43 protein-coding genes (1 of these 43 running past the window's edge) are annotated in these 57,671 nt (G+C 63.7%); 7 read left to right on the top strand and 36 right to left on the bottom strand.

Annotated elements, in window-relative coordinates; translation table 11 throughout:
* The 3 genes from HF885_RS09380 to HF885_RS09370 form a co-directional block, all read left to right on the top strand.
* Positions 1 to 1,164 carry the 3' portion of a DUF6541 family protein gene (locus HF885_RS09380; protein WP_170104669.1) on the top strand. Its footprint begins 918 nt before the window's first position, so the window shows 1,164 of its 2,082 coding nt (coding positions 919-2,082); the start codon falls outside the window, past its left edge; its stop codon occupies positions 1,162 to 1,164.
* 81 nt (positions 1,165 to 1,245) lie between these two features.
* Entirely contained in the window at positions 1,246 to 1,932 is a 687-nt protein-coding gene (locus tag HF885_RS09375; RefSeq protein WP_328804375.1) for a glycosyltransferase family 2 protein, read from the top strand.
* Positions 1,933 to 1,941: 9 nt separating this feature from the next.
* The gene (locus tag HF885_RS09370; RefSeq protein ID WP_170104667.1) at positions 1,942 to 2,325 is read left to right on the top strand and encodes a DUF2304 domain-containing protein; all 384 of its coding nucleotides are present in this window, start codon (positions 1,942 to 1,944) and stop codon (positions 2,323 to 2,325) included.
* A gap of 31 nt (positions 2,326 to 2,356) precedes the next feature.
* Here the strand turns inward: HF885_RS09370 and HF885_RS09365 are convergent, their stop codons facing one another.
* The 31 genes from HF885_RS09365 to HF885_RS09215 form a co-directional block, all read right to left on the bottom strand.
* Complete coding sequence (locus HF885_RS09365; RefSeq protein WP_170104666.1) at positions 2,357 to 3,265, bottom strand: glycosyltransferase family 2 protein; 909 nt, start codon at positions 3,263 to 3,265, stop codon at positions 2,357 to 2,359.
* A 93-nt stretch (positions 3,266 to 3,358) separates the two neighbouring features.
* Positions 3,359 to 5,815 (bottom strand): RICIN domain-containing protein, encoded by a 2,457-nt coding sequence (locus HF885_RS09360; protein WP_170104665.1) that lies wholly within the window; start codon positions 5,813 to 5,815, stop codon positions 3,359 to 3,361.
* A gap of 96 nt (positions 5,816 to 5,911) precedes the next feature.
* A complete protein-coding gene (locus HF885_RS09355; RefSeq protein ID WP_170104664.1) occupies positions 5,912 to 6,907 on the bottom strand; it encodes a glycosyltransferase family 2 protein in 996 nt (331 codons plus the stop codon).
* Positions 6,908 to 6,922: 15 nt separating this feature from the next.
* On the bottom strand, positions 6,923 to 8,032 hold the full coding sequence (locus HF885_RS09350; protein ID WP_170104663.1) for a DegT/DnrJ/EryC1/StrS family aminotransferase: 1,110 nt from the start codon (positions 8,030 to 8,032) through the stop codon (positions 6,923 to 6,925).
* On the bottom strand, positions 8,022 to 9,794 hold the full coding sequence (locus HF885_RS09345) for a hypothetical protein (RefSeq protein WP_206109889.1): 1,773 nt from the start codon (positions 9,792 to 9,794) through the stop codon (positions 8,022 to 8,024). The genes HF885_RS09350 and HF885_RS09345 overlap by 11 nt, the downstream gene beginning before the upstream one ends.
* Positions 9,791 to 11,257 (bottom strand): lipopolysaccharide biosynthesis protein, encoded by a 1,467-nt coding sequence (locus tag HF885_RS09340; RefSeq protein WP_170104661.1) that lies wholly within the window; start codon positions 11,255 to 11,257, stop codon positions 9,791 to 9,793. Before HF885_RS09340 ends, HF885_RS09345 begins: the two co-directional genes overlap by 4 nt.
* Before the next feature lie 24 nt (positions 11,258 to 11,281).
* Positions 11,282 to 11,632: an EamA family transporter gene (locus tag HF885_RS09335; RefSeq protein WP_170104660.1), complete on the bottom strand. Its 351-nt coding sequence runs from the start codon at positions 11,630 to 11,632 to the stop codon at positions 11,282 to 11,284.
* Complete coding sequence (locus HF885_RS09330) at positions 11,625 to 11,993, bottom strand: transporter (RefSeq protein ID WP_170104659.1); 369 nt, start codon at positions 11,991 to 11,993, stop codon at positions 11,625 to 11,627. Before HF885_RS09330 ends, HF885_RS09335 begins: the two co-directional genes overlap by 8 nt.
* Positions 11,994 to 12,947 carry a glycosyltransferase family 2 protein gene (locus HF885_RS09325; protein WP_170104658.1) on the bottom strand — a complete coding sequence of 318 codons (954 nt, stop codon included), beginning with the start codon at positions 12,945 to 12,947 and terminating at the stop codon, positions 11,994 to 11,996.
* Between the two features lie 6 nt (positions 12,948 to 12,953).
* On the bottom strand, positions 12,954 to 14,027 hold the full coding sequence (gene rfbB / locus HF885_RS09320) for a dTDP-glucose 4,6-dehydratase (RefSeq protein ID WP_170104657.1): 1,074 nt from the start codon (positions 14,025 to 14,027) through the stop codon (positions 12,954 to 12,956).
* A 19-nt stretch (positions 14,028 to 14,046) separates the two neighbouring features.
* Complete coding sequence (gene rfbC / locus HF885_RS09315) at positions 14,047 to 14,628, bottom strand: dTDP-4-dehydrorhamnose 3,5-epimerase (RefSeq protein ID WP_170104684.1); 582 nt, start codon at positions 14,626 to 14,628, stop codon at positions 14,047 to 14,049.
* Between the two features lie 24 nt (positions 14,629 to 14,652).
* A complete protein-coding gene (locus HF885_RS09310; RefSeq protein WP_170104656.1) occupies positions 14,653 to 15,072 on the bottom strand; it encodes a GtrA family protein in 420 nt (139 codons plus the stop codon).
* A gap of 19 nt (positions 15,073 to 15,091) precedes the next feature.
* Positions 15,092 to 16,249, bottom strand: a complete 1,158-nt coding sequence (locus tag HF885_RS09305; RefSeq protein WP_170104655.1) for a glycosyltransferase — start codon at positions 16,247 to 16,249, stop codon at positions 15,092 to 15,094.
* The gene (gene rfbD, locus HF885_RS09300) at positions 16,242 to 17,159 is read right to left on the bottom strand and encodes a dTDP-4-dehydrorhamnose reductase (RefSeq protein ID WP_170104654.1); all 918 of its coding nucleotides are present in this window, start codon (positions 17,157 to 17,159) and stop codon (positions 16,242 to 16,244) included. Before rfbD ends, HF885_RS09305 begins: the two co-directional genes overlap by 8 nt.
* Before the next feature lie 2 nt (positions 17,160 to 17,161).
* Positions 17,162 to 18,064: a glucose-1-phosphate thymidylyltransferase RfbA gene (gene rfbA, locus HF885_RS09295; protein ID WP_170104653.1), complete on the bottom strand. Its 903-nt coding sequence runs from the start codon at positions 18,062 to 18,064 to the stop codon at positions 17,162 to 17,164.
* Between the two features lie 81 nt (positions 18,065 to 18,145).
* Complete coding sequence (locus HF885_RS09290) at positions 18,146 to 19,546, bottom strand: hypothetical protein (protein ID WP_170104652.1); 1,401 nt, start codon at positions 19,544 to 19,546, stop codon at positions 18,146 to 18,148.
* Positions 19,547 to 19,548: 2 nt separating this feature from the next.
* Complete coding sequence (locus tag HF885_RS09285) at positions 19,549 to 20,592, bottom strand: J domain-containing protein (protein WP_235927393.1); 1,044 nt, start codon at positions 20,590 to 20,592, stop codon at positions 19,549 to 19,551.
* A gap of 103 nt (positions 20,593 to 20,695) precedes the next feature.
* Positions 20,696 to 21,493 carry a YebC/PmpR family DNA-binding transcriptional regulator gene (locus tag HF885_RS09280; RefSeq protein ID WP_090861396.1) on the bottom strand — a complete coding sequence of 266 codons (798 nt, stop codon included), beginning with the start codon at positions 21,491 to 21,493 and terminating at the stop codon, positions 20,696 to 20,698.
* Between the two features lie 132 nt (positions 21,494 to 21,625).
* Complete coding sequence (locus tag HF885_RS09275) at positions 21,626 to 24,082, bottom strand: RICIN domain-containing protein (RefSeq protein WP_170104651.1); 2,457 nt, start codon at positions 24,080 to 24,082, stop codon at positions 21,626 to 21,628.
* 327 nt (positions 24,083 to 24,409) lie between these two features.
* Positions 24,410 to 25,399, bottom strand: a complete 990-nt coding sequence (locus tag HF885_RS09270; protein WP_328804371.1) for an SGNH/GDSL hydrolase family protein — start codon at positions 25,397 to 25,399, stop codon at positions 24,410 to 24,412.
* 94 nt (positions 25,400 to 25,493) lie between these two features.
* Positions 25,494 to 26,168: an ECF transporter S component gene (locus tag HF885_RS09265; RefSeq protein WP_328804370.1), complete on the bottom strand. Its 675-nt coding sequence runs from the start codon at positions 26,166 to 26,168 to the stop codon at positions 25,494 to 25,496.
* 35 nt (positions 26,169 to 26,203) lie between these two features.
* Positions 26,204 to 27,781: an ATP-binding cassette domain-containing protein gene (locus HF885_RS09260; protein WP_170104648.1), complete on the bottom strand. Its 1,578-nt coding sequence runs from the start codon at positions 27,779 to 27,781 to the stop codon at positions 26,204 to 26,206.
* On the bottom strand, positions 27,778 to 28,749 hold the full coding sequence (locus HF885_RS09255) for an energy-coupling factor transporter transmembrane component T (protein WP_206109888.1): 972 nt from the start codon (positions 28,747 to 28,749) through the stop codon (positions 27,778 to 27,780). The genes HF885_RS09260 and HF885_RS09255 overlap by 4 nt, the downstream gene beginning before the upstream one ends.
* Position 28,750: 1 nt before the next feature.
* Entirely contained in the window at positions 28,751 to 29,992 is a 1,242-nt protein-coding gene (locus tag HF885_RS09250) for a DUF4430 domain-containing protein (RefSeq protein ID WP_170104646.1), read from the bottom strand.
* Positions 29,992 to 35,154, bottom strand: coding sequence for an immunoglobulin-like domain-containing protein (locus HF885_RS09245; protein ID WP_170104645.1), 5,163 nt, complete (start codon positions 35,152 to 35,154; stop codon positions 29,992 to 29,994). Before HF885_RS09245 ends, HF885_RS09250 begins: the two co-directional genes overlap by 1 nt.
* 1,024 nt (positions 35,155 to 36,178) lie before the next feature.
* Positions 36,179 to 37,027: a prolipoprotein diacylglyceryl transferase gene (gene lgt / locus HF885_RS09240; protein WP_170104644.1), complete on the bottom strand. Its 849-nt coding sequence runs from the start codon at positions 37,025 to 37,027 to the stop codon at positions 36,179 to 36,181.
* 78 nt (positions 37,028 to 37,105) lie between these two features.
* The gene (locus HF885_RS09235) at positions 37,106 to 37,405 is read right to left on the bottom strand and encodes a NifU family protein (protein WP_229769585.1); all 300 of its coding nucleotides are present in this window, start codon (positions 37,403 to 37,405) and stop codon (positions 37,106 to 37,108) included.
* A 186-nt stretch (positions 37,406 to 37,591) separates the two neighbouring features.
* Positions 37,592 to 40,165, bottom strand: a complete 2,574-nt coding sequence (locus tag HF885_RS09230; protein ID WP_170104643.1) for a DUF3656 domain-containing U32 family peptidase — start codon at positions 40,163 to 40,165, stop codon at positions 37,592 to 37,594.
* A gap of 5 nt (positions 40,166 to 40,170) precedes the next feature.
* Entirely contained in the window at positions 40,171 to 41,388 is a 1,218-nt protein-coding gene (gene tyrS, locus HF885_RS09225; protein ID WP_170104642.1) for a tyrosine--tRNA ligase, read from the bottom strand.
* A 122-nt stretch (positions 41,389 to 41,510) separates the two neighbouring features.
* Entirely contained in the window at positions 41,511 to 41,807 is a 297-nt protein-coding gene (locus HF885_RS09220; RefSeq protein ID WP_170104641.1) for a type II toxin-antitoxin system YafQ family toxin, read from the bottom strand.
* 2 nt (positions 41,808 to 41,809) lie between these two features.
* On the bottom strand, positions 41,810 to 42,079 hold the full coding sequence (locus HF885_RS09215; protein ID WP_090861380.1) for a type II toxin-antitoxin system RelB/DinJ family antitoxin: 270 nt from the start codon (positions 42,077 to 42,079) through the stop codon (positions 41,810 to 41,812).
* A 216-nt stretch (positions 42,080 to 42,295) separates the two neighbouring features.
* Here HF885_RS09215 and HF885_RS09210 point away from each other — a divergent pair, with 216 nt between their 5' ends.
* Positions 42,296 to 44,473: a transglycosylase domain-containing protein gene (locus tag HF885_RS09210; protein WP_170104640.1), complete on the top strand. Its 2,178-nt coding sequence runs from the start codon at positions 42,296 to 42,298 to the stop codon at positions 44,471 to 44,473.
* A gap of 214 nt (positions 44,474 to 44,687) precedes the next feature.
* On the opposite strand, the gene HF885_RS09205 is transcribed toward HF885_RS09210, so the two are convergent.
* Positions 44,688 to 45,125, bottom strand: coding sequence for an arginine repressor (locus HF885_RS09205; protein WP_090861378.1), 438 nt, complete (start codon positions 45,123 to 45,125; stop codon positions 44,688 to 44,690).
* Positions 45,126 to 45,462: 337 nt separating this feature from the next.
* Here HF885_RS09205 and HF885_RS09200 point away from each other — a divergent pair, with 337 nt between their 5' ends.
* Positions 45,463 to 46,632, top strand: a complete 1,170-nt coding sequence (locus HF885_RS09200) for a hypothetical protein (RefSeq protein WP_170104639.1) — start codon at positions 45,463 to 45,465, stop codon at positions 46,630 to 46,632.
* A gap of 88 nt (positions 46,633 to 46,720) precedes the next feature.
* Here the strand turns inward: HF885_RS09200 and HF885_RS09195 are convergent, their stop codons facing one another.
* A complete protein-coding gene (locus HF885_RS09195) occupies positions 46,721 to 48,445 on the bottom strand; it encodes a phospho-sugar mutase (RefSeq protein ID WP_170104638.1) in 1,725 nt (574 codons plus the stop codon).
* A gap of 285 nt (positions 48,446 to 48,730) precedes the next feature.
* Between HF885_RS09195 and rlmKL the strand changes: the two genes are divergently transcribed.
* The gene (gene rlmKL / locus HF885_RS09190) at positions 48,731 to 51,100 is read left to right on the top strand and encodes a bifunctional 23S rRNA (guanine(2069)-N(7))-methyltransferase RlmK/23S rRNA (guanine(2445)-N(2))-methyltransferase RlmL (RefSeq protein ID WP_170104637.1); all 2,370 of its coding nucleotides are present in this window, start codon (positions 48,731 to 48,733) and stop codon (positions 51,098 to 51,100) included.
* A 93-nt stretch (positions 51,101 to 51,193) separates the two neighbouring features.
* Here the strand turns inward: rlmKL and HF885_RS09185 are convergent, their stop codons facing one another.
* The gene (locus tag HF885_RS09185) at positions 51,194 to 52,723 is read right to left on the bottom strand and encodes a S10 family peptidase (protein WP_170104636.1); all 1,530 of its coding nucleotides are present in this window, start codon (positions 52,721 to 52,723) and stop codon (positions 51,194 to 51,196) included.
* 375 nt (positions 52,724 to 53,098) lie between these two features.
* Here HF885_RS09185 and HF885_RS09180 point away from each other — a divergent pair, with 375 nt between their 5' ends.
* A complete protein-coding gene (locus HF885_RS09180) occupies positions 53,099 to 55,372 on the top strand; it encodes a KUP/HAK/KT family potassium transporter (RefSeq protein ID WP_170104635.1) in 2,274 nt (757 codons plus the stop codon).
* A gap of 89 nt (positions 55,373 to 55,461) precedes the next feature.
* Here the strand turns inward: HF885_RS09180 and HF885_RS09175 are convergent, their stop codons facing one another.
* Positions 55,462 to 56,349 (bottom strand): HAD family hydrolase, encoded by an 888-nt coding sequence (locus HF885_RS09175; protein WP_170104634.1) that lies wholly within the window; start codon positions 56,347 to 56,349, stop codon positions 55,462 to 55,464.
* Positions 56,349 to 57,671 (bottom strand): citrate synthase (locus HF885_RS09170; protein WP_170104633.1); only part of this gene is annotated, 1,323 nt, incomplete at its 5' end. The genes HF885_RS09175 and HF885_RS09170, both read right to left, overlap by 1 nt.

The following is a 57,671-nucleotide window of genomic DNA, read 5'->3' as shown; positions in this document are numbered from 1 at the left end:
TGCGCAAGGCTCGTCCACGATGCCCTAGCGCGCGTTCTGGAAAATCGCCCGAAGCTTGTCGCGAAAGCGCTACCTTGGGTCGGATGGGCAGCCTTCCTCTTGCTGTGCTTTGCATTCTGGATCTTCTGCTACAGATTGCCCGCATTCCACGAAATCGTGTCCCACAACTGGAAGACGTATGCAACACAGCAGCAAATGCTCTACAACCTGTTTGCACTCACCTACACCAACGACTTTTGCTACAACCTCGCTCCGCAGTTCCTGCTTGGCGTGCTTGTGATCGTGGGCGCAGTGCGAGCGGCCCTTTCTGGCAAGACGCGCTGGATTACGCTCTCGTACCTTGTTGCTGGATTCATATTGTTCTGGGTGGCTACCTACACTGGCATCCCTGGACGCTCTCGGTTCCTTCTCGGCGGATTCTGGTACACGGACCCCATGAGGCTTGCCTCCATGTTCGTCCTTGCGTCCATACCGTGCGCCGCCTTGGGACTTTCTTACGTCGCCGAGCTGCTTGATCGACTCGGCAGCAAGAGGCTCGACGGCATCCACGTCGCAGGCCACAATGTCGCGACCATCGCAATCGTTATCGCAGTCTTCGCTTTGGTGAACTACTTCCCTGGCTTCTATAAGTCCCCACAAGAGGCCAAGCGTGACCCAGACATGCAGAATACAGACTTCCACACTGCTTTTGGCGACATGTGCTACATCGTGACGGATGTGTATGACAGCACTTCTCCGCTGTCACAGAAGGAAAAGGACTTCCTTGCCAAGGCCACCCCGATAGTTGGTGATGATCTTGTCATTAACGACCCCGCAGACGGAAGCCTCTTCGCCTATGGCGATTATGGCATAAGAACGTACTATCGCACCCTCACGGGAGTCGGCGCGCCTAATGAGACCTTGGAAAGTCAGCGCATCAGAACCTGGCTCAGCCACATGGGCCAGAGTCCCGACACCCGCGAGGCACTCAAAAAGACGGGCGCGCGCTACGTGCTGGTACTCGACGACAGCGATGCAGTTTTCTCGTTTATCAACCTCAGGGGAACCGGAGCTAAGTCGCGAGCAGATTTCCATGGCGTCGACAGCGTCGGTGCAGATACACCGGGTCTCAAGCTTGTACTTTCAAGTGGTGACAGGCTGCGTCTATACAAGATTGTTGGCTGACGCTTTGACTCTGTAGTTTCGAAGCGTACCAAACATTAAAGCTAGAATGGATATCGTACGTCTCCCAGCGCTAAGGATACTATGCATATGCACGTCCTCGCCATAATTCCCGCCTTCAACGAGGAGGAGTGCCTCTCCTCCACGGTCGCAGAGCTTACGTCGCAATGCCCAGACATTGATTACCTCGTAGTAAATGATGGCTCAAAAGATGATACTGAGTCGATCATACGTGGGGAAGGTCTACACGGCGTCAACCTTCCCGTCAACACGGGGCTTACCTCCGCTTTTCGAACCGGAATGAAGTATGCTTACCGTCACGGGTATGACGCCGCGATTCAATTTGATGCAGATGGCCAGCACATGCCGGCTTTCATCAGAACCATGGCAAGGGCGATGGACGAGAATGGCGCGGACATCGTAATTGCGTCCCGTTTCCTCAATGGCGAGCGTTTCACGGGCGTGCGCGGACTGGGGTCTCATCTCATAACCCATCTCGTCAAGATGACGACGGGGGTCACCATCACGGATCCAACGAGCGGCATGCGCATGTACGGACGCTCCATGATCAAGATGTTTGCCACAGGCTTCGATGTTGCGCCCGAGCCCGATACGGTGGCATGGGCCATCCGCAAAGGAAACAAGGTGGTCGAGGTCCCCGCCGAGATGCGCGAGCGTCAAGGTGGCGAGAGCTACCTCAAGCTCTCCAACGTCGTTAAATACATGAGCAGAACCTGTCTGTCCATCCTGCTCTTCCAATGGCTCAGGTAAGGAGCTTTCGTGGCACTTCAGCAGCGTATTCTCATACTCTTTGGCGCAGTTCTCGCATTCGCGATTGTTTGTCGTCGCATACAGAAGGACAAGATTCTCGTTGAGGACTCGATTTATTGGGTCGTTCTGTCCCTTCTCCTCGTTGTTGTCGCGGCTTTTCCGGGCATTGCAATCTGGATGGCAGGGCTGCTAGGCTTCATCTCACCCATCAACTTCGTGTACCTACTGATCATCGCTCTCTTGCTCATCAAAGTGTTCAGCAACTCCGCAGAAATCTCCATGCTCAAAAGCAAGGTAAACGATCTTGCACAAGAGATTGCCCTAAGAGAAGAACTTGGTACCAAGGATGCCCACCGCCACGGAGATTCGTCGGCGACGGGCACGCATCACTAGGCGATTATGGTTACTGTGCGGGCTTTTCCCATCACAGCCTTCCCAAGAGAAACAGTATTCTCAGCGCCAGCTCTTCTGATTTCTTCTGTCTAAGCCTGATTGGCGTTACGGCTTTGGTCAAACGCCCGCCGTTCAGAAACCGCCCTAGGAGACGGCGTCTCTCCATGGGCATTGTGGTTCCAAAGTCGCTCTCGAGCTTCTTCAGCTGAAGCGTCACGTTCTCGAGTTCGTCACCCTGCAGGAACTTTCGCGCACGATAGCGCAAGAGCGACATGCCACCAGTTCCCGTTGCGCTTACATTCGCTCCAGTACGCCTGTAGTCGAGCGAAGCAAAGTCATCAAACGTTAGCTCACCTATCGCGCTCGCGACGAGGGCACACCACCAGTCGTGACAATATACGCCGTCGACTCCTGCGTTTACCACCGCGCGCACTAGGGCGTCGTTCATCAGCACCGTATTGCCAGACACCATGTTTTCATACAGCATCGTCGGAAAGTCAACCCCGCGTTGGTTCAAGTGGCTCTTTCCTTGCGGACGCAGGTCGCTGTCGCAAAAGACATACTCGGAGCAATAAAGCTGCGGCACTCGTTCGTCACGTTCCGCAAGAACGCTCACGGCTCGCGACACCTTGTCGACATGCCAACGATCGTCCTGATCGCAAAAGGCAACGTAGTTGAACCTGCCTGCCACCGACTTCAAGAGCGAGAAGAAGGAGCGTACCACTCCAACATTCTTGCCGCGCTCAAGACTGATCTTGCCGTCTCGTTCATAGCTCTCAAGAACCTTTACCGTGTCGTCACGCGACCCATCGTCGCGCACAAATACGGCTACGTTACCATAGTCTTGCGCAAGTACGCTCTCCAACTGCTCTTGCACGTACTTCTCGCCATTGTACGTAGACATGACCACGGCGACGCTCGCAAGCTTTCCTTGTCTCATGCATGCCCCTCTTCACAGGACGGCGCCATCACTTTTGATGGCGCCGTCCGTCCAACACTTTCATACACGCGCTCTGTGGACTCGACTTATTCGCTACCTTGGCCAGCTGCCAATAGTCCAGTTTGTCGGGTTCGGATTATAGCTGGCAAATGACTCAACCGTCGAGCCGGTCGGAACGTTGTCGTATATCCATTTAGCGTCATCGCGAAGCATGCAGATGCATCCCGATCCCCTATGAACGTAGCCTGACTTGCCCTGAGCCCTGAACTCTGCGTAAATCGAGTAGTGGAAACCCTGGCCCATCTCATAGGGAGTCGAGCTGTTACGAGACTCGGGGTAGGACGGAAGGTTGAAATCGCCCTGCCTCCTGTTCGCAGTCCATGCGGTAACGAAGCAGCTGAAATAGTCATTTACCCACGTCGTTCCCTCGTAGAGCGCAGGGGCCTTGTGATGCAGTTTAAAGAGACCGGTCTTCGAGTTGTTTGTGCCAGCTCCCCATTTGCCGCCATACGCACCCGTTGTCACGTCGAACGTCTTCACAGCGCTCCAACTTCCACCAGACTTCTGCAGCACGGTCACTCGAGCCTGGTCAACGTCCACGCAGACATAGAAATTCGTGTCGCTTCCCTTTTGGACCGCCTTTGCACGCATCTTGTCCAAGTATGACTTATCGTACTTAAGCCCAGAGGCATCCTTGCCGCTCACGCTTCCTGCATTGCCGCCCACGCTCGTGTTCACGACTGTCTTGGCATACGACCAGCTTGCCATATCCGAGCCGGCATCGACCAATACCGTCCTCGAGCCAGAGGAACTCACACCCAATGCCAATCTATTCGAAAGTCCGGAGACAAGCACGATGCCTCCCTTGACACCAATGGTTGGCATCCACATCTGCGCAGGAGTTCCGTTCGGTGCATATTGCTGTACGGCCGCTCCGATTGACCCGTTTCCGTTCTGCACGTCAAGCGCCTTTCCTGATCCCGCGTTGGCAATCGAGACGTAGCCAGAGCCTAAAGACTTTACCGTCCAAGCCTGAGCGGCAGTTCCATTGCTCTTATATACCTGCACGGCCGCCCCATCGGACTTCGAGCCTCCAGACACGTCCAATGCCAATCCGTGATCCAAAGACGTTGTCAATACATACGTTCCGTCCTCGATTGGCCTTACCTTCTCGAGCTTCCAAGACTGCGCCGCAGTTCCGTTAACAGCATATGTGCCGACCGTGCTACCGCTTCTAGTGGACGCACCCGACAGATCGAGCGCCTTTCCCGAGGCAACGTTGACAAATGTCACGCCACTTCCAGAGCCAGGCCGGGCTGTCCAACGAGACTCATCGGTCAGCTGCTCGGACCCACAAAGCGTTCCGTCGGCATCCGTGAGATAGAGTCCTGAGTTTGCACTCTTGACAGAATATGCCTTTGCTTCCTTGTCGTAGCTCACGGTCCACTTTTGAGCGAGAGTGCTGTTTGAAGAATAGATTTGAACTCGCGCATTCGGGCTCGTCGACGCTGACTCGACATCCAAAACCTTCGACGAGTCCAGGGAGCTCTTGATTGCGTAAAGACCATCTTCCACTACGCTGGCAACAGGCTCGAAAGTCCACTGTTGAGCCTTGGTACCATTTGCATCCCACAACTGCACCGCGGCACCGTCGTGGGCATTCGCGCCAGGAACATCCAAGGCCCTGCTCGTTAGCGGAGTCCTAATGACATAGGTTTCGCCCGCTGATTTCCTGATGTCCCAACTCTGGGCACTTGAGCCGTTCGGTTGGTACTGCTGAATCCTCACTCCGTTGGACCCATTGCCGCCGGGCACGTCGAGAGCCTTACCAGAACACGCCGCCGTCAACTTATAGTAGCCAGTCTGCGAGTCGTATGTGAGAGACCATCGCTGTGCTGAGCTGCCGTTCTTCTCCCACAGCTGAACCCGAGCCCCGTTTGAGTAAGACGCCGAGGGGACGTCGACTGCTTTTGACGAGGATGCCGCGGACTGCACGGTGTACGATCCCTCCGCAAGGGAACTCGTGGATTCGAGAACGAACTTCTGGGCTGCGGTTCCGTTTGACTGCCACACCTGAATATTGGCACCATCGCGGCCGCTTCCACCCGACACATCGAGCACGAGCCCATTGCATACCGACTTGAGAGAATATGATCCGTCACCGTTATCTACAAGATCCCACTGTTGAGCAGCCGAGCCGTTCTCGCCCCAAAGCTGGACGTTAGTGCCGTTTGCCCTACCAGCGCCGCTGACATCCAGTACCAGCTTGGTGTTGACGCTGCGCACGACATAGTGGCTTCCCGACTTTTCGAGACGCCAACGCTCACCAACCCTAGAGTTGTCCTTCCATTGGAATACGTTGCCTCCGCTGACCTTTCGATTGGACTCCACGGCAACGGTCTTCTTCGACGCGACGGAAGAGATCACGTACACGCCATCAGAAACGCTGGTTGCAGCATGAGCGACAATAGGTTGAGCCAGCGCGCAGCAGAGCAAGACGGCAGCAGAGAGTACGCATCCTGACCGCGTCAACCGAGCTTTCTTATTCATGTGTCCTCCATTGCAAGGGCGGTAGGCTAACGCCAATCGTATCACCTGCGAAGTCTGAAGTCCGCCCAAACAACGCCGGTCATCCGAATGCTGTCTCTAAAGGGTCACTCCCCTGCCCCGAAGCATGCGAGAGGCCAGAACGAGATACCAGCGCAAGGGCGAGGTAAGGTAGGCCAGGCGGTGGCTCTTCTCCCCCATTAGTTCCGAGAGCGTCTCGCGCATTGTCGAGCAGCGCACCTTTCCAACGCTCCACTTGAGCAAGGTGCGGTAATAGGTCATCTTGGCAGCAAACACGGCCTCTTCGTTCTGGCGCGATTCAGCAAACTGGATGATGGTCTTCCCGAAGAGAAGCTCTTGGCGAGCGTAGTTCTCGTCGACCCTCACATTTGACGAGTAACTCGATCCGCCCTTGACCACATGCCGATAGGCGCTCCAAACATGCTCCATGCAACGAACCCTGCCGATCGTGAGTATAAAGAATGCATTCCTGCGATCGCCTGGATAGGAATCGTAAAGACGCATGCGCGTGATGTCCTCGCGCGCCTTGAGGTACGGCTCGCGTCGGTAGAGCGAAGTACCAATCTGGCCGGGTAGGCTCATGTAGAAGAACTCTTTGAAGGTGTACTCCCCATTCGGACACTCAGGGTACTTCTCGCCGTTTGGTTTCGAATCCGCACCAACGACAACGCAGTGGTGGTAGCAGGCAGAGTAGTCCGGATGCGACTCCAGGAAGTCGACCTGTGCTTGCAGCTTTCCGTCGTATGTCCAGAAGTCGTCGCCCTCAAGAATTGCCATGTAGCGTCCGCGGCAACGATGAAGCAGGTCGTTGCAGTTGTTCTCACCTCGAAGGCCCATGTTCTTGGGGCGAAGGAGGATGTGGAACCAGTCAGGAAGCTCGGACTCGAGGCTTCTAAGCACGTCGCGTGTGCCATCCGTAGAAAAATCGTCGCCGACGATAACCTCAACGGGAAAGTCGCACTTTTGGCTTGCGATGCTCCTGAGGCAGCGCTCGACGTAGTCCCGCTGGTTGAACACCGGGACTATGACGCTGACCATCGGCGCCTGTGTCGTAGCTGCCTTTTCCTGCTTCACCCGTGCTCTCCCAGCCTAGCTCCTGCCACAAGACAGAACGATGTCACAGATTCGGTCGACGTCCTCGAGTGCGAGGTCCGCATACATGGGCAGTGTGAGCACATGACTCGCGACGTAGCGTGCCACAGGCGTCCTTGAGCTGTCAAAACGGCCGCGATAGCAGGCGAAATCCGTCGTAAGCGGGTAGAAGTACTTGCGCGAGAAGATCTGCTGCTCGGCAAGGGTGTCATACACGTTGTCGCGAGAGGCGCCGAAGTCGTCGTCGAACACGACAGGCAGGTAGGCGTAGTTGGGGGTGACGCCCTCCTTGGGCAGCGACACCCTGACGCCCCGGGCGCCGTCGAGACGCTCCCAGTACCGCTCGGCGACCAGCTTGCGCTTCGAGATCTCGCGATCGAGGTGGCGAAGGTTGCAGATGCCCATAGCCGCGCAGAACTCGTTCATCTTGGCGTTGCCACCTACGTACTCAACGTCCTCGGGACCAGTGATGCCAAAGTTCTTCCACTCGTTGAGGAGCGTCTTGAGCCCAGCGTCGTGGAAGCACACGGCACCCCCCTCGATGGTGTTGAACACCTTGGTCGCATGGAACGAGAACATGGAGGCGTCGCCAAACGACGCGGAGGAGACGTCGCCGCGCCACACTCCGAAGGCATGCGCGGCATCATAGATGACCTTGAGGCCGTGACGGTCAGCGATGTCCTGGATTGCGTCTACGTCGCATAGGTTGCCATAGACGTGGACGGGGACGATGGCGCAAGTGTCCTCGTCTATCAGACGCTCGACCGAGGCAGGGTCAATCGTATAGTCGTCTGGCTTAATGTCTGCGAACACGGGCTCCAACCCCTTGCGAACGATGGCGTGGGTCGTGGACGCAAACGTGTAGGGCGTTGTTATGACCTTGCCCTTGAGCCCCATGGCCTCGAGCACGCACTCGAGCGCTGAATGGCCGTTCACGAAGAGCGCAATCTGGGGAACCTTCAGGTAGCTCGCAAGGTCTGCTTCGAGCTGACGGTGCTTTACGCCCATGTTCGTAAGCCAGTGGCTCTCCCAGATGGGCTTTATCTCCTCCGCATACTCCTCGAAGTCCGGCATGGACGAGCGCGTAACGAGGATCTTATCTGGCATGCTTGTGCTCCAAACCTGCAAGTTCCGCAAATATAAGACATTCTAGCATCGATATCACAACATAGAACTCCGGGCTGTACTTACCCACCTCCAGTAGGTAGGAATCAAAGCTGAAGACGCTCAGCTGGTACGAGACGTACCAGACCGTCGCGGCCTCGTATGCGAGCGCAGTGAGCGCCAGACCGAGCGCGATGAGCAGTGATTCCACGGGCTGCTTCACCCTCCCGCGCACAGCCATCGCGACGAGAGCCGCGATGGCAGGAAGGAGCAGCAGGTTCATGATGCGCATTGCCGCGATACCGACACGCCCAAGGTGGTAGTCAACCGCGGATACTGCCGCCGCCTTCTTGGACGTATCATCCACCTCACCATTGACAAGCGTGTTGCCACCAAGGAGCACGCGCATCTTGACCTCCCCCGACGCAAACATACCCGGCGGGCTCACAGGCTTCCATCCCGGTTCGATGAGGTGTTCCTGAAGGACATCCAAGCGAAGAAGAGTCGCCGATGTATCGAGTGTTCGTCTTGCCCAGGGGAGAAGGTCGGTTGTCCCAACTGGCGGTGCCACCTGAGAAATCCTCAGGCCTCCTTTTGCGGCTATGTTACCCGTCCTCTCCGCCTTTCGCAGCTCTGCGTCAACCTTCGACCAGAACGCGCTGGCGGTGCGGGCGGTCGCGTTCTTCCTTGCGTCGTAGTAGCCCTGCCTGAGCGCCCAGTACGCAAGGTCGCCGTACACCTCATGCCCATCGAAGGACTCATCCCACTCGTCCCACGACCCCTCTACGGACTCGCGGATCGTTGCAAGCGTCGGGCTCGCTCCCATAGCGCTCTCGAGAGCCTTCCTCGATACCCAGAGTCCTTCGTCCTTCTCGCCCGTATCGATACCGGACAAGTCAGAGCACACACGCGCGAACGAGCCCGTGAATCTCTCGTTTGTGCCATTGAAGCCATAGCGCTCATAGTTCACGCGCGAGACCGCTTCCGACGCACTCCACACGAGCACGAGGGGGAGCACGAGAAGCGCCACCCTGACGATGGGGCCGCGTGCACCTTGGTGCTCACGACGGGCAGCCTTCAGCCAACCAACCGCCATGACGAGGGAACACACGAGCACGAAAGGCAGTACCCAGGTAAAGTTCTCCTTGATGCGCGAGAGCGGGACCAAACCCAACGCCGCCGCGGCAGACCAGGGAAGCTGCACCCTCACGGGACCCTTCCTCCTGAGGTACCAGCCAATGTAGGCGGAGAGCGAGAGAATGGCGAAGGGGATGACCATCCCGTCGCGATAGATTCTGCGGAAGTACGTGGTCGTGAAAAGAAGCGGCGTGTAGAGAAGTATGAGGTAGACAACGACACGCACCCATCTCGAGCGAATGCGGGGGCGAAGCGCGATGGCGAAGGCGAGGCAGGCGATGGCCTGTGCACCGATGAAGAACAGCTGATAGCGAATGTGAGTCGTCCCACACAACGCGATGATCATGGGGTAACCCGGGTTCTTAGCGAGCGTATAGCGACCATATGGCCCCAACCACTTGCCCGCGGCGAGATAAAGGGCCGCATTTGCGAAAAGCCTGTCATCCGCCTCCGTGCCAGCCCCCAGGAGGACGGTCACGGGCGTCTGATAGGCAAGGACGATTCGCACGATGGTAAGCGCAACGGCAAGCACCATGGGGAGGACGTCGCCCGCTAGAGAGACTCGAAAGAGCCGCCCCTTGGCTCGTATGGGCGGAGTCGTTGTGGTGGCCCTCTTCTCAGCGCTCACTTTCTCGCCAGCTTCCTTTCTCTTGCGGCCTTGATGTTTCGCATGACGTAGGTAAACTCCTCGACGTGGAACGTCCACGACAGGAGGACGTAGACCACAAGCATCACGACGATGCCGACGAGGATTCCCAGGACGTCGTTGGGCATAGCCGAGGCGGCAAACCAAACTGCGACGGCGGATGCAGCCGACATGGCGAACGCGGGAACAATGTCACGTACCTGTTCCACGTACGAGTAGCCGATGACCCGCTTATTGGGAGACGCGTTGATGAAAGTGCTCACGATGCCCACGACCACGGAGCCGAAGACGATGGCGTAGATGTCACGCATCACGAAGGCTGCGAAGCCAATGATCGCGAGACCTAGGCACTTTTTTATGACCTCGAGCTTTAGGAAGAGGTCGCTCCTGCCCATGCCGTTGAGCACCTGAAGGTTGGTGGTGTGGATGGGCAGCAACGCGTACACGAAGCAGTACATCTGCAGGAACGGGACGCTCGGGAGCCACTTTGGCCCAAGCAAAAGCCTCACGAGCTGCGGGGCCAGAATGGCGAAGAGCGTCATCGAGGGGACGATGAGGTAGGTGCTCGTCTTAAGACCGCGGCGCGCGAGACGCTTGACATTGGAGACGTCCTCCTGCACGCGTGACACCGCGGACAGCATTACGGGCTGGATGGCTCCATCGAGCATGACGCCGAGCGCCTGGGGATACTTCTTGCCCTGCGAGACGTATCCGAGGTCCGTGGAGGTGAAAACCCTGCCGATGATGAGATCGGACAGGCTCTGATACAGCTGGTCCATAATGCCTGACACGAGGAGCTTCCAGCTGAAGCGGAACAGTACGACAGCGCGTTCGCCGTCGAACTCGAGACGCGGGCGCCAGGGGATCTGCTTTGCGAGAGCGATGCATTTGACGACCTGCTGCGTTATCTGCTGGACCACGAGCGCCCAGATGCCCAGTCCCGCGAGCGCGGCGGAAATGCCTAGGGCGCCCGAAACGATGCCGGCCGTGATGGTGGCTCGAAAAGTCTTGTTGAACTGGAGGTCACGGGCAACGATGGCCTCCTGGATAGAGTTGTAAGCATTGACGATGAGCACAAGCACGAGGACTCTGAGAGGCCACACGACGCGCGGCATCCTATAGAACGCCGAAACGGCGGGCGCCGAGACGAACACGGCGACGTATAGGACTGTTGAGACCACGAGGCTCATCCAGAACACCGTGCTGAAGTCCTTCTCGCCCACGTTCTTGGACTGGACGATGGCGGTATTTAGTCCAGACTGCACGAGCACGTTGCCCACGTTTACAAACACGAGCATGATCGCGAGCATGCCGAACTCGCTCGGTGCAAGGATGCGAGCCATCACGATTTGAACGACGAGCGTGATAATGGCGGACCCGCCCTGCTCGAAGAGCTTGAAGAAGAGTCCACGTATTGTCTTGGATTTCAGGTTAGCCTCTGCCAATAGATCCTCCTGCCAGGCCCGGCGCTACAGGCCGAGCGAGTAGACCACGATACCCAGGATGATGAGGACAAGCGCGAGGATGCGCCGGGCGTTAAGCTTCTCGTGGAAGATGGTTATGCCGAAGATTGTGACGTAGACGTAACCCGTCGCGTCGAGGATTGGCCCCATGGAGAGGGGGATCCCCTTGTACGCGTACACGGAGAGGAGCGTCGCGCCAAAGAACATCGCATAGGCGACGATTACGAGCGGGTTCAGGTACTCACGGATTGCGGAGGAATACTGCCTACCCGCAGACTTCTTGAGCAAAACCTGCGAGATACCCGAGATGAACACGCCAAAAAGGGCGAACAGCGCATATGTGAGCGTCCTACTCATGGTCGGCCTCCTCCCCCGAGAGCGAGAAGAGCACGACGCCCGCAAGTACGATGCCAGCGCCTATGAGCTTGAGAGGCGTAACGTCCTCGCCAAAGAAAAGGACGCCCCATACGATTCCCCAGATGAGAGTCACGGCCCGGTTGGCGTATGCCGCTATGAGCGGCATCCTCTTGATGACTTGCTGCCAGCCGATGGCATATACGGCGAGGATGACGAGCGAGCCTCCATAGCAGAGTACGAACGGAAGGCTCATGAATTGGTGCCGGGCGGCGAGCTTGCTCATGACGCCACTTATTGAGTAGAGCGCAAGCAGTAGATGAAGTGCGAGGAGCACCTTTGTTTGCGACCGCTTCTCGCCCACCTAGAGGTTCACCTTCTCGCGTATGACGTACTGGGGCGTGCTGTTGATGGAGAGCACGATGTTGCCTAGGTACTCCCCAATAATCCCGAGGGCGAGAAGTACCACTCCGAAGAAGAGAAGCAGGATGCAAACGATGGAGGACCAGCCGGCCATGATCGTGGGGTCGAGGACCTTCCTGACGATGGTAACGATGCCCGCCACGAATCCAACAAGAGCCGTGAACACACCGATGCCGGAGATGAGCCTGAGCGGGACGTTTGTGTAATTGAACGACGCAAGCCACAGATTGACCAGCTTGGAAAGCGTGTAGTTCGAGGTCCCGTACTCGCGCTTATGGTGTTCTATCGTCACATTGCCGATTCTGTTCGTCAACCGCGTGAACAATGCGTCTACGTATGGGTTGTAATTCTTGTACTGAATCATCTGGTCCTTTATCTCAGACGTGATGAGCCAGAAGTTACTCGATCGGATGTCCTTAGGCCTTCCAAGAAGCTTCCGAGAGGTCACCTTGTTGAGCCAGCTGGTAAAGTTCTTGATTGGTCCGTTCTTGGACTCCGCGTAGACGCCATACACAACGTCGAATCCGTCATCCATACGGTCCAGCACCTTGCGAATCTGCGACGGATGGCACTGCAGGTCATCGTCAATTCCGAGGATGAGATCGCCCTTCGCGAAGTGCAGACCGCACATGATGGCACTGTGCTGGCCGAAGTTGCGCATGAGGCTCACGCCATGTACGTTGGCATGCCTCTTGGCTAGCTCGCAAATCGCCCCATACGTGTTGTCTGGAGAACAGTCGTTCACCAGGACGAACTCGCAGTCATAGTCATCCCACTTGTTGAACTCGGCAATGGTGAGCTCAACCACGTCCTTGATGGACTTCTCGGACCTGTAGCACGGTATGACCACGCTCACCAGGCGCTTGCTATTGTTCGGGGCCAGTGCCTCGCTCATGCTTCGCTACCTCTCTCCGTACATCTTGCGGTAGTACTCAAGGTATGCACCGCTCGTCACGTGCTCCATCCACTCCTTGTGGGCGAGATACCAGTCGATTGTCTTCACGATGCCGTCCTCGAAGCGTGTCTCGGGCTCCCAGCCGAGCTCTGCCTTAATCTTGTCCGGCGCGATGCCGTAGCGGCGATCGTGACCCTTGCGGTCCTGCACGTACTTTATGAGGTCCTCTGTGATGGCCTTGTCGCCCGTAGCCCGAGCGGTCTCCTCGATAATCTTCTTCACGATGAAGATGTTGGGCCTCTCGTTGTGACCGCCCACGTTGTACACCTCGCCTAGGCGCCCCTTGGAGAGCACGAGGTCTATCGCCTTGCAGTGGTCCTCGACATACAGCCAGTCACGCACGTTGAGGCCATCGCCGTATACGGGAAGCTCCCTGTGGGCCTCAGCGTTGTTGATCATGAGCGGAATGAGCTTCTCGGGGAACTGGAACGGCCCGTAGTTGTTCGAGCAACGGGTGATGTTGACCGGCATGCCGTACGTGTCGCCATAAGCCTTCACAAAGAGGTCGGCACTCGCCTTGGAGGCGGAGTACGGCGAGTGTGGGCTGATGGGTGTGTCCTCGCGGAAGAAGGTGTCGGGCTCGTCGATGGAGAGCGACCCATACACCTCATCGGTCGAGACCTGGAGGTACTTCTTTCCCTCGGGGTACGACCCATCCTCGCGCTCCCAAGCAGCCCTGGTACAGTTGAGCATGTTGACGGTGCCCATCACGTTGGTCGAGGCGAAGGCACCAGGGTCCACGATAGAGCGGTCGACATGGCTTTCCGCGGCGAAGTTCACCACGTAGTCGATATCGTACTTCTCGAACAGAGCGGAAACCGCCTGCACATCCCTGATGTCTGCCTGCACGAACACATGCCTCTCGTCGCCCTCGATGGAGGCGAGGTTCTCGAGGTTGCCCGCATAGGTGAGAAGATCGACGTTCACGATCTTGATGTCGTCGTACTTACGAAGCATGTAGAGCACGAAGTTGGAGCCGATGAATCCAGCGCCTCCTGTGACAAGATACGTCTTGGCCATGTGGCAAACCTACCGTTTCCTAGATGTTGATGGACTTCTTCCACTCTGCGAACGTTGGGTGCATCTGGTCCTTCTGAGAAAGGATTGGCTCTGTACCCACTCCCAGCGGCCACGCCACCGCAAGGTCCTTATCGTTCCAGGTAATGCCGCCCTCGTCGTTGGGGTGGTACACGTCATCGCACTTATAGCAGAACACAGCCGTCTCGCTCATGACGTAGAAGCCGTGCGCGAATCCTCTGGGAATGAAGAGCTGGCGATGGTTCTCTCCAGAGAGTTCGACCCCTTCCCACTTCCCGAAAGTCGGACTGCCCGCTCGAAGGTCAACGCAGACGTCGTAGACGCTGCCCTCGACAACGCGTACGAGCTTCGCCTGCGGGTGTGCGATTTGAAAATGAAGGCCGCGGAGAACGCCACGCTTGCTCATCGACTGATTGTCCTGCACGAAATCTGCAGTGATGCCACCCTTTACAAAGTCGGAGCGCTTGTACGTCTCCATGAAGCCACCGCGATCGTCTCCATACACCTTGCAGTCGACGATGACGACATCCTTGATGTCACTCTCTATGAAAGTGAAGTTTCCATACGTGACGCTCTTTCGCATTTCCCGTCCGTCTCCCATGATTTCCTATCTGTCGCCGGCATCCAGCCACTTCTTCCTACTGAAGAAGTTCCAAAACATCACCACCGCGGTTGCGACGACCTTTACAAACATATAGTAGGGCCCATGTGCATAGTCGACCCCAACGCCCTCGAACGCAACCTGTCCGGCCACCATACAAACCTCGTTGATGGCTAGGCCTATTACGCTCAGGATTACGAAAATCGTGAATTCGCGCGTCTTGCTAAGGTCCTCGCGGTGGGTAAACACAAAGCGCATGCTCGCAAGGTAGTTAAAGACGGTACTAACGCTAAACGATATCGCTGCCGCTAAGACCGGGTCCATTCCAATCGTCTCATGTAAAAGAACCATGAGGCCGAAGTCAATAACGAAGGCGATGACCCCAACCACACCAAACTTCATAAACTGGGCCAGAAGCTGTCTCAAGGATAATCCTCTCGCTCTATTACCTGTTGGCCTTGCCTACGTGCTTATCGCGTTGGAAGTCGCCGTGCATCATTATGTGCATGGCGCTCATAACATGGGCGTAAGACATGCCCATGACCCCTAGCGGACCAAAGCTCTTAAACTCGTAATCCACTTGACCCGCCAGATAGGCAGCCCTTGCCAGTCGCGAATTTTGAGGCATCTGCCGACCCGTGACATCGTAGTAATACTTCCGCCTGTTCGTCGGAAGCTCGCACATCTTGTCAACGATTTCGGGCTTCATACGCAAGAACATCTTCTTGACGTTCTCTTTTACAAGAGGGTTATCCTCGCCATCGTCGATAATCGCGCCACGTGCATAGTCAAAGCCACGCACGTAGTGGGCTGCGAGAATGCCTTCATCCTTCACTCCAAGACGCTCGATAATGTCAAGCATCGTGTGCCACCGGTCGAACGGTCGGGTGATCGCATCATCCGCCTTATGGTCGTACGTGCTTCCCGGGAGGTCGGTGCGGTAGTTATAGAAGCACTTGTTGAGATACAGAATCGCGTCCGCCTGGCACATCGTCTCTATAAGGAATGGGTTGTCTGCCCAGCCAGCCCCGAGATACTCGATAAAACGTATGCCCTTCTCGTTCAGGAATCCGCGACGATATATCGCAGACCAGATAGAGGGATGCGTCGAAATGAGCCTTGGGTCTTCCTCAAGGGTAAATGGACGCTTCGAGGTAGGAATTCTCTTCGTTATAGCTGCCGGAAACGACCTCATGGTATCAGGGTCATCCCAATCCCTTAGGTCGGTCCATGCGGCCTTAACGATGTCTATCTCCTCGTCAAAGGAAGCCGCGAACTTGAGCAGCTCCTCATACATGGTCGAGTCGATGTAGTCGTCCGGCTCGATTATTGAGATCCAACGTCCGGTAGCTTCTTCGATTCCGCGATTGCACCCAGCACCGTATCCGCCGTTCTTCTTGTGAATCGGCTTAATTCGGGAGTCTATGGCCGCATAGCTATCGATGATCTGCGGAGACCCGTCGGTACACCCGTCGTCAATCAGTATGATTTCCAAGTTCTTGTATGTCTGGCCGCAAATACTGTCCAAGCACTGCGGCAGGAACTTCTCGGTGTTGTATATGGGAACGATTACGGATACGAGCGACTCTGCATCCTTACGCATGGTTTCCTCCAAAGTGAGACTTATAGCTATCGCGGTACGAGAAAAGCGCTGTACGCCAAGTTCTCATCCGTTCGGGCACTACGGCATACAGGCTACTGCTATCAAGGGCAGAGAATCGCGGGCGCTCAGCGCTTTCGGGATGTGCAGCCAAGTACTCGGCCGAGCTGCAGCGCTCGACAGTACATTCGATCCCGAACTCTTCGAATATCGCCTGTGCAAAGTCCGCCCATGAGCAAGTCCCCTCACACGTGGCGTGAAAGGTGCCAAAGGCGTCCGTCAGCGATAGCGCAAGGAGCTCGTGGGCCAAATCGCTTGCCGAAGTGGGGTTTCCCACCTGGTCGTCCACTACCGTAACCCTAGAGTGCGCCTGCGCCAAGCGAAGCATCGTCTTTACGAAATTCTTGCCTTCGAGACCATAGAGCCATGCCGTTCGGACCACAAACGTCCTGGGATTACGGGAGGTTGCCAGGCCCTCCCCTGCGAGCTTAGAGCGTCCATAGGCAGAGATTGGACAAGGCACGTCCGACTCAAGACGCGCACCGGATTCCTCCCCCGAGAACACATAGTCCGTCGAGACGTGAACGAGCTTCGCGCCCTGTCGCTCAGTCGCGATCGCAAGGTTCATCGGGCCCAAGGCGTTCGTTGCGAAGGCGCGGGAAAAGTCCTTCTCGCATCCGTCGACGTTCGTCATCGCCGCACAGTTGATGACGACGTCATAGGGATCATGGCTCTCGAACCAAGAATCGACGGAGCGGATGCTCGAGACGTCGAGATCCGCAGAGCCAGCGTAATCGATGAGCGCCACTTTCCACGCATCGGAGATTGGCCCGATCTCCGAGCGTCCACGTTCCACGCAGCGCTGAATTTCGCTACCCAGTTGCCCATGCGCGCCCGTTATTAAAACGTGCATGTCTACTCCTCGTACCTTCCGCTCGGAGCGATGCCACCCTGCGCAACCATCTTGAGGTGCTTGCCATAGTCGCTCTTACCATAGCGCTCCGCGCATGCGAGCAGACGCTCGCGTGGAATCCAACCGTTTTCGTAAGCTATCTCCTCGGGTACGGAAACGGGCAGGTCCTGAGCCTGCTCAACCGTCCTCACAAACTGGGAGGCCTCGGCAAGCGATTCCATGGTGCCGGTATCGAGCCAGGCATACCCACGCCCGAGAGTCACCACGTTGAGGTCACCGGCCTCCAGGTACATCTTGTTCAGGTCCGTGATCTCATACTCGCCTCTAGAGGAGGGAGTCACCCGCAATGCAAAGTCGCAAACACGAGAATCATAAAAATACAGCCCCGTAACCGCGTAGTTGCTCTTTGGATGTATAGGCTTCTCCTCAATCGACACGGCGTTGTAGTCCTTGTCGAACTCTACGACACCAAAGCGCTCAGGATCATCGACGCGATAGCCGAACACCGTAGCTTTTCCACTCTTCGCCGCAGCGACAGCCTTACGCAGGTGGCGCGATAGCCCGTTGCCATAGAAGATGTTGTCACCAAGAATGAGCGCACAGGCATCTGACCCTACGAAGTCGCGCCCGATGACGAACGCCTGCGCCAACCCATTGGGAACAGGCTGCTTCTCGTACGAGAGCGACACACCAAAATCTGATCCGTCACCAAGCAAGCGCTTAAAGTTGGGGAGGTCCTGAGGAGTGCTGATGATCAGAATGTCCCTGATGCCAGACAGCATAAGAGTCGAAAGCGGATAGTAGATCATCGGTTTGTCATACACCGGTAGGAGTTGCTTGCTCGTAACGGTAGTAAGGGGGTACAGCCTCGTTCCGCTGCCACCCGCCAGGATGATTCCCTTCACCTGTCGGTCCTCCTAAGCGTCGACTTCGAGAAAGGCCATGAACGTAAAGATAATAGACCAACAATGGGGAATCCATCGATGCTACAGCTTAGCGGACGCTCCATTACCTTCCGGCTGCCGCAGACACATTCTTCGTGCACGGTCGATTACTGGCCCAATGGACAGTGCAGCAACAACCAGCAACACCACCAGATCACGGTACGTGATAAATGCGTGCACGAAAGAGTGGTTGTCGGCAACCAAATACCATCCGAATGGAAGAGCGCCCACAAGAGCCAAGGGGATCAGATACCACCAGTGAGCCGAACCAAGGCGCCTCCATCGGCCAGTCTTGGCCAGCCATACGAGCGCGACAACAAAAGGCGGTACGAGCATTTTCACTTGCCAGCGATGGACAAGCAGTCCCACGTTCTTTCTTAGGGCCGCCGTCCGCGCAATCTTGAGAGCACCAGACGTTCCGCCCGATCTATATACGACACTTGAGAATCCGTCTCGCATGAAGTCGAAGCCGGTTACCAAGGATGAGAGAATCCATTTTGTAAGCATGAGCCCGCCATATCCAATGGCCCATGACAAAGAGGCGGCAAGCACGAAAAAGATCGATTTCGTCACTTGGTCACGACCGATTCTATCCCGCGCAAGGAACACCTGCATTCCCAAGGGAAGACCCAACGCAACAATAGGAGTGTCGAGAAAGTCGAAGAATACGGTCACGCCTCCAATCACAAAATAGAACACGAGCCAGGAGACGACTCCTTCGCCGCTATTCAGAAAACTCCAGCGACCGTCGTGATGCAGCTGCACAAAAACCGTAGCAGCGATTCCGATACAAAAAGAGAAAAATAGTGAGGGGGAGAACGCAGCAACTATGAAGTGGACCGCGAAGAAGGCGCTTAGGTAAATGACCGCAGTCACTGTGCCCTCCGATCTTGAGAGCAGAACCGTCGACCAGCCTAAAAGCGCGACAAAGGCAAGTAGGAAAACCACCCGTATCTGAGAAAGGTCAAATGCGATAAGAAGCGGTTTCAACACGGAGAGATACCCGTGCCAATAGCGCCCATAGGCTATCCAGCCGTCGGCTGACAGGCTGCCCCGAGGCCTTTTCATGCCACTTTCCAAGGCGGATATCTGGTCGTCGCCATTGCCCGGACCATGCCATTGAAAGTTATAGGCGGCGGAAAGCACGGGGTTCTCCGCAGAGTGGTACGCCTGATTGAGCATGATCGCAGTTGTGTAGTTGTCGAGCTGCCAGGCATCGTCTTCGGGCAATAGCCTGTGGTACTGGCCTTCCAAGGAGAGCTCAGAAATGGACTGCTGCACATGGAGGCAGATTGCAGAACGCGGAATCGAGGCGACGCCAACAGCCAGCAGGCTGAACAGCGTCACGCAGACCAGATAAGCGCAGGCAAGGCGCGTCACCGTCTTTCCCGCAAGAGCAAGGTGGGTACGGCCTAACGATTTGCTTGCCAATGGCCTTTCCATTTCTATTCCCACCTTACGTTCCCCGCACCAGAGTGACGCGCGCCGGCGGGGCTCCCCCACTGGCCGCAGCGCTTCAGCATGTCCATGCGCGCCTGCACGTACCACTTCTCCGCGGCGTCGCCCACATGGCGCGCGACGCTGTCCGCAAGGCCCATGCCAAACGTCGAGAGCAGGGCGTCGAGCGCCATGAGCGCGCCCAGCGCGAGAAGGACGTAGCGCGGCCAGCCGGAGCCCTGTGCCAGGCCAAGGGACGCCACCCACGCCGCAAGCGGCAGGATGAGCGGGCCGTACCACTGCTTCTGGATGAGGCTCGTGAGCTCCGAGGTGTACGTGCCGCTCTTGCGGACCTCCACGTGCACGCCCGTCGCAAGCGACACCGCCCCGTTTATGGCCTCGCGCACGACGCCGGACACGTGCCCGGTCAGCGACTCGTACGCCAGGAAGTACGTGGGATACACCGCCGCGCACAGGAGCGGCACCCAGTCCGCAAGCGTCTGGAGGCGCGCCGCGTCGAATCCCGCCGCACGGCCCCCCGCCCACGGGAACACGTTCCACCACACAAGGGCGAGCGCAGCCACGCAGACCACCCGCAGGAAGACGGGCCCAAGTAGGAAACGGCGCAGGCGATGCGTCCCCGGCGCCGCGTCGACCGCGTCGTTTGCGGCCTTCTCGGCCACCGCGCTCCTGGGGTTGCCGTGCTCGTCCCAAAACAGCGAGTCGTCCACGGCCGTCTGGCGCGCGTGCTGGCCCATGGGGTCAAAGTGCACGCCCACGCCGTAGCGGCCGGGGTCGCCGCCCACGAGGTCGCGCTGGACCGTCGCGGCGGCATCGTCCTCGAAGAGGGTCTTCAGCAGGCCGTACGCCTTGTTCACCTGCGTCATCTTGCGCTGCGCCACCTCGGGGCTGATGCCGTTCGTCGCGGCGTTGTCCGGGTGGTAGCGCTGGGCGAGCTTCATGAAGCGCTTCCTCAGGTCGGACTTCGTGTAGCGCTCCGGCAGGTCGAGGATCTTCTCGGCCTGTGCCTGCGTCATGTCCTGCTTCCTCAAGCTGCCTCCCTGGCCGGGGCGCGTCCGACGACGCGGACTTCCCCCTTCACAAAACGCGGCGACCCGGGGGCCGCCGCGCGCGCAACACTGTTGGCTTTTGGTGCTAGTCCTCGTCGAGCTGAGCCGCGACCTCGTCGGAGACCTCCATGGTGGTGTAGACGTTCTGCACGTCGTCCAGCTCCTCCAGGCGGTCGATCAGGCGCTGCACCTTCTTGGCGTCAGCGAGCTCGAGCTTGGTCGGGGTGTTCGGCACCATCGTGAGCTCGGAGCCCTTGCACTCGATGCCCTGGGCCTCGAGCGCCTTCTGGACGTCCTGCATCTTGTCGTACGCGGTGTAGACGATCCACTGGTCGCCCGCGTCCTCGTAGTCCTCGCCGCCGGCCTCGGCAACGGCCATCATGAACTCGTCCTCGTCGACGGCGTTCTCCTTGTCGGCGACCTTCTTCTCGTCAGAGACGATGACCTTCTCCACGGCGATGGAGCCCTTGCGGGTGAACTGGAACGAGACGGAGCCCGCGGTGCCCAGGTTGCCGCCCGCGTGCGTGAACGCAGAGCGCACGTCGGCCGCGGTGCGGTTGAGGTTGTCCGTCAGGCACTCGACGTAGAAGGCGGTGCCGGCGGGACCGTAGCCCTCGTACGTGACCTCCTTGTAGACCGCGGCGTCGGCGCCGGAGCCAAAGGCCTTGTCGATCGCGGCCTTGATCTTGGCGTTCGGCATGGAGACCATGCGGGCGCGGGCGACGGCCGCTGCGAGGGAGGCGTTGTTGTCCGGGTTGGGGTCGCCACCGGTACGAGCAGCAACGGTGATGTTACGCGAGTGCTTGGAGAAGAGCGCGGAACGCTTCGCGTCGATCGCGGCCTTCTTGTGCTTAGTGGTAGCCCACTTAGAGTGTCCGGACATACACAACTCCTTCTGGTATTGGCAAAAACACAAAGATGATACTCGATAGCGCCCACGCGGGCAAGGGACGCGCCGCCTGCCGGCCGCCACGTTCGCAAAGGCTGCAAATGCGCGGGCGCATTGTCCGTTACCCTAGCACCAACCCGTGAAGCGGAGGATACCATCCCAACTCTGGCTCGTGTGAAGTCCGCGCTGGCGCCTCCACGGGCTGACGCAAATCTCCCAACCAGTCTGGTCGCCAGGACGGCCACCCACGGCGCCGTTGAACTCGTTGCCACGAGCCTCGACCATACTCGAATGCGTCACCATCGCTGCCACGTGATGCAACTCGCTCAGCATGATGTCTCCAGGCTGCGCCTCCCAGGGATTGATGTTGGTGATCCACTGCCAGCCCCTGGCCTGGAGGTTCCTCCTCAGGTCGAAGGTGGTGGTTGCGCCGCCAGTGGAGAATCCCGCCCACCTCAGGCACGAGATTACGAGGGACGAGCAGTCGTAATCCCCACGTTCACCCCAGCGATACGCTTGGTCGTAGCCGTGCCTGTTGTTGTTCGCCACGGCGAGCATGTTGTTCTCGAACCTGACGAGCCTGCTCATCTTGTTCGACACGCTCGCGTTGGAAAGCAGCCAGCGCTGGGCGCTGGTGCCATTGGAATCCCAAATCTGCACGTTGGCGCCGTTGGCATCGGACCCGCCGTACACGTCCAGCACCTTGCCGTTGGCGTTAACGAAGGTGAAGGCGCCGTCCTTGAGCGTGAAGCGCCAGCGCTGTGCGTTGGTGCCGTTGCCCGTGTATTGTTGGACGTTCGCCCCGGAGCCGCCACCACCCTGAACGTCGAGCACCTTGTTGCTCGCTCCGTTGACGAACGCGTAGTAGCCGTTGCCAACGCCAAAGATGTACCAGCGCTGCGCGTCAAAGCCGTTGGAATCCCAGAGTCTGACGTTGGCACCGTCGCAGGCGGAAGCACCCGCGACATCGAGGGCCCGTCCGCTGCCCATAGCGGTCCTAATGGTGTACCAGCCATCATCGAGTGGGCTCACCGCAGCGAAGTTCCACACCTGGGCATCCGTGCCGTTAGGGGCATACACCTGCACGTTCGCGCCGGATGATCTGTTGGCGCCGTAGACGTCCAGGGCCTTGCCGCTTCCCTGGTCCACGAGCGACAGACCATGGCCCAAGACATACGCGAGACCCCACACGTGGTCGTGCCCCTGCTGCACCACGTTGTTGCCGCTGACCGAGAGACGCAGGCCCGAGCCCAGATTGGTGATGGCATACCCGTTGCCCGTGTTCCTGACGTACCACTTCTGCGCCATGGACCCGTTCCAGGCATAGTCCTGAACGTTGGCGCCATCGTGGGTTGATCCGCCGCTCACATCTAGGTTCTGCCCGTTGCCAAGCTGGCTCGTAATCCTATACGTGCCTTCTTCCACGCTTGGCGCCCAGCTCTCAAGCGAGAAGAGCTCGTCCTTCTCGCCCGCGGAGCCCATCGTGATGCCGGAAAACAGGTCCGACACGTTGGAGAATACGAGTCCGGTCTTCTTGTTGACGAAACCGTAGCTGCCGTTACTGCGATACAGGGTCCACAGCTGTGAGTCATCGGCGGTGCTTGCCTCCTGACGGATAGCCGCGCCTGGAACGATGTCGCCATTCACGACCGCGACGGAGAGGCCAGAACGGACGTTTCGGATGCGCCAGTAGCCACCTTCGCGCGTCAGTCGGTACGCCTGGCTCGCAGAGCCGCTACCCGACTCGAAAACGAGACCGGCGCCCACAGACTTGCTGCCGCCGCTCACGGCAAGCGACTTGCCATCGGCCTTACTCACGATCTTGAAGTCGCTACCATCAAGGCTCTCGACGACGTCGAGGCGCGCAGCACACTGAATCGCGTCGACCTCCGCTTCGATGATGTCGCGAAGGCGCCAGATCTGGGCGGCCGAGCCGTTGGCTGCCCATACCTGTAGGTTCGTGCCATTTGCCGTCGAGCCAGCATACGCGTCGAGCGCAAGCTCCGGATGCGCCGCAAGCAAGATATTCGCAAGTCCCTTCGAGTGGTCAATCCACTTGACAATCCACCGCTGCGCATCGGATCCGTTCGCGTCATACTGCCAGACGTTGCCGCCGTTCTTATAGCTGCCGTATGCAACGTCAAGCGCCTTGCCGCTGCCCTGGTTCAAGATGGCATAGGAACCGTCCCCGTTGCTCCTGAAGCGCCAGCGCTGGGCCGCGGTACCATTCGACTCGTACAGCTGGACGTTCGCCTCGTTGCTCTTGGAGCCACAGCTCACGTCCATGACACCACGAGTGCCGTTGTTGTCGTTTTGAATCACGTAGGACTTGCCGTCCAGGGACTCCCCCTCGGAAGGTTCGGTAACTCCATGCGACTTCGACGAATCGTCCTGGGTGATCGTCGTCTGCTGGGACGAGTCCGTCGTGACCTGCGTGCTCGCAGCGGCAGTTGACGTCTGGTCTATCTCGATCGCATTGGTACTTTTCTGCGTCGTCGCACCATCCGTAGCGGGTGTCTGCGCGGGCTGTGCGACTGTCTCCAGCGTCGCCTGCTCGCTTGCGTCTGCTACTGACGTATTCAAAGCGGGAGCGGCGGTCTGGTCGGTCGAACTGGCAGGTTCCAGGGCAAATGCTGCAACGGGCGTCGACAGCGCGGCTGAGACTATCAGCGATGCGGCAGCGCCTCTAAAGAAAGCGGAGGGTCTCATGCAAGGGTCCAATCAGTGTTCGCAGTGGCGGCGGAAGGTATAGCCACCCAATATCCGAATAACACCCTGGCACTTTGGAATTGGCTTTAAGTAATCTTTGGGACCACAAACCACGTAGTTATTTACAGGACGAGAAGAGCGTAGGTCCGAACAGCTGACTTTTCGGACCGAACACAGACCACCCATAACCCATAGTACGCGTTACAGTGCCAGCTGCTCTCTGAACGCCTGCCACAGCTTGTGGGAGCCCGCCGTCGTGGGGTGGAGCTCGTCGGCGTTGAAGTCCTCTGAATCGAGCTGGAGCGTGTCGAGGAAGCTTACGTGCACGTAGCCCTTCATCTTGCAGAGCGACGCGAGGACCTGGTCCGCGCGTTGCATGTCGAAGTTGTTCGTGGCGTCCGTGCGGCGGTTCTGCGGAGGGGACACCACGATAAGCAGCTTGCACTTGGCTGCCGCAGCCTTGAGGCCGATCTCCGCGTCCGCGCAGAACTCGTCTGACGTGCGACGCGCCGCGTCGTTGGTGCCGAGCATGACCACGATCACGTCCGCGCCGTCGCCGAGCCACGCGGCGGGGTCCTCCGCCAGGTACTGCATCTTGAAGCCGGAGACGCCCGCGTTCACGAAGTTGGTGACGCCACGCTGCGCCGCGTACGCCCTGAAGTCGTTTGCCCAGGTTGAGACGGTGGTGGCGCTCTCTTGGTAGCTGCCCTGGGGGCCGGAATACACAACGGTGCCCGTATCCGAGGGAGCGTCGTAGCCGTCGCAGCCCAGGCCCGCCGTGATGCTGTCGCCCAGGACGCGAATGGACTTGACCTCGCCCTTGGCGAACATGTCCGCGAGCTTGGTGCTCACCACGGGCGAGGACTCCTTTGCGGAAGACGAGGAGTCGGACGCGTCCGCGTCCGCGGCGGAGGTGCCTGAGTCCTGCGCCTTCCTGCCAGAGGAATCCTTGGCAGCCGAGGCGGTCGCAGCCGACTTTGCGGGAGCGGGGTTGGGCTTCTCTGGGTAGTGCAGGATGCCGAGCTCGCCCAGCGCCACGATGACGACGCACGCGGCGGCCGCCACGAGCAGCGTGACGAGCGTGCGCGCCACGGGCCGCTGCCCGTAGGCCGCCCCGCCGTGCGACCCCCTCGCCCGCAACGTCGATTGCGCCTTGGATGCCGCGCGCTTCTCGCCCGTGTGCTTGGCCACGTCTGCCACCCTCTTCCCGTATGAGCCTGCAGAAGATTCTAGCAGTACCACGGCGCTACGCTGCGCATGCGATGCAAGGTGCGCCCGCGCGCCGCTAGCGCAGGCCATACTTTGCGACGACGCGCCTGATGGCGCGGCGCCACGGCAGCCAGATGGCCGCAAGGAAGCCGACCGTGGCGACGGAGTGCGTCACGTCCAGGGGAAGGGCGAGCGCAAACGCCGCAAACACGGTCTGCCACGTGATGGGCCGCACGTATCCCAGCACGTACCAACCGTTGAGCAGCAGGCCGTACAGCAGGCCGGACGCGGCGCCGTACGCGTACAGCGCCCAGCCGCGGCGAAGCGCGCCCGCGTCTGCCAGAACACCCGCCAGGTAGCCCGCGAGCCCCCACGCGTACATCTGCATGGGCGTCCACGCGCCCTGCCCAAAGAAGAAGTTGGACGCGAGCGCCGCGATGGCGCCCACCAAGAACCCGCTGCGCCGCCCCAGGGTCGCCCCCGCCACGATTGCGATCGCAGATACCGGCTTGACGTCCGGCAGCGGCGCGAACACGATGCGCCCGGCCGCCGCGACGGCGCCCAGGGTCGCCGTGGGCAGGATCTGCCTGAGCGCCGGGCGCGACGCCTCGAAGCTTGCGAAGAAAAGCGCGAGGCTGAGCAGCGTGACGAGAAGAACGAGGCCTCCGGTGGCAGAAAGCTGCAGGTAAGCGCAAAGTCCGGCCACGGCCGGAACCGCGATGAGCGCCACGGGTTCCAGTGCGCGCAGCACGCGCGCACGCCGACCCCGGCGTGGTTGCCGCCCGCTCATGCGCGCCACACCCAGGACTCGCGAAAGAACTGCCCCGCCGGCTGCGTAAGCGCCACCTGCCCGTCAAACAGAAGCGAGCAGCTGTCTGCCACGGCACGCGCGAACGCCACGTCGTGCGTGGACAGAAGCACCGTCGCGCCGCCCGCGGCCGCCCGCCTCACGTGCGCGGCCACAAGCGAGCGCGCCGCGTGGTCCAGCCCCTTGGTGGGCTCGTCCAGAAGCAGCAGCCGCGGCCGCGTGAGCAGGAGCTTCGCGAGCGCCAGCAGCTGCTGCTGGCCGCCGGAGAGGTCGTACGGGTGCCGCGCGAGGGCGCCTTCCAGGCCAAACGACGTCGCGACCGCGAGCATCCGCCCGCGGTCGTAGCCGGCCGTGGGCGCCCACTCCATTAGCTCCTCCTCCACGCTCGGGCGCGACAGCAGCGCCTTTGGCTGTTGCGGCAGAAGCGCCTGCGAGCCGGAAAGCGCGTTTGCGACGCGCCCACGCTGAGGTGTCAGCATGCCCGCGACCGCCATGAGCAGCGTTGACTTGCCAGAACCGTTGCCGCCGACGACGGCGCGCACCTCGCCTGCGGACATCTGCAGGTCCGCACCGCGCAGCACCCACGCGCCGTCGCGCCCGTAGCGCCCGTAGCGCACCCACGCGTCACGCGCGCTCACGACGGGGGCAGACGGCACCGCGGCGAACGCGCGCGGCGCGGGGCCCGGGACGGCGGCCGACGCCGCGCCCGCGGGCCCGCCCGCGGCAATGAGCGCCGGCTCTTCTCGCAGGGAGTCCAGCGGCACCTGCCGCGGACGGCCGCCCTCCATGCAAAAGGCCATGCTCGCGAAGTCCACCATGGCGCGCGGCGCGTGGGTCGCCACCACCACGGTGCAGCCTAGCTCGCGGTTTACGCGGCGCAGCAGCGAAAGGAAGCTCTTCTCGGCCACGGGGTCGAGCATGGAGGTGGGCTCGTCCAGCAGCAGCACGGACGGGCGCATCGCAAGCGCTGACGCCAGCGCCAGCAGCTGCCGCTGCCCGCCGGAAAGGTCCGCGCAGCGCCGGTGGAACCACGGCTCCATCCCAAAGAAGTAGCAGGTCTCGGCCACGCGGCGGCGCATCTGGTCCTGCGGGACGCCCAGGTTCTCAAGGCCGAAGGCCAGCTCGTGCCACACGCTGTCGCACACGATTTGGCTGTCCGGGCTCTGGAACACGTAGCCCACGCTCTCCGCGGACTCGCGCGGGGACATCGCGGCCGCGTCGCGCCCAAGCACGCGCACGGCGCCCGAAAGCGCGCCCTGCGGCCGGATCTCTGGCTTGAACAGCTTGAGCAGCGTGGTCTTGCCGGATCCCGTGCCACCCACCAGCAGCGCAAACGCGCCGGCCGGCACGCGCGCGCTCGCGTGCGACACCACTTCTGGCCCCGCGAGCTCCCCCGCGGGCACGGCATACGAGAAGGACGCGTCCTCAAGCTCGAGCGCCGGCTGCGAGGCGTGGTCGAGCGCCGGCTGCGCCGCCGCGGGCCCGGCGGCCTGGCCCTCCGCACGTGCCACGGCCCTTTGCCGCGGCCCTTCTCCCCCGCACGTCTTGACCCTCATCGCAGGCTCCCCTCGCGAATGCGCCTGACCGCGGTCACGACCGCAGGCCCCAACGACAGCGCCATATACGGCACATAGCCCCACCACGGCACGAGCGCCGGCATGTTGGGATAGAAACTCCACTGCGACTGCGCCACCCACGCAAGCAGCGCGCAGGCAAGTGCAAGAGACCCCACGGCAGTGGCCAGCACGACGTCACGCGCGCGCAGTGTCTGTAGCCGGTAGCGCGTGCGCGGGCCGCCCACCTCCCAGCCGCGGGCGCGCATGGCATCGGCCCGCTCCACGGAATCCTCCATCGCCCATGCCATAAGCACGGTCGAGGCATTCACGTAGCCCATGCGGCTCGCGCCTTTGCCAGGCGCGACAGCCGGACCTTCCACAGCAGGCGCCTGGGCGCAGGTGCACGCCGACCGCGTGGAGCTCACGACGCCGTAGCGGCGTCGCAGCTGCGGTACCAGCTGGATTGCCATGGACACCATGGTGCTCACCACGGGGAGGCAGCTTCCGGAAAGCTCGAGCAGGCGGTCCTCCGTCAGCACGCACGCCGCGTCCAACACCCACTGCAGCATGGATACAAGCGAGCCTCCCATGCATAGGCCATAGGCAAGCGCCTCTAGGCGCACCGTCACGGGACCAAGCGTAGCCACCACCGTGGCGCCGGAGTGCGAGAAGAGCGGGTTCGCCAGGCAGACAAGCGCAACCATGGGCAGCTGCCAGCGCAGGCGCCGCGCCGTGGAAAGCGCGCCCTGCAGGCACGTGCCAAACAGCAGCGCCCCCGCGACGGAGATGGCCACGAACACGGGCTGCGTCACGAGCGTTCCGATGCCGATGACGGCCGCGAAGTACACAGCCGCCACCACGGGATGGCTCTGCCCAAACGCCACGTCCGCGCGGTGCGAGCCCGCGGGACTCACTTCGGCGTCACGTGCGACGGCACGCCTCTTGCACTTGTCTTGCGCTCGCCCCACGCTACTGCCCCGACGTGACGTAGCTCCACACGACGGAGTCGCCGTCGTGCACGGCATACAGGTCGCTCATCATGCCGGGCATCGAGCCGTTCACGGAATACGTCCACCCGTGCGACGCGTCCTGCCCCAGGCCGTTGATCGCGGTCACCCACGTGCCGCCGCCGGCGTACGCGCCGCTCTCCACGGAGGCGCCCGTGGCCAGAAGCGCGTCGTACGCCGTGGCGCCCGAGCGCAGGCTCACCCTATAACCGGCCCCGTTTATCGATACGGAAACCGTCATGGCAGCCGTGCCCTTGCCGCCGGAGCCAGAGCCGGAGCCGGATGTGGCCGCAGATCCGGACGCCGCGCCCTTCTCGCCCGAGGCGCCACCCGCCGCCCGGTCAGATCCGGTCGAGGCCTTTGCATTTTCGCCGCTTGAAGAGCCGTTTGCTGATCCGTCCGCACTCGAGCCGTCATGTGCGCCCGTCGTTGCCGCCGTACCAACCGCAAGCGTGCTACCGCTTAGCAACGTGGGCGCCTTTCCGCCCTCGGCCGAGAAGGACTGCTTTCCCAGCCGCGCATACACCTGGGAGTCTATGGCATATCCGCTTGCAGCGGAAAGGATGTGCGCAACGTCAGCGCCCTTGACCTTGGCCGCGGACGCGGAGGGCAGGGCCACGCTCATGCGCACGACTCCCGACGCGTCCTCCTCTATCCACGTGACGGTCGCGTCTGCCTTGCGACCCGCGACCCACCTTGCGAGCGCGAGCGTGCGGCGTGCCGCGTCTTGCACGAGGCTTTCGGCCTTCTGGTCCTGGGCGTGCTCCACCCAGATGTCGTGCTCCGTCACGACCACGCGCACGTCGCCCGTGACGGCAAGGTCCTCCTTGCCAAGGCGCAGCCGCTTGAGCTCGGACTTCACGGCGGCCTCGTCGATGGCAGCCGTCTTTGTGGCGGCGCCGGAGGACTTCTTCGCACTCGCCGCGCTTGCGGTTGCCTTGCTCCGTGCCGGGGCGTCCGCCCGGAGCGTGGAGCCCGTCGCAAACGCGAGGGGGTCCCTCCCCTGCACGTACTCGCTCATCGACCATGCACAGAACGCGATAAGCGCCACGGCCAGCACCGCGGCGGCTACGCGGGCGGCGCGCATGCCGCCACGGCCAGCACCGCCACCATTTGTCGCGGCGCCGCCGCCAGCTGCCTGCGCACCGGCGCCAGAGGCGGTGCTCGCGGACTTGAAGTCGAGGTTTTCCTGCTTGTCTGCCATTACTTCTTCTCCCGTTCGTCGCGCTTGCCCCTGCGCCGCAGCGCCATGATCAGGACCACGGCGCCCAGCGCCATGCCAATGACCGGCCAGATGGGCAGGCTGCGTCCGCGCGATGCGGCCGCAGCCGCCTTGCTTGCAGTTGCCTTTGCCGAGGCATCTGCCGCTACGTCAACCGTGGACGCCGTCCCCTCGGAGGCGCCTTCGGACGCGCCGTCTTGCACCTGTATGCCAAGCACGTCGGACGCGACGCCGTCCAGAAGCGCCAGCGGTCCGGACGTCGCGGCGGTACCAGACTCCTTCGCGCCCGCGAGCGACGCCACGCCACGCACGACCTTCGTCGAGCCAGGCTTTGCCGAGCCCGACTTCGTGGCGGCGCTGCCGTTGCCACCCCTACCACTCGCGGCGGCGTTGCCGGTACCCGCGGCGTGCGCGGACCCAGTGCCCTTGTCCTTCTCGCCCCGCGAGCCTTCGTTCTTGCCAGAATTCTTGCCGCTGTCTTTACCGGAGTCCTTGCCGGGGTCCGTCGCGCCGGACTGCCCCGGGATCTCCTGGCTGGGGAGCGCGTCCGTCGCGCCCGCGCCGGCAAGCTTGAACAGGTAGCCGGAGTCGTTCACGAAGTACAGACTGCCGTCGGCCGCCGCCACGACGCTCGCCATGTTGTACTGCCACTGCGCCTGGTCGGGCACGTACAGCAGGGTCACGTGGCTCTGCCCCACCTTGTACATGAAGACGCCGCCCGGCCGTCCGTTGCTCGTGAAGTACACGTACGTGCCGTCCGGCCTCGTCACCACAAGCGGCGCGCTCTTCACGTCGCCGGGGATGGCGTTGTCCTTCGCGGCGGACGTGGTGGTGGCGTGGCACTCCACCTTGAGCGTCTGCGCGTCGATCACGCTGATGCTGCCCGTGCCGGCGACGCGACGGTCCGCGCCGCCCACGTAGATCTTGCCGTTGGAGAGCGTGGGCGTGGACGTGCTCGCGTTGTCGAACTTCGCGGTGCCCGTCTGGCTGAGCGAGCCGTCCGCCGCGATGGCGATGCGGTGCAGCACGCCGTCCGTCGTGACCGCGTACGCGACGGTGCCGCCCTCGGCCGCGACGATTCCCGCGCGGGAGGGCGCGCCAAGCGAGAAGGTCGCAGTTGCCTTGCCCGTGGACGCGTCGTGCAGCGTCAGGTTTCCGCCGTCGTCTGCCACCAGTATGCCCGCGACCGTCTGCGCGGCACCTGCCCAGTAGTAGCCGGAGCCGGTCTTCTGTTGCTGCCAGCGGACGGAGCCGTCCTTGAGGTTGAGGGCCAGAAGCGTGCCGCCAAGTGACGATCCGTCGAAGCCGGCGGCAGAGGTTCCCAGGTAGACGTAGCCGTCACGCACCAGCGGGGTCGATATTGGCTGCTGCGTCGCACCGCCTAGCGCGGGCAGCGCGTCCGTCAGCCACACGGTCTTGAGCTTGTCTGCCGTGAGCGCCTGCACGCGGCCGCCGCGCAGCGGCACCACCACGACGCCGTTTGCGTACGCGATGCGGCACGTGGACTCGACGCGGTCCGCGAGGTCCGCCTGCTGCACGATCTTGCCGGTCTTGGCGTCGCGCACCTGCAGCTTGTTGCGAACGGCGATGTACACCTGGCCGTTCACGAGGATGGGGTCGCTCATGAACGTCTGGCCGGCCGTGCCCAGGTCGCAGGCCCATGCAAGCGAGGAGCCGCTCGTGGGGGTGTCGGCCGTGGACGTGCCCGTGCCGTCCGCCCCCTTGTACGCGCCCCACTCCGCCGCGAAGTCGGGACGCGGCGCGTCCGGCGTGACGGTCACGTCCTGCGTGGGAGGCTCTTCTCCGTAGCTGCCAAAGAACCACTCGATCCTGTCACCTGGCTGTACCACGTACTGGGCGGCGTAGTCGCTGGCGAGCTTGCCGTTTACGTAGAACTGCCACCAGCTCCAGTTGCCGGCCGCGTCCTGCGCGTATCCCAGGGACGCCTTCCCGTTGGGAAGCACGCCCGTGGCCGCGCTGATGGTCCCGACCATGTCGTCGCAAGTCATGCCGTTGCGCTCAAGCACCGCCTTCGTGAGCTGCACGGCCGTGGTGCCCGCAGGCACGCTCGCCTCGCTCTGGCCCACCCAGCTCGTGCCCTCGCCAAAGGCGTTGGGGCCAACCACCTTGACGGAGGCCGTGACGTTTGCGGCGTCGCTTGCGGGAAGCTGGTCGCCGTATGCGGAGTAGTACCACACCACGCTGTCGCCGTCGGAAACCTTTACGGCGTCTGCCATGGCGTCAGACGGCTTGCCGTTCACGAACAGCTGCCAGTAGCGCCCGGTGCCGGCATCGTAGCCAAGCGCCGCGCCCGTGGTGGGCGACGTGACGGTCTGCAGGTACGTGCCATAGTCGGTATCCTGCGCAACGTAGGTGATGCCGCGCGCGGCAAGCGTCTTGCGCGTGAGGTCCCACGCCGTGGAGCCAGAGTCCAGCCTCTGCGTGGACGTGGCCCACGTCTCCGTCTTGCCAAACGCGTCCACGCCGATCACGGTTGCGGTTGCCTGCACGTACGGCGCGTCCTTCCCCGTGGTGCCGCTCACGGTGATGCTTGCGGTTACCTGCGTGCCGGCGAGCTCCGAAAGCTTCGTCTTCAGCTCCGCAGAGACTCCCGCGTCGTCCTTGTAGCGCGCGTAGTACGCCCCGTACTTCTCGCTCGCGAGGTTTGCGGTTATCTGCACGCGCGTGTTGTACTGCGGGCGCGTCACGCGCAGCGTCTGGTTGCTGACGACGGTAGGCTCGCTCGAGGCGAACGTGCGACCCTGGTCGCTGGAGCCCATGGAGTCGTACCCCGGAAGCTCCGCCGCGACGATGCCGTGCGCGGCATCCGCGTCCGTGACGCTTTCCGCCCAGCCCAGCGTGCCCGAGGCGTCCTGGTAGGCCTCCATGAACGGCCTGAGGTTCCGCGTGACGGCACCCGCGTCCTGCCCGTCGAGCAGGCGCGCGCCAAACTGGTCGCGCACGCGGTGCAAAAGCGCGAGCTCCGCGTCGACGTCGCCGGATGCCAGCGGCTTCACGGCGAGCGAGAGGGACTTCGTCACGTACTTGGTCGGGTCGTCCTTGAGCGCGATCTTGCACGTGAGTTCCACGGTAGCGTCGCTTGCGCCCTCGACGGGACGCAGCACGTTCGCACGGTATCCGTTTATCTGCAGCGTCTGGTTGGAAGACGAGTAGCTGACCGTAACGTCGAAGTCGAGCCGCCTGGTGCCCAGCGTCCTAGTGGTGGGCAGCTGGATGTCGCCCGTGACGGCGGCGGGGTCGAGGTCGCCGTCCGCCGAGGATACGTAGCCCAGGTTCTTGTAGGTGAAGTTGTCGTCCAGCTTCTGCTGCGCCTCCGCGAGCTGGCGCTGCACGAGGCCGGGGTCTCCCTTGACGGTGACCTCGAAGCTGCGCGTGACGCTTGCGCGCGGCGCGTCCGAGCCAGAGAAGCTCACCGTCGCCGTGAGCGTGACGCGCTGGTCCGCTGACGTGACGTTGGGGGTCGCAGTTGTCTGCTCGTCCCAGGAGTAGCCGGAAAGCGCGAGCGCGGATTCGTCCGACGTCTTCCAGCTCACGCTCACGCCGGCGCCCAGCTTGTTTGGCAGGGCGAACTCCTGCGTGACGGAGTCTGCGGCATCGCCGTCCGCGTACGCGGGCGCAAGGGAGTCCGCCGCGGCGTCGAGCTCTGCGGACATGGCCTCCGCATCCCAATCGAGCTGCACGAACTTCGCGGGCGTGTACCATGCGGTCGCCGTGCCGTACGTGAGCCTGAACGTGGGCCTCACCTGGCGCAGCACCGACGTCGCCGTCGACACCGCCTTCTTCGCGGGACTGAGCGAGAAGAACGTGACCTTCCCGTTGTCTGCCACGTCGCAGGAGATGCCGCCACGCTGGCTGGGGTCGGGCGTGGCCGTGGTCTCGACGGACTGGGTGGCGACCCGAACGTCCGCGTACTTCTCGCCCAGCATGGCGAGGCGGGCGCGAACCATGTCGTTCACGTTGGTGTCCGTGCCGTAGACGGGCGACGGGGCGTACCCGCTGAAGCCGTCGGACGCAAGCGCCTGCACGGCCTGGGCCAGCAGCTCCTCATCCTGCTGCGTGCCGCGCGCGACGACGGGGCCGACGGCGGAGGACGTGACGTTGTTGCGCGACGTGGCGCTCACGCGCAGGAACCTGCCGACGAGCGCGTCCGTGAGGGTGAGCGTTGGCTCCGTTGCGCCGGCGATGTCCGCGAACGCCCCATCGCTTGCATCTGCCTGCTGCCACTGCCACGCGATGGGTGCGGACGAGTCCGCCGGCTGCGTGCCGCCCCAGTCGCTCGCGACGTACGCGGAGGCGGAGAGCGTCTGCCCCTCCTTTGCGGTGCCGGTGACCTTGGCGCCGTCGAGCGTGGCGCGGCCGTCCGCCACCTTGCCGGTGGAGCTGTCGCTCCAGAGCTCGCCGCGCGTTCCGTCCGCGCGCGTGAAGGTCAGCTTGCACGCCAGGAACGCGTCTGCGTCCGCATCCGTCACGACGTAGCTGCGCGACGTGGCACCCGCGATGGGTGCATAGGAATCAAACTTGGTACCGTACGACACGGCAGTGCCGCGGTACCACTGATACGAGTAGTCCGCATATGCGGAGGCGGCGATGGGGGTCTCGTCCTCGTCGCCCCAGTCGTCCTCCTCCGTGGTGTAGGCGTTTGCCGTGAGCGTGGTCCCCGGGGCGACGACGGTGTCGTAGCGGACCTGCGACCCGCTGGCGCTCGTGATGCGCGCGACGTCCGGCACCACCGCGGCGACCGTCGCGGTCGGCGCGGCCACGGGAGCGTCTGACGTGGACGCGGCGCTGGTCGCGGGGGCAGGCGCGGACGGGGTCGTGGAAGTCGGCTTGGACGCGGACGGCGTCGCCGCAGAGGACGCAGACGAACCAGTCGCCGTCGCGTGCGACTGCGCGCCCGCGGGCGGTGCCGGTGCCTCCTCCGAGGTGGAAGCCTTGGTCGACTCGACCGGCGCGTCGGAGGCACCCGTCGTGGCCTCGGCTGGCTGCCCGGCCGCTGCCTGCGTATCCGCGGTGCCCGCCGCCTCTGCGAGCGCCGCCGTGGGCACCTGACTCAGGACGAGCATGAAGCCGAGCGCCGCAGTTGCCGCACGCGCGGCAATGCCCTTTTTGCTGGGAAAACGCATCCTGCCCTCTCCTTCCCATGGGAAACTGTGAGGGCACGCAGGATTGGAAGCCAGGAAGGCATCCCATCTGGCAGGTCACGTCCTTCTCGCCCGTGCGCCAATGGACGCAACGGACGCGCACGACTGGATCGCGCCGACGGGCCGCCACTGTGTGAGCATAGTTCGCGCTGATCCGGGGTTGAACCGGAATCCTTTTGCCTAGGCCTATGAGCTTTGGACCATGCCCTCAGGTTCTGTTAAGTGAGGTCGATTCTAGCAGCTGGGGGCGCACGGCGAGCTCGGGGGCGCGTATGGACACATCTTTGCAAGAATCTGGTGGCCGCCACTCGTTGGCCGGCCTCAGAGGCAAGCGGGATGGAGCCTCGATCGGAACTCGAGCGTGCTGCGCAGGCAAAGAGGGCAGGTCGGGCTCACGGCACCCGGTGCCGGTACACTTCTGCCGCGAGCTTGCAGGGGCGACGCAAACTCGGGTCCCACGAGTACGGGGAAGCGTTGCGCCCTGGTACACTCCTGCGCCGAGTTTGCACGCCCGCACGAAACTCGGGGCAGACGGGTACCGGGAGGCGCCCCCGCGGTACACGCCTGCCCCCAGTTCGCGGGCAGGCCGCAAACTCGCCCCTCATGTGTACGGGGGGCACGCCCCGCCGGTACACGTGTGGCAGAAACGTACGGGATCCCGTAAACTGGGCCGCGACGTGTACCCGGCCCGGTACACGTCTGCCGCGAGCTTGCACGGACCCGTGAAACTCGGCCGCGACGTGTACGGGCGTGTCGACTCGGGGCTCACGTGTACCGGCGGCCGGCGCCCCAACGCCCTACTCACCGAGAGCGCCATGGGCGCAAAGCCAGCAATCATACGCCAAGGGCGAGTCTACGCGTTTGCGCAGGTCCGCCCTCGTGTCGTTGCATGCCAGTTCGACGTGATCCCGCACTGACGCCCAGCTGTCGTCCGTATCGCTGTCGTCCGTGTCGTAGTCGCCCGCGTCGCTGCCGGCAACGTCCCGCGCCGGCGCCCCCGGCCGCGCTACGCGGCCGAGCCGACCTCCGTCAGCCGACCGGCCTGCGGCCGCTGCGCGCGGTGCGAAATCATCAGTATCGCGACGCCCGCCACCACCAGCGGAATCGACAGGCACTGACCCATCGTGAGCCAGTTGGTGCCCAGCAGGTAGCCCAGCTGCTTGTCCGGCAGGCGCACGAACTCGATCAGAAAGCGGAACGTGCCATAGCCCAAGAGGAAGGTTCCCAAGAACGTTCCCTGCGGGCGCGGCGGATTCGCCTTGCGCGACAGCGTGAACAGGATGACAAACAGCACGACGCCCTCGAGCAGGGCCTCGTACAGCTGCGACGGATGGCGGTACACCATGCCGCCGCCCGCGTCGTCGAACATGACGCCCCACGGCAGGTTCGTGGGCTTGCCCCACAGCTCGCCGTTGATGAAGTTGGCGCAGCGCCCAAAGAACAGGCCGACCGGCGCTCCAATGACGGCGAGGTCGCACATGGTGGGGATGGAGATCCTCAGCTTGCGGCACGCAAGAGAGCCGCCGACGATGGCGCCCACCAACCCGCCGTGAAAGCTCATGCCCCCCTCGTAGGTGGCAAATATCTTCAGCGGATGCTGCAGGTAGTAGCCGTCGCCATAGAAGATCACGTAAAACAGGCGCGCGCCGATGATCAGGCCAAACGCGATCGCGATGATCACACTCGTGACGTCGTCCGGAGAAATCCCCAGCCCCCACCGCCGCGCGACGCGATAGATCACCACGCCGGCCAGCGCGATGCCCACGACGTACGCAAGCCCGTACCAGCGAATGGCCAGCGGGCCTATCTGCACGATTATGGGGTTGAGGTGATGGTAGAGCTCGTTAAGCCACATCGAACGTCCTTCTCCTTGCGCGCGTCACGTGTGTCGCACGCGCCCCGGCGGGCGTCGCGCGGCCTGGGCGAGAAGTGCCTACCACGCCATCGCGGGCTCGACCTTGGTGACGCCGGGGACGTGCTCCTTCAGGATGCGCTCGATGCCCTCGCTCATGTCGTAGCTGGACAGCGGGCAGCCGGCGCACGCGCCCTGCATCTCGAGCGTGACGACGCCGTCGTCCGTGCAGTTCACCAGCACCACGTCGCCGCCGTCGGCCTGCAGGCTCTGGCGGATGACGTCGATGGTCGCCTCCAGAAGCTCGCGGTTCACGCCCTGCTTCGCCTCGCCCTCCGCGGGTGCGGCCTGGTCCTTGGTCTGATCGGTGTTCTCTGCCATGAGTGGCGTCCTTCCCCTGGGCGGAGGCGCGACCGCGTCGCAATTCCTACCGCACAACTTACAATTGCTCCGAGTCTACCCCTAATGCGCCCGGCGCAACCAACATTGCACAAACTTACCCACGCGCCGGCCGGCGGCCGAGCGCCGGCAGAAGGCCGGCCGTGCGCGCCGGCCGGCGACCGAGGGCTACTCGATGCCGGCAAACAGGTGCCCAGACGTCGCGCCCTTCGCACGCGGGGCCGGCTTCCTGCCCGCCCGCACGGCCGCAAGGGCCGCCGCCACGCGCGCGACCTGCGCGCCGGCCTCCGCCTCGCCCAGAAGCGTGCAGTCCGCCATGAAGCGCGTGACGCCCGCCGAGAAGAGCTCGCCCATCTGGGGCGTCGCGTCCAGCGGGTGCGCGGCGTATATGTGGCTGCGGCCCTCGAGGTCGGTGCGCACCGGCATGAGCGAGCCGTCGCGCGTCCGCAGCGCGCAGCGCTCCTGCCGCAAGCGGCAGTTCGCGCAGTCGTGGATGCAGCGGTTCGCCACCTGCAGCACGCAGTGCTCGCTCGTCATCGCGCGCGTGCGGCCGCTCACCACCAGGCCCACCGGCACGTCGGACGCGCCGGCAAGCTCGCACGCCTCCCCAAGCGTCAGCTCGGGCGAAAGCCAAACGCCGCGGGCGCCCGCCTCCTCAAGCGCAAGCAGGCAGCTGGGGTTGTGCACGGGTATGCACGGCCTCACCTCGGCAAGCGCGCCGCGCTCGCGCGAAAGCACCAGCTCGGACACGTTGCCCACGCCGCACGGGCACCCCGCCCGCACCAGCGGGTCAAGCCGGTCGTGGTCCACCTCGCGGCACACCTCGTCCAGCCAGGGCACCGGCTCCATGGGCCATGCGGCCCCGCGCCCGCGCGCCTGCGCAAGCGCGTCCGGCGTCGCGTACAGGCGCGTCGCGCCGGCCGCAACGGCCGCGCGCGCAACCGCCGGCGTCGGCACCAGGGCGCACACCTCGCCGGCAGGCCGCGCGACAGGAGCACCGGCCGCGATGCCCGGGGCCTCCTCGGCGAGCGCCTTGCGCACGCGCCCCCGCGCGCGGCGAAGCTCCGCCGCAAGCGCGTTTGCGTCCGGCACGTCCGCAAGGCCCTCCTTGCGCGCCGCCTCGCTCGTGGGCGCAAGTATGGCCTGCTCAAGCAGGTCGCATGCCTGGGCGCGCACCTTGTGCACGGCCGAGAAGCCCATGCCCGCGCCCTCGTCCAGGTCAACGTCAAATGCGACGGGCTCAAACGGGCTCGTGCCCATGCGGCCCACGTGCTCCACAAGGTCCTCGCGCGTCACGGCCCGCGTGCGCGCCGGCTCCACCACGAAGCCCTCCGCCGTCGCGCTCGCGACGCCGGCCGGCAGCGGCGCGGCGCACGTCAGCGTCACTGCGAACGGCCGGCCCACCCGCGCGGTCACGGCCACGCGCACGGGAAGGCGGCGGCGCTTCTCGCCCGAGGCGGCGCGCGCGGCCTCGTCCATTGCGCGCTCGGAGCGGATCACGCGCACGGGGCAGCCCACTGGCATGGGGCGCGCCGTCTTGCAGCAGATCACGTCGCCGGCGGCGGCGTCAGCCTCCGCGCGGGTCGTCAAAAACTGCGACGGGTCGTCCTGCGGGCGCACCTCCAGAAGGTCGCCGGCACCCACGGGCGCGTCCAGGCGCACGTCCACCTCAGCCATCGTCACGGTGCGAAAGCGGTCGCGCCCACCACTCCCGCCGCCGCGGCGCACCTTCGTACTGCCAAGGTCGCGCGTCGCCACCACGGTGCCTACCAGCTCGCCGCGGTTGTTCGAGCGGTCGTAGCTCATCATGTCGTTGTCCGAGCGGCCGTCCAGGTAGCTGTTCGTGAAGTCGCGGTTGAACGCCCGTGCCAGCGTGCGGCTGCGCGCGGCCTCGTCCGCCTCGGTCACCTCGCGGCCGGCCGCAAGGTCGTCCAGCTGCGCGCGGTACGCGCTGATGACGGAGTACACGTAGTCCGGCGCCTTCATGCGGCCCTCTACCTTGAGCGACCCCAGCCCGGCCGCGGTCAGGCGCGGCAGGTCGTCCAGCGTACGGAAGTCCTTCGGGCACAGCGGGCGGCCCGCCCCGGGGGCGGAAATCACGTTGCCGTCGCCGTCCACCAGGTCGTACGGCAGGCGGCACGGCTGCGCGCACAGCCCGCGGTTCGCGCTGCGCCCGCCGCGAAGCGAGCTCATCATGCACACGCCGGAGTAGCAGAAGCACAGCGCGCCGTGGCCAAAGCTCTCCAGCTCCACGCCCTCGCGCGCGATGCGCCCGATCTCCGCCACGGAAAGCTCGCGCGAAAGCGTCACGCGCTCCGCGCCAAGCTCGCCGCACCAGCGCGTCGCGCGCGCGTCGTGCACGTTCGCCTGCGTCGATATGTGGCACTCGATCTGGGGCCACAGGCGCCTCGCCTCCGCAAGCAGTCCCCAGTCCTGGATGATGAACGCGTCCGCGCCCAAGAGCCATGCCTTGCGGAGAAGGGCAAGGGCCCGTGGCATCTCGTCGCCCTTTATCACCACGTTCTGCGTCACGTAGACGCGCACGCCCAAGAGGTGCGCCTCGCGGCACGCCTCCGCAAACGTCTCGTACGTGAAGTTGCCCGCGCCGCGGCGCGCGTTGAAGTCGCTTCCCAGGCCGCAGAAGATCGCGTCCGCGCCCGCGGCAAGCGCGGCCCTAAACGGCTCTGGCCCCCCGGCGGGGGCCAGAAGCTCGGGTACGTCGTGCGTGTCCCTAAACGCCAACGGGACTACACCAGCCTCGCCCAGCGGCGCTTGCCAGACTGCAGCACGCAGCCGGCGTGCAGCAGCTCCGGCTCCACGTTGTAGCACTTGGCGGCAACGGGCTCGCCGTCGATCTTCACGCCGCCGCCGTCGATCAGGCGGCGCCCCTCGCCCGCGGACTTCGCGATGCCCACCTCGGCCAGAAGCTTCGCCAGGTACACCTTGCCGTCCTCGTTCGTGACGGCAAGGCTCACGGGATACTCCGCCACGTCGTCCGGGATCTGGTTCTTCTTGAACGTCGCGTCGAACGCCGCCTGGGCCTCGTCGCCGGCGCCCGCGCCGTGGTACAGGTCCACGATGTTGCGGGCCAGCTGGCGCTTCAGCGCGTACGGGTCCGCCGATCCGTCCGCGTACGCGGCGTCGATCTTGTCGACCTCCGCCACGGGCAGCGTGGAGCACAGGCGGAAGTACATGGGCACCAGCTCGTCCTTTATGGACATGAGCTTGCCAAACATGTCGTTCGCCTCGTCGGTCAGGCCAACGTAGTTGCCGTAGCTCTTCGACATCTTCTTCTGGCCGTCAAGGCCCACCAGAAGCGGCATCGTCAGCGCCACCTGAGGCTCCATGCCCATGTCGCGCATAAGGTCGCGGCCGGCCAGCAGATTGAAGATCTGGTCGTTGCCGCCCATCTCGAGGTCGGCCTCGATCATGACGGAGTCGTACGCCTGCAGCACGGGATAGATGAACTCGTGCAGGGCGATGGACTGGCCGTTGGTGTAGCGGTTGTGGAAGTCCTCGCGCTCCAGGATGCGGGCCACGTTGAACTTGCTCATCAGGCCCAGCATCTTGTCCAGGGTCATCGGCTTGATCCAGTCGCCGTTGTGCACGACCTTCGTGCGCGAGGGGTCCAGGATCTTCATCGCCTGCGCCACGTAGGTCTTTGCGTTGGCCTCGACCTGCTCCTCCGTCAGCGGCGGGCGAGTACTGTCGCGGCCGGACGGGTCGCCGATGAGCGCGGTCCCGTTGCCGATGATGAGTGTCACGTTGTGCCCCGGGTCCTGGAACTGGCGCATCTTGCGCAGCGGCACGGCGTGTCCCAGGTGCAGGTCCGGGCTCGTGGGGTCCACGCCCAGCTTTATGTTGAGGGGCGTGCCCTTCTCGAGCTTCTTCTTGAGCTCGTCCAGGGGCACCACCTGCATGGTGCCGGAAAGAATTACCTTGAGCTGTTCGTCAACGGATAGCAATTTGGTCCCTCCTAGAGACGACGGCAGCACCCTCGACGATCGGGCGAGAAGAGCCGGCCATCGGTGCTTAGACATATACGGCATAGGATAGCGCAGTCTCGCTCCCCGCGCGCAGCTCTTTCTTAGCGGAACAGCTCGTCATGGCTCCCCGTGCGCTGCATCAAGGCAATCCCATCAAACGTCCGCCAAATAAGAAGCCAATCTCCGGCATTGCAGACATGGCACTCACTACTTCCCGACCATCCTCCAGCAAGAGAGAGCATTCTGTGCCTTCTTTTCAGTTCTGCCAATGACTCTGGGGAGTTCTCAATTATGAGTTCAATCACTTCTTCAAGTGGCGCATCGTCGACATGCCTTTTGTCAAGCTTCTTTAGGTCGCGTTTGAAGGTTGGGGTGAACTGTGCTTTGAGACGCGCCATGTCTACGCCCTTGCAGCGTCCAGAAGCGCGCGTGCGCTCCCATAGGACTCGCCGGTACCTCCCGCCGCCTCAATCTCATCGGCCTCCCGGATTGAGCGGAGGCTCTCGGCGTTAGGCTCCCTATTGCCAAAGTCGAGGGGGATGCTGTTTGTCCTGGCCATCTGCTTCCAGAATGCGCGGGTGACAGAGGATAGGTCAAGGCCGTAGTATTCGGCCACGGCAGCAGCCGCAGCCTTATCACGCTCGTCGCAGCGAATTGTCATCGTAGTCATGTTAGACTCCTATTGTACATGCGCTGAATGTATGTTGTAGCACTTATACCACAACCGGGGCGTTCTCATTCGATTGCAAGGAAATCGCGAGCTCGAGGGCCGCCCCCGCTGCCAGTTTGCCTTTTTGTTCTTCTCGCCTAGATTGGGCGCCATGGGAGTTTCTACGTTGACACCCTTATAATCTAAGGGTCTGTACCGATTTCCCGGGAGGGTTATATGAGCATTCGCACTCGCAGGGCTCACAGGCACGCGAGCACCCATGCGGTGGGTTTTGGCGTTGCGGGTTTCTTTGGCTTTCTGGCGCTTCTTGTGCTGGCGCTCTTCATGTCTCTGGGCGGCGTCGTGAGCAACTGGCTCCAGGACCTGCCCGACTACACCTCGGCCAAGGCGTACCTCGTGTCCGAGCCGACGACGGTGTACGCGTCCGACGGCTCCGTGATCGCGGAGTACTACATCCAGAACCGCCGCAGCGTCGACACGAGCAAGATCTCCGACTACGCCCTGAAGGCGATCGTCGACACGGAGGACGTCCGCTTCTATCAGCACCACGGCGTCGACCCGCAGGGCATCCTGCGCGCGGTCGCCGTGCAGCTGGGCGGCGGCTCCGAGGGCGCCTCCACCATCACCCAGCAGCTGGTGAGGAACACGGTCCTCTCGGACGAGCAGTTTGACATGACGCTCAAGCGCAAGGTGCGCGAGGCGTACATCGCCATCCAGATGGAGAAGATGTTCACGAAGAAGCAGATCCTGAACATGTACCTCAACACGATCTACTTCGGCCACAGCGCGTACGGCATAGAGGCCGCCTCCATCACCTACTTCAACAAACACGCGAAGGACCTCACCCTCGCCGAGGCGGCAACGCTGTGCGGACTTCCGCAGTCGCCGTCCGTGTACGACCCCCTGAAGAACCCGACGGCCGCGAAGAAGCGCCGCAACATAGTTCTTAACCGCATGTACGCCGCTGGCGACATCACCAAGAAGCAGTGCGAGGACGCCAAGAAGGAGGAGCTGGTCACGAACCAGGGCTCCATGGAGGATGCCGAGGGCAAGTACCCGTACTTCACGGACTACGTCAAGACGCTCCTGCTGAAGGACTTCGACCAGGACACCGTCATGCAGGGCGGGCTGAAGGTCTACACCACCATCGACCCCACCGTGCAGGAGGCGGCGCAGGACAGCGTCCGCAAGAACCTCGACAGCATCGGCAACGACCAGCTGCAGGCGGCGCTCGTGGCGATCGACCCCTCCACGGGCTACATCAAGGCCATGGTCGGCGGCCGCGACTACGAGTCCAACAAGTTCAACCTCGCCACGCAGGCCGAGCGCCAGCCGGGCTCGAGCTTCAAGACGTACACGCTGTGCGCCGCCCTGAACGCCGGCATGAACCCGCAGATATACATCAACTGCAACTCCCCGCTGCAGGCCTCCCCCACCTGGAAGGTCAACAACTTCGGCCACACGAGCTATGGCACCATCACCCTCGCGAAGGCGTTCGCGCTGTCCTCCAACACGGGCTTCGTGCAGGTGATCCAGGCGGTCGGCGCGGACAAGGTCTCGCAGATGGCCACGGACATGGGCGTCGACGTTGACATCCCGGCATACGACTCCATCACGCTCGGCACCATCGGCATCCCCGTGATCCAGATGGCGGAGGGCTACTCCACGATCGCCTCCGGCGGCTACCACCGCGACTCCGTGGCCATCACCAAGATCGAGGACCGCAACGGCAACGTGGTGTACAAGCACAAGGACAAGCCGAAGCAGGTGTTCTCCACCGCCGTGGCCGACGCGGCCATCGACGTGATGAAGGGCGTCACCCAGGCGGGCGGCACCGCGAGCGTCATCAGCCAGACCCTCAAGGTCGACCAGCCGGTCGCCGGCAAGACCGGCACGACCGAGAACGCGCGCGACCTGTGGTACTGCGGCATCACCCCGCAGCTCTCCGTCGCGGTCTGGTGCGGCTACACCACCGAGGGCACCGTCATGGTGCACGGCGCGTCCGGTCACCCGTACAACACGACGGTCCCCATCTACGTCGACTTCATCAACTCCGCGTTGTCCGGCGTGGCGAGGGCGGAGTTCCCGAAGGCGGACGGCACCGCCACGTACAAGCCAAACAGCTCGTGGAAGTTCACGGCGACGAAGTACGTGTCCGAGGAGACGAACCGCTACCGCAGCTACACGAACACCAAGACCGAAAACACGAACGGCTACACCGACACCACTAACCCGACCACGACGAACTCGACCCAGAACTACGGCACGAACACCACCGGCACCACCAACACCACCAACACCACCAACACCACCAACACCACCAACACCACCGACACCACGACGGGCACGACCACGCAGGAGACCGGGGCAGGCGCAGGCGACGGGACGCGCTAGCGCGGGAGCCCAGCCATAGCCGGCTCGACCGGCACCAGGTTGCACGCAAGGGCCAGTCGCCACCACAGCGGCTGGCCCTTCTCCCTTGGGCGCGGCGCGCGTGGCGCGCATGCGAAGGCGAGCGCGGTTGTTAGCGGCGACAAAAAGCGCCCGGGCGAGAAGCGCAGGCTCCCCGCCCGGGCGTCACACGTTGGACGCGACATGTGCGGCGACGCTACTTCTTTGCGTCGCGCAGCTTGTTGACGAGGTTCACGAGGTCCATCGCGGCCTCGTCGCTTCCGGAGACCACGAGCACGGTGTCGTTGCCGGCGACGGAGCCCTTGACCTCGGGCAGCGACGCCGCGTCGACGGCGGCCGCCACGCCGGGGGCCGTGCCCGGCTGCGACTTGATCACGACGAGGTTGTCGGCGCGGTCGACGCTCATCACGAACTCGGAAACCATGCGCTGGAGGTGGAGGTCCTCCGCGAGGACGTAGATGCCCTCGCTGAGCTTGCGCAGGCCCATGTCCGCGATGTCGCGCGAGACGGTCGCCTGCGTGCAGTTGAAGCCGATGGCCTGAAGCTCGTCAACAAGGGCGCGCTGCGTCCTGATGGACTTGCCACGGACGATGTCCCTGATGGCGTCCTGCCTGTTGTTGCGTCTCTTTACCATGTGCCGGCCTCCGTAGTGTCAACTCGCATAAATGAGGCTGAATTTGAACGGCCCATTTTGCGCTCTTCTGCATCAAGTTAAAATACTAGTAGAACCATGTCAACTATCATGTATAAAATCGCACGCATCTCGCAAATACAAGCTTAACATGCGGATTAGCGCGCCATGCCGACCCCGCGTGTGGTTCCGCGAACGGCAACCGTCTACGGCGCCGGCGCGCCCTGCCACCCCCATTCCCCATTTTTGGGCATCCGAAGCAAGGTATGTGCAATATGATGAGTCATAGTCTGCGTGTTGTATGCGGATTGACGAAAGTATGCATCTGGAAGGGTTCGCCATGCCATATAGCTACAACGATCGCCCCAGGGGCTCTGGATCGGAACAGTCACGCTCCTCGCAGGGCCGCCCCTCCGGCAATCGGCGCCAGGGTACCGCGCACGTGCGCGACGCGCAGCGCCGCGAGAGCAGGACCCCCTACCGCAGCAACAGGAACTACCGCACCATCAGCGGCCATGACGCCGGCCTGAACGTGCACAACAACTCGCGCATCGGCTTCGACCGCAGCAACTTCAAGGGCTCGCGGCGGCGCGGCGGCCTGCTCACGCGACTCGGCCTGAGCAACAGGGGCCTCGCGGTGCTGCTGGCAGGCCTCGTCCTTCTCATCCTGCTGATCTTCGGCATCAGCAGCTGTGTCACGAGCTGCAACAGCTCCAGCAAGCAGACGAAGTCCGCGCAGAAGGAGGTCAACTCCTACGACGCCAGGGTCGCGGCCGGCGTGTCCGAGTCGCTCACGAAGCAGTTCACTCCCGTGCTCGACCAGAACAAGAAGCTCTCCTGGATCGCAGCGCACGCGGACGAGTATGCGGACGCGCGCCTGTGCGAGCTGGCGCTTCGCGAGGACGACGCCGTCGACTTCGTGGCCGGCCTCCCGAAGGCGAAGTCGACGGCGAAGAAGTACGGCGACGGCAACGAGAAGGGCTCGTACCCGCTGCTGTACGACTGGGACACCCGCTGGGGCTACGTGAAGTACGCGGACGGCGTGATGGGCGTGACGGGCTCCGGCCCGACGTCGCTCTCCATGGCGTACATGGGGCTCACGGGAAAGACGGACCAGACGCCGAACGCACTTGCGGAGCTCTCCACGGAGGGCAAGTACACTGACAAGGGCTCCGGCACGAAGAAGGAGTTCTTCACGAAGGTGGGCGCCAAGGTCGGCCTGACCGTGAAGGAGTACACGCCTTCCGCGGACAACCTGTCGATCGTCCTTTCGAACGGCGTCGCGATCGTGCAGCTGAACGCGAACTTCACGACCCCGTACGCGCACTGGGCGCTGGTGGTCAAGACAAACGACGACGGGTCCGTCACCATGTACGACCCGGACAGCACCTCCGCGAGCGGCCACACGTGGGCTGCGGGGACCATCGCGAAGAACTCCTCCACCCTGCTGAGCGTGACCGCCGCCTCGGGCGACACGGCCTCCGCCTCCGACGGCTCGTCGTCCCAATAGCGCCGCCCGACCGCGCGAACTCGCACGCGAGAAGTGCCCCGCCCGGATCTCCGAGCGGGGCACTGGTGCGGGATAGGCCGTCGGTCCGCTATGCCAGGATCTTCTTGGAGGCTTCGTCAAGCTTGGCGCGGATGGCCTCGGCGTCTGCGCGCGTCGCGCCCTTTGCGAACAGGTACGCCTTGACCTTGGGCTCGGTGCCGGACGGACGGAAGATGACCTTGTTGTCGCCCTCGAGGCGGTACTCGATCACGTTCGCGGCGGGCAGGTGCTGCGGAGCCTCCTTCTGCAGGCCAGAGACGCGCGGCATCTCGGGGCCAGTCGCGAAGTCGGTCATGCCGACGACCTTGTAGCCCGCGATCTCGGTCAGCGGGTTCTCGCGCAGGCTGGTCATGATCTCGGCCATGCGCTTGGCGCCGGCCTCGCCCGGGAACTGCGCGTTCACCGTGCCGTTGAGGTAGTAGCCGTACTTCTTGTACAGCTCCTCCATGGCCTCGTAGAGGTCCATGCCGCGCTCGGCGTAGTACGCGGCCATCTCGACGCACATCTCGACGGCGACGATGGCGTCCTTGTCGCGGGCGTGCGTGCCGACGAGGTAGCCGTAGGACTCCTCGAAGCCCATGAGGAAGCGGTCCTCCTCGCCCTCGTCCTTCAGCTGGTCGATCTGGTCGCCGATGTACTTGAAGCCAGTGAGCACGCGGCGCATCTCGAAGCCGTGGTCACGCGCAAGCGCGTCGGGCATGACGGACGAGACGATCGTGGAGACGGCGACCTTCGTCTTCGGGTCCTCGCCGCGCTGCTCGGCCATCTTGATGAGCCAGTCCATCAGCAGGACGCCCATCTCGTTTCCGGAGAGAAGGACGTACTCGCCGTTGTGGGGAATCGCCGTGCCCATGCGGTCCGCGTCCGGGTCCGTGGCGACGACGAGGTTCGGCTTCACCTTGTCGGCAAGGTCAAGGGCCAGCTGCAGTGCCTCGCGGAACTCGGGGTTCGGGTACTTGCACGTCGGGAAGTTGCCGTCCGGGTCCTTCTGCTCGGGAACGACCTCGACGTCGTTCACGCCGATCTCCTTCAGGATGCGGGTCACGCACTCCATGCCGGTGCCGTTGAGTGGCGTGTACACGACCTTGTAGCCCTCGGGCGCCTTGAAGCCGGGGACGGAGACCTTCTTGACGGCCTCGATGAACGCGTCGAGGACCTCTTCCGGCGTCCACTCGATGAGGCCCTTCTGCAGGCCCTCCTCGAAGTCCATCATCTTGGCGCCGCCAAAGACCGGGGTCTTCTCGATGGACGCGGAGATCTCGTCCGCGGCCTCGTTCGCGATCTGGCCGCCGTTGTCGTTATAGACCTTGTAGCCGTTGTACTGCGCGGGGTTGTGCGACGCCGTGAGGACGATGCCGGCGGAGGTGTGCAGGTAGCGGACGGCAAACGACAGCGTGGGGACCGGCTCGATGCGCGGGTAGACGTACACGTGGATGCCGTTGGCGGCAAGGACGCCCGCTGCGACCCTCTGGAAGTCCTCGCCCTTCAGGCGCGAGTCGCGCGCGAGCGCGATGGAGGGGTTCTCGTAGTGGGCGTTCAGGTAGTCGGCCACACCCTGCGTCGCCTGCGCGACGACGTAGACGTTCATGCGGTTCGTGCCGACGCCGAGCGTGCCGCGAAGGCCGGCCGTACCGAAGGCGAGGTCGCGATAGAAGGCGTCGTTCAGCGCCTCCTCGTCGCCCGAGGAGATGAGCTCGTCAAGCTCTGCCTTGAGGTCTGGCTCCGTGACGTTTTCCTTCCAAAGCTGAACCCTGGACTCGGTTTCCTTATCCATGAGAGATCTCCTCGCTCTTCTCGCTCGGGAGGGCACAGCGCCCACCCGATTCCTACACATTCCTAAGAAGATGATAACCGTATCCACGGCCGCGTTTCCGGACGAGCGACAAACGCGCCCTCAGCGGCGGACGGCGGTCGCGGCGCGGTCGGGCCCTCGCGCGGGGGGACGCTCCAACGCGCCAGACGTGTGTCGAGTTGCTGGTGGCCGCGTTTTACGCCCGCGGAGACGCCGGGCACGCATACCATTTCTAGTACTTCCGACCACGGGCGAAAGGTGTCCCGCATGACCGAGTCACGCATTTCCACGGAGGGTGCCGCGGGCGCCCTCGAGTTCTTCGCAACGTGCCCCAAGGGCTTCGAGCCCCTCCTGGCAGACGAGCTTGCCTCCCTTGGCGCCAGGCACGTGCGCGCGCTCAGGGGCCAGGTTGGCTTTGGCTCCGCGCTCGAGGACGCGTACCGCGCCTGCCTGTGGTCGCGCCTTGCCTCGCGCGTGGTGCTCGTGCTCAACCGCATCGGCGCCGCGGACTCCGATTCGCTGTACCAGGGCATGGCGGAGCTTCCGTGGGAGGACCACGTGCCCGCGGGCGCCACGGTCGCCGTCGAGGCGCACGGCACGAACGCCCAGCTCCGGAACACGCAGTTCGTGGCAGTACGCGCGAAGGACGCGATCGTGGACAGGATTGCCGCCCGCCGGGGAGCGCGCCCCATGGTGGACGTCGAGCACCCGGACGTGTCCGTCGTGGTGAGGGTCTCGCGCGAGCGCGCGACCGTCGGCATCGACCTCACGGGCACCCCGCTCTTCAGGCGCGGCTACGAGGCCGCCCGCTCCGACCGCGCCCCCATAGCTCCGCTTCGCCCGGACTACGCCGCGGCGCTTCTGGCCGCCGGCGGATGGTTCCGCTCCGTGCGGCACGACTCCCCCGCGCTGGCCTGCGTCTTCAGCGGCGCCGGCAGCGTCGTGGTCGAGGCGGCCTCCCAGGCGCTCGATCGCGCCCCGGGGCTTTTGCGCACGCGGTGGGGCTTTATGGGCTGGGGCGGCCACGACGCCGACGCGTGGGACGCCGTCCTCGCACAGGCGCGCCAGCGGGCAGAAGCCGCCCGCGACAGGAAGCCCCTCCTCGTGGCCACGGACACCCGCCCCGGCGCCGAGGCCTCTGCCAGGCGCGCCCTCAGGGCGGCCGGCATGGACGTAGGCCTGACGTTCTGCGCGGCGGAAGACGTATCCGCGGCGCTCGCCGGGCACACGGACGCGCTCGTGGTGGAGGACCTCTCGTGGGTCTCGCCGGACGAGGTCGCCACGCAGGCCGCCGCGCTCGCGAAGTGCGCGGCCGCGGCCCAGGGGCTGCCGGCAAGATCCACCGTGGTCACCCTCGCGCGCGACGGCGCCATAGACGCGGCCCTCGGCGCCGAGCCCGCCGAGAAGGTAGAGGTCATCGTTGGCCAGAGCGACGCGGCCATCAGCCGCTTTGCGGCCGCGGCCCTGCCGGGCGAGCGCGAGTGCGTCGAGGTCACGGTCCCGGGTGGCAGGCAGGTCAGGGTGCCCGTGCTCGTGGGCGCAAGCGAGCAGTTCGCCCGCCGCCTCGCGAAGGTCGCCCGGCTCCGCCGCAAGTGGGCGCAGCGCGAGGACGTCAGCTGCTACCGCGTGTATGATTCCGACCTGCCGGACTACGCCGTCAGCATCGACCTGTGGGAGGGCTCGGAGCTCATGCCCAGCAGACGCGGGCGCGGCCGCTGGCTGCAGGTGTACGAGTACGCCGCCCCCAGGTCCGTCGACCCCACGCTCGCGCGCAGGCGCCTGCTGGACGTGCTGGCCATAGCCCCCCTCGTGCTGGGCGTCGCGCCGCAGGACGTGTTCGTGCGCGTGCGCACCCACGGCAAGGGCGGCTCGCAGTACGCGGACGAGGTCGCGGCCCCGCGCCGGGATGCGCGCGGCGATGCCCGCGGCAGGGGTGCCGCCGGGCGCAGGGGCGCCGCCGCGAGGGAGGGGTTCGTTCCTCTCCCCCGTGGGGCCCACCTGGTTGACGAGGGCGGCCTCACGTTCGAGGTCAACTTTGGCATGCGCCTGGACTGCGGGCTCTTCCTGGACCACCGCAACGCCCGCTCGCTCGTGCGCGAGATGATGAAGCGCACTCAGGGGTCGAAGCGCTTCCTGAACCTGTTCGCCTACACCGGCACCGCCACGTGCTACGCGGCGGACGGCGGCGCCAAGCACACCACCACGGTGGACATGAGCCGGCCGTCCTTGGACTGGGCACGGCGCAACATGGAGCGCAACGGCTTCGTCAGCACGTCGCGTCCGCCTGAGCACGAGTACGTGCAGGCGGACGTCATCGCGTGGGTGCAGGAGCAGCGCCACACCAAGAACCGCTGGGACCTCGTGTTCTGCGACGTGCCCACGTTCTCCAACTCCTCGCGCATGCGCGGCTCTTGGGACGTCCAGCGCGATCACGCGGAGCTCATCATCGGCGTGTCGCGCCTGCTCACCAGAAACGGCGCCGCCATCTTCAGCTGCAACCTGCGCGGCTTCAAGCCGGACGTGCAGAAGCTCGCGCGCGCCGGCGTCACGCTGGAGGACGTCACGGCCGAGTCCATCCCAGAGGACTTCTCGCGCAACGCGAAGGTGCACCACTGCTACATCGTGAGGCGCGCGTAGCGCACGCAAAAAAGGGCGCGGTCGCCATCGTGACGACCGCGCGCATTCCCGGGACTGGCCCTCCTGCACCCACGGGCCGGACCTCACCCGTCACTACCGCTTGTTGTAGAACGCCTCCATGTCCGCGCTCATCTGGCGCAGCGTCGGCTCGTCCACGTAGGCCATGTGGCCGCAGCCGTAGCGGTGCCACTCCAGGCGCTCCTTCAGCGCGTCGCCCAAAAACTGCGCGCTCATGTCGTGCATCACGTTCCAGTACGGCGTCGCCGCGTCGTAGCGGCCGCCCAGGATGGCCAGCTTCATGCGCGGGTTGCGGCGCATGGCCGTAGCGATGTCCGTCGCCACGTTCGGGCAGCCCGTCGAGTCCATCTTGCCCGGCTCGTGGTGGCTCCAGTTCCAGTTAACGCCCACCTGCTCGTAGTTGCTCGATATGTAGCGCGCCGGCGCCTTGTAGCCCAGCTCGCGGTGGAGGAAGTCCCTAAACGCCATCGTCCAGCTGGACTCCACCGCGTCGTCGGCCGCGTCCTCGCCGGCAAACCACTCGCTCGACGTCTGCAGCGAGGACGGCGCCTCGGACGAGAAGCGCGTGTCGAGCCGGCCGCAGACCCTGCCGTCATCCGCAAGAACGCCGCGGCGGAAGTCGTCCAGCGTCACACGCAGGTGGTTGCGGCGGATGTGCTCGGCGGGAAGCCCGATGAGCTCCGCGTAGCGCCACGCGATGTCCGACTCCTTCTCGGGGTCCAGCCTGTCGCCCTTCAGGAGCGCGGGCGCCAGCACGTCGTCCGTGAACTCCAGCGCGCGGTCAAACCACTTGTCCGCGCCCTCGCCGGCGCCCACCTTGCCAAAGTAGTGGGCCGTGGCGGCGTACGTGGGCGTCATGCCCAGGTGGTACAGGTCCTCGCCCTCGAGCGTCTGCACCCAGTCGAATATGGCGGAAAGCATCGTGACGCCAGCGACCTTCACGTCCCTCTCGCCCAGAAGGCGCATCAGCACGGCGTTGCGCACCGTGCCGTACGACTCTCCAAACAGGTAGACGGGGCTTGTCCAGCGGCCGTTCTCCTCCAGCCACGTCGTGATGGCGCGGCAGAACGCGTCCGCGTCGCCGTCCACGCCAAACACCTTGCTCGTGTCCGCGTCGGCCGCCAGGCTCGAGAACCCGGTGCCCAGCGCGTCCAGAAACACCAGGTCGGACTCGCGCAGCAGCGTGTACGGGTTGTCCTCCACCTCGATGGGGTACGCCAGGTGGCTCACGCCGTCCGTCCTCACGCGGCGCGGACCCATGCCGCCAAAGTTGATGGGCACGCTCGCGCAGCCGGGGCCGCCGTTGTAGCAGAAGGTCACGGGACGAGAAGGACTCGCGCATCCCGCCTCGTCAAGCGCCACGTAGGTCAGGCTGAACATCTTGCCCACGAGCCTGCCCGTGTCCGCGCGCACGTCCAGGTGCGCCGCCGTGCAGGAGTACTCGATCTTCTCGCCCGCGGTCTCGTTTGAGCCGTGCCACGTCAGGCGTGCCGTCGCGGGCTCCGGGCACGTGCTCGCCTCCTCGGCGGGAACGGACATGAACGCCTCCGCCACCTTGGACCTCGCCTGCCTGGGGGTCGCCTCGCCCTGGCTCTCCTCTGCCATGCTCGCATTCCCTTCGTCGTGGCCGGCGCGCGGCCGGCCGTCTGCCGTATACGCAGACAAGTCTATCCCGCACGCGCCCGCACGCGCGAACGCCCGCCCACACGCCATAAAAAGAACCCGCGGGCACGCACGGCGGGCGCGGGGGGGGGCACAAGGGGCGCGTCCGCCCGACCGTGCATGCAGGCGGATGGTTCATTCACCGCACGCTCGCCACGACCTCACGATTGTCTTCAGTGTTACCATTATCGTATGTATGTAGTTTGCGGCGCTATGCGCCACGCCCGGCCAGGCGCAAGACATCGCCTGCCGCGCCGTGGGCACGTCCCCGTGGATGCAAGCCGTCGCAAGCGGAGGTCACATCGATATAGGAGCAGTATGTCTAACACGAAGCTGCCGACAGCGCCAAAGGGCGTAACCACCAAGCGGCGCAAGTACAACGGCATCCCGCTTTCCGCGGGCATGATTCTCGTCGCGCTGGGCGTCGTCTACGGCGACATCGGCACCAGCCCCATGTACACGCTCAAGGCGATCATGGCGGACAACGGCGGTCTCACCACCATGGGCCAGGACACGGTCCTGGGCGCGCTCTCGCTCATCATCTGGACGCTCACGCTCATCACCACCGTCAAGTACGTCCTTGTCGCCATGAAGGCCGACAACCACAACGAGGGCGGCATCTTCGCGCTGTACTCCCTCGTCCGCCGCTGCGGAAAGTGGCTCATCTTCCCCGCCATGATCGGCGGCGCCGCGCTGCTCGCGGACGGCATCCTCACCCCGGCGGTCACCGTCACCACCGCGATCGAGGGCCTGCGCACCATCGACACGTTCTACGCCATCATCGGCACCAACCAGAACATCGTCGTGGCCATCACCATCATCATCCTGTGCGTGCTGTTCGCCGTGCAGCGCGCCGGCACCTCCGCCATCGGCAAGGCGTTCGGCCCCATCATGACCATCTGGTTCCTGTTCCTCGGCATCACGGGACTGCTGAACGTCGGCCTCGACCTCAACGTCTTCCGCGCGTTCAACCCGCTGCGCGGCATCCGCTTCCTGTTCGACGGCTCCATCAACGCCGCCGGCCTCATGGTCTTGGGCAACGTCTTCCTGTGCACCACCGGCGCGGAGGCCCTCTACTCCGACATGGGCCACGTCGGCAAGCCCAACATCTACGCCACCTGGCCGTTCGTGAAGCTCTGCCTCATCCTCAACTACCTGGGCCAGGGCGCCTGGATCCTCGCGAACAGGGGCAACGCAGCGCTCGCGGCCACACCCGACCTCAACCCGTTCTTCCACATCGTGCCCGAGAACCTCCGCTTCGCAGAGGTCGTACTCTCCGCGCTCGCCTCCATCATCGCCTCGCAGGCGCTCATCACGGGCTCATACTCCATCGTGAGCGAGGCAATCCACCTCAACCTCATGCCGCACATGAAGATCAACTTCCCCTCGCAGACGAAGGGCCAGATCTACATCCCCATGGTCAACACCATCATGTGGGTCGCGTGCGTGTTCGTCGTGCTGCTGTTCCGCAGCTCCAGCCACATGGAGGCCGCCTACGGCCTGGCCATCACGGTCACCATGCTCATGACCACGGTCCTTCTCTACACCTATATTTCAAGGCTGTGGCACAGGCGCGGCCTCGCCATCGTCTTCGCGCTGTTCTTCGGCGCGATCGAGCTCACGTTCTTCTTCTCCTCGCTCACGAAGTTCTTCCACGGCGGCTACTTCACCGTCCTCATGGCGACGCTCATCTTCATCGTCATGTACGTGTGGCGCCGCGGCACCGCCATCGAGCACACCCAGTCCGTGTACCTGCCCGTCAACAAGTACATCGACCAGCTCCGCTCGCTTCGCAACGACAACGACTACCCCATCATCGCGGACAACCTGGTCTTCCTCACCAACGACTCCTCGCCGGACAAGCTTGACCGCGACATCCTGTACTCCATCCTGGACAAACGCCCCAAGCGCGCCCGCGCGTACTACTTCCTGAACGTCATGGTCACGGACGAGCCCAACACGCACGAGTTCATCGTCAACAACTACGGCACGGACTTCCTGTTCAAGGTCCAGCTGCGCCTGGGCTTCCGCGTGAACCAGCGTGTGAACACCTACCTGTACCAGATCGTCTCGGACCTCGTGAACTCCGGCCAGCTCGCCCCGCAGGAGCACCGTTACTCCATCTACCGCGAGCACTCCAACGTGGGCGACTTCCGCTTCTGCCTCATCCGCAAGGTCCTCACGCCCGAGACCGAGATCTCCGGATTCAACCGTCGCGTGATGGAGCTCAAGTACATGATTCGCCACGTCTGCGGCTCGCCCGCGCGCTGGTACGGCCTGGAGAACTCCTCCATCATCTTCGAGTACGTCCCGCTGTTCGCCCGCACGAAGCGCCAGCACAAGCTCACGCGCATCTCCGTGGCCAACGCGGTCGCGACGCCCGCTCCCGCAAGCTCCGGCGCCATGAAGCGCGTCGAAGTCCCCATGCAGGAGCCCGAGGACGACGACATCTTCGCGGACAAGATGAAGAGCGACGCCGTCGCGAACGCCGAGGAGGTCGAGTCCGCCGTCATCGGCGGCGACACCGCGAGCTTCCGTCCCCTCAGGGTCGACGAGGAGGAGGAAGAGGACGCGCCGGGCGAGAATAGCTAGCCCCCACGCCCCACGCCACATCCCATGAGGAAGGTCCCTCGGCACCGCCGGGGGACCTTCCTCCTTTCGCGTCTGCGTCCGGGGCCGCGCTACAGCAGCGGCCCCAGGTAGTGCGCCACCGCGGACTCGTCGCACGTCCACGGAGCCACGTGCGTCGCGGCGGCCTTCGCCTCCGGATACGCGTTCGCCATGGCCACGCCGTCACCCACGGCCGCCAGCATCGTGAGGTCGTTCGGAGAGTCGCCAAACCCCACGGACTGCGTTCGCGGAATGCCCAGGTAATCGCACAGCCAGCGGACGGCCGCGCCCTTGGACGTACCCTTGTCCATCACCTCGAGGTTGCGCGCGCTGGAATACGTGTAGTGCAGCGTGGAGTCCGCCGCCACGGCTTCGATGGCACGTGCACGCACGTCGTCGGTGCCCGTAAAGATCGTGAGGCGCTCCACGTTGGGAAGGCTTTCAAGAAGCTGGGGCGTCGTCATGTCCATCGGCGTGCGATAGCGCAGGTACATGTCGCGGTCGTACGGCGGGATGTCGAACCCGCGCATGAGCTCGAAGCGCCGCCGCGACACGTAGATCTTGCCGTCCCAGAACGCGTCGAACGTCACGGGAAGCTCCCTCATGCGCTCGTACAGCGCAAGCGCACGCTCGCGGCCGAGCGCGCTCAGGTGCAGACGCCGCGGGTTCCCTGCGTCCCGCACGTCCATCACCACGGCCCCGTCGCTCGCGACCACGTAGCGCGTCGCGGCGTGCCCCAGCACCCGCCTTGCCACGGCCGACCACACCCGGCCGGTGCACGGCACAAACGGCACGCCCTTCTCGCCCATGCGGTCGAGAAGGGCAAGGTTGCCGGCCGGGACCGTCTTGTCCCTCGCAAGGAACGTGTCGTCCATGTCCGCGAACACGATGGAGACGGGCGCGTGGGACGCCTCCGCGGACGCGCGTCCACTGCCGCCGGCGCCTACGCGGGCGGGCATCACCCGCGCTCCGCGATCGGCACGTACGCCTGCGCATCCATGTAGGAGTTGTACGCGGGGCGTATGATGCGCGCCGGGCCGTAGAGCTCCTCCATGCGGTGGGCCGCCCAGCCGCTCATGCGAGCGATGGCGAATATGGGCGTGAAGAGGTCCTTCGGGATGCCAAGCATGTGGTAGACGAAGCCCGTGTACAGGTCTATGTTCGCGCACAGCGGCTTCGTGATGTGCCGCACGTCGCGCATGACCTGGGGCGCAAGGCGCTCTATCCGCTCGATGAGCTCGAACTTCTCGGCCTCTGCCGTGCCTTTCTTGCGGGCGAGTTCGCGGGCGTAGCCCTTCACGATCTGCGCGCGCGGGTCGCTTATGGTGTAGACCGCGTGCCCGATGCCGTAGATCAGGCCCCTGCCGTCGAACGCCTTGCCCGCAAGCACGCGCGTGAGGTAGTCGGCCACCTCGTCGTCGGACGACCAGTCCTCGATGTGCTCCGCGGCGTCGTCCACCATCTCACCGGCCTTTGCGTTCGCGCCGCCGTGGCGGGGGCCCTTCAGCGAGCCGAGCGCGCCCGCGTACGCGGAGTACGCGTCCGTGCCGGATGAGGACAGGACCCTGCACGTGAACGTGGAGTTGTTGCCGCCACCGTGCTCCGCGTGGAGCATGAGCATCACGTCGAGCATCATGGCCTCGTCGCGGGTGAAGCCCTCGTCGCCGCGCAGCACGTCCAGGATCGTCTCGGCCATCGAGAAGTCCTCGCGCGCGGGCGGCACCGTGGGCACGACGCCCGTGCGGGCCGCCACGTACGCCTGGTGCGCGACGGAGGCCACGCGCGGCCAGCGGCCGAGCATGGACAGCGCCACGTCCACCTCGTGCACGGGGCTCGTGTCGTCCGGGTTGTTGTCGAACGCGTACAGCAAGAGCGTCGCGCGCTGCAGCACGTTCATGATGGACGGGCTGAACGTGGTGCGCGGGAAGATGCGCAGGTAGCCCTCGGGCAGCTGGCGGCGGCTGCCTATGCGCGCGCGGAAGTCGTCCAGCTGCGCCTGCGTGGGCAGCTGGCCCGTCAGCAGCAGGTACGAGACCTCCTCGTAGCCAAAGCGCCCCTCGCGCTGCGCCGCAGAGATGAGCTCCGCCGCGTTGTAGCCGCGATACGTCAGGCGCCCCTCGTCCGGGACGACGCCCTCGGCCGTCTTGTTGTAGCCGTGCACGTTCGAGATGGTGGTGAGGCCCACCAGCACGCCGGAGCCGTCCGCGTTGCGCAGGCCGCGCTTCACGTCGTAGCGGGAGTACAGCTCCGCCGGCACCACGTCCACGTTGCGGCCGCCCTC

The sequence above is a fragment of the Parafannyhessea umbonata genome (genome assembly GCF_012844235.1).
Taxonomy (GTDB): domain Bacteria; phylum Actinomycetota; class Coriobacteriia; order Coriobacteriales; family Atopobiaceae; genus Parafannyhessea.
This window is presented reverse-complemented; position numbering and strand designations above follow the sequence as displayed.

What these genes read in the sequence shown, in the direction of transcription:
- HF885_RS09375 (WP_328804375.1), top strand. Translation starts at nt 1,246, where the DNA reads ATGCATATGCACGTCCTCGCCATAATTCCCGCCTTCAACGAGGAGGAG.
- HF885_RS09365 (WP_170104666.1), bottom strand. Translation starts at nt 3,265, where the DNA reads ATGAGACAAGGAAAGCTTGCGAGCGTCGCCGTGGTCATGTCTACGTAC.
- HF885_RS09360 (WP_170104665.1), bottom strand. Translation starts at nt 5,815, where the DNA reads ATGAATAAGAAAGCTCGGTTGACGCGGTCAGGATGCGTACTCTCTGCT.
- HF885_RS09350 (WP_170104663.1), bottom strand. Translation starts at nt 8,032, where the DNA reads ATGCCAGATAAGATCCTCGTTACGCGCTCGTCCATGCCGGACTTCGAG.
- HF885_RS09335 (WP_170104660.1), bottom strand. Translation starts at nt 11,632, where the DNA reads ATGAGTAGGACGCTCACATATGCGCTGTTCGCCCTTTTTGGCGTGTTC.
- HF885_RS09325 (WP_170104658.1), bottom strand. Translation starts at nt 12,947, where the DNA reads ATGAGCGAGGCACTGGCCCCGAACAATAGCAAGCGCCTGGTGAGCGTG.
- rfbB (WP_170104657.1), bottom strand. Translation starts at nt 14,027, where the DNA reads ATGGCCAAGACGTATCTTGTCACAGGAGGCGCTGGATTCATCGGCTCC.
- rfbC (WP_170104684.1), bottom strand. Translation starts at nt 14,628, where the DNA reads ATGCGAAAGAGCGTCACGTATGGAAACTTCACTTTCATAGAGAGTGAC.
- HF885_RS09305 (WP_170104655.1), bottom strand. Translation starts at nt 16,249, where the DNA reads ATGCGTAAGGATGCAGAGTCGCTCGTATCCGTAATCGTTCCCATATAC.
- rfbD (WP_170104654.1), bottom strand. Translation starts at nt 17,159, where the DNA reads ATGCACGTTTTAATAACGGGCGCGCATGGGCAACTGGGTAGCGAAATT.
- HF885_RS09290 (WP_170104652.1), bottom strand. Translation starts at nt 19,546, where the DNA reads ATGGAAAGGCCATTGGCAAGCAAATCGTTAGGCCGTACCCACCTTGCT.
- HF885_RS09280 (WP_090861396.1), bottom strand. Translation starts at nt 21,493, where the DNA reads ATGTCCGGACACTCTAAGTGGGCTACCACTAAGCACAAGAAGGCCGCG.
- HF885_RS09260 (WP_170104648.1), bottom strand. Translation starts at nt 27,781, where the DNA reads ATGAGGGTCAAGACGTGCGGGGGAGAAGGGCCGCGGCAAAGGGCCGTG.
- HF885_RS09250 (WP_170104646.1), bottom strand. Translation starts at nt 29,992, where the DNA reads ATGGCAGACAAGCAGGAAAACCTCGACTTCAAGTCCGCGAGCACCGCC.
- HF885_RS09245 (WP_170104645.1), bottom strand. Translation starts at nt 35,154, where the DNA reads ATGCGTTTTCCCAGCAAAAAGGGCATTGCCGCGCGTGCGGCAACTGCG.
- lgt (WP_170104644.1), bottom strand. Translation starts at nt 37,027, where the DNA reads ATGTGGCTTAACGAGCTCTACCATCACCTCAACCCCATAATCGTGCAG.
- HF885_RS09235 (WP_229769585.1), bottom strand. Translation starts at nt 37,405, where the DNA reads ATGGCAGAGAACACCGATCAGACCAAGGACCAGGCCGCACCCGCGGAG.
- HF885_RS09220 (WP_170104641.1), bottom strand. Translation starts at nt 41,807, where the DNA reads ATGGCGCGTCTCAAAGCACAGTTCACCCCAACCTTCAAACGCGACCTA.
- HF885_RS09215 (WP_090861380.1), bottom strand. Translation starts at nt 42,079, where the DNA reads ATGACTACGATGACAATTCGCTGCGACGAGCGTGATAAGGCTGCGGCT.
- HF885_RS09210 (WP_170104640.1), top strand. Translation starts at nt 42,296, where the DNA reads ATGAGCATTCGCACTCGCAGGGCTCACAGGCACGCGAGCACCCATGCG.
- HF885_RS09205 (WP_090861378.1), bottom strand. Translation starts at nt 45,125, where the DNA reads ATGGTAAAGAGACGCAACAACAGGCAGGACGCCATCAGGGACATCGTC.
- HF885_RS09200 (WP_170104639.1), top strand. Translation starts at nt 45,463, where the DNA reads ATGCCATATAGCTACAACGATCGCCCCAGGGGCTCTGGATCGGAACAG.
- HF885_RS09195 (WP_170104638.1), bottom strand. Translation starts at nt 48,445, where the DNA reads ATGGATAAGGAAACCGAGTCCAGGGTTCAGCTTTGGAAGGAAAACGTC.
- rlmKL (WP_170104637.1), top strand. Translation starts at nt 48,731, where the DNA reads ATGACCGAGTCACGCATTTCCACGGAGGGTGCCGCGGGCGCCCTCGAG.
- HF885_RS09185 (WP_170104636.1), bottom strand. Translation starts at nt 52,723, where the DNA reads ATGGCAGAGGAGAGCCAGGGCGAGGCGACCCCCAGGCAGGCGAGGTCC.
- HF885_RS09180 (WP_170104635.1), top strand. Translation starts at nt 53,099, where the DNA reads ATGTCTAACACGAAGCTGCCGACAGCGCCAAAGGGCGTAACCACCAAG.
- HF885_RS09175 (WP_170104634.1), bottom strand. Translation starts at nt 56,349, where the DNA reads ATGCCCGCCCGCGTAGGCGCCGGCGGCAGTGGACGCGCGTCCGCGGAG.